59 protein-coding genes and 1 tRNA gene (2 of these 60 cut by a window edge) are annotated in these 55,083 nt (G+C 66.6%); 33 read left to right on the forward strand and 27 right to left on the reverse strand.

Annotated elements, in window-relative coordinates; all coding sequences use genetic code 11:
• The 5 genes from ACO05N_RS04395 to nadB all read right to left on the reverse strand — a co-directional run.
• On the reverse strand, positions 1-124 hold the 5' portion of the coding sequence (locus ACO05N_RS04395; protein WP_422058702.1) for a lipopolysaccharide biosynthesis protein. 1,361 nt of this gene lie to the left of the window's left edge; 124 of the gene's 1,485 nt are visible here — the first part of the coding sequence; its start codon is at positions 122-124; its stop codon lies off the left edge, out of view.
• Positions 125-138: 14 nt separating this feature from the next.
• Positions 139-1,410: a cation:proton antiporter gene (locus tag ACO05N_RS04400; protein WP_422055969.1), complete on the reverse strand. Its 1,272-nt coding sequence runs from the start codon at positions 1,408-1,410 to the stop codon at positions 139-141.
• The gene (polA, locus tag ACO05N_RS04405) at positions 1,407-4,175 is read right to left on the reverse strand and encodes a DNA polymerase I (RefSeq protein WP_422055970.1); all 2,769 of its coding nucleotides are present in this window, start codon (positions 4,173-4,175) and stop codon (positions 1,407-1,409) included. The genes ACO05N_RS04400 and polA overlap by 4 nt, the downstream gene beginning before the upstream one ends.
• 51 nt (positions 4,176-4,226) lie before the next feature.
• The gene (locus ACO05N_RS04410; protein WP_422055971.1) at positions 4,227-5,360 is read right to left on the reverse strand and encodes a serine hydrolase; all 1,134 of its coding nucleotides are present in this window, start codon (positions 5,358-5,360) and stop codon (positions 4,227-4,229) included.
• 93 nt (positions 5,361-5,453) lie between these two features.
• Positions 5,454-7,046: an L-aspartate oxidase gene (gene nadB / locus ACO05N_RS04415; protein WP_422055972.1), complete on the reverse strand. Its 1,593-nt coding sequence runs from the start codon at positions 7,044-7,046 to the stop codon at positions 5,454-5,456.
• Between the two features lie 122 nt (positions 7,047-7,168).
• Here nadB and ACO05N_RS04420 point away from each other — a divergent pair, with 122 nt between their 5' ends.
• Positions 7,169-8,062: an alpha/beta hydrolase family esterase gene (locus tag ACO05N_RS04420; protein WP_422055973.1), complete on the forward strand. Its 894-nt coding sequence runs from the start codon at positions 7,169-7,171 to the stop codon at positions 8,060-8,062.
• Here the strand turns inward: ACO05N_RS04420 and ACO05N_RS04425 are convergent.
• Positions 8,059-8,985: an ABC transporter ATP-binding protein gene (locus ACO05N_RS04425; RefSeq protein ID WP_422055974.1), complete on the reverse strand. Its 927-nt coding sequence runs from the start codon at positions 8,983-8,985 to the stop codon at positions 8,059-8,061. The two genes, ACO05N_RS04420 and ACO05N_RS04425, sit on opposite strands and share 4 nt — an antisense overlap.
• A gap of 104 nt (positions 8,986-9,089) precedes the next feature.
• Between ACO05N_RS04425 and ACO05N_RS04430 the strand changes: the two genes are divergently transcribed.
• Complete coding sequence (locus ACO05N_RS04430; protein WP_294015742.1) at positions 9,090-9,320, forward strand: zinc-finger domain-containing protein; 231 nt, start codon at positions 9,090-9,092, stop codon at positions 9,318-9,320.
• A gap of 18 nt (positions 9,321-9,338) precedes the next feature.
• Positions 9,339-10,757: a metalloprotease TldD gene (tldD, locus tag ACO05N_RS04435; protein ID WP_422055975.1), complete on the forward strand. Its 1,419-nt coding sequence runs from the start codon at positions 9,339-9,341 to the stop codon at positions 10,755-10,757.
• 64 nt (positions 10,758-10,821) lie between these two features.
• Here the strand turns inward: tldD and ACO05N_RS04440 are convergent, their stop codons facing one another.
• Together ACO05N_RS04440 and ACO05N_RS04445 are read right to left on the reverse strand one after the other, a co-directional pair.
• Positions 10,822-11,496, reverse strand: a complete 675-nt coding sequence (locus ACO05N_RS04440) for an HAD family hydrolase (RefSeq protein ID WP_422055976.1) — start codon at positions 11,494-11,496, stop codon at positions 10,822-10,824.
• On the reverse strand, positions 11,493-12,161 hold the full coding sequence (locus ACO05N_RS04445; protein WP_422055977.1) for a YggS family pyridoxal phosphate-dependent enzyme: 669 nt from the start codon (positions 12,159-12,161) through the stop codon (positions 11,493-11,495). Before ACO05N_RS04445 ends, ACO05N_RS04440 begins: the two co-directional genes overlap by 4 nt.
• On the opposite strand from ACO05N_RS04445, the gene ACO05N_RS04450 reads away from it, so the two are divergent.
• Entirely contained in the window at positions 12,160-12,708 is a 549-nt protein-coding gene (locus tag ACO05N_RS04450; RefSeq protein ID WP_422055978.1) for a thiamine phosphate synthase, read from the forward strand. The two genes, ACO05N_RS04445 and ACO05N_RS04450, sit on opposite strands and share 2 nt — an antisense overlap.
• A 14-nt stretch (positions 12,709-12,722) precedes the next feature.
• Here ACO05N_RS04450 and ACO05N_RS04455 read toward each other — a convergent pair whose 3' ends face one another.
• Positions 12,723-13,442 (reverse strand): hypothetical protein, encoded by a 720-nt coding sequence (locus tag ACO05N_RS04455; protein ID WP_422055979.1) that lies wholly within the window; start codon positions 13,440-13,442, stop codon positions 12,723-12,725.
• Between the two features lie 187 nt (positions 13,443-13,629).
• Between ACO05N_RS04455 and ACO05N_RS04460 the strand changes: the two genes are divergently transcribed.
• Genes ACO05N_RS04460 through ACO05N_RS04480 form a run of 5 tightly spaced genes read left to right on the forward strand, consistent with a single transcriptional unit; the run spans position 13,630 to position 18,606 of the window.
• Complete coding sequence (locus tag ACO05N_RS04460) at positions 13,630-14,067, forward strand: DUF3576 domain-containing protein (RefSeq protein WP_294015754.1); 438 nt, start codon at positions 13,630-13,632, stop codon at positions 14,065-14,067.
• A gap of 24 nt (positions 14,068-14,091) precedes the next feature.
• Complete coding sequence (gene leuS, locus ACO05N_RS04465) at positions 14,092-16,623, forward strand: leucine--tRNA ligase (protein ID WP_422058703.1); 2,532 nt, start codon at positions 14,092-14,094, stop codon at positions 16,621-16,623.
• A complete protein-coding gene (gene lptE, locus ACO05N_RS04470) occupies positions 16,620-17,126 on the forward strand; it encodes an LPS assembly lipoprotein LptE (RefSeq protein WP_422055980.1) in 507 nt (168 codons plus the stop codon). The genes leuS and lptE overlap by 4 nt, the downstream gene beginning before the upstream one ends.
• Positions 17,123-18,142, forward strand: coding sequence for a DNA polymerase III subunit delta (holA, locus tag ACO05N_RS04475; protein ID WP_422055981.1), 1,020 nt, complete (start codon positions 17,123-17,125; stop codon positions 18,140-18,142). Before lptE ends, holA begins: the two co-directional genes overlap by 4 nt.
• Before the next feature lie 8 nt (positions 18,143-18,150).
• Positions 18,151-18,606: a hypothetical protein gene (locus ACO05N_RS04480; protein WP_422055982.1), complete on the forward strand. Its 456-nt coding sequence runs from the start codon at positions 18,151-18,153 to the stop codon at positions 18,604-18,606.
• A gap of 373 nt (positions 18,607-18,979) precedes the next feature.
• Here the strand turns inward: ACO05N_RS04480 and ACO05N_RS04485 are convergent, their stop codons facing one another.
• The 6 genes from ACO05N_RS04485 to ACO05N_RS04510 are packed head-to-tail and all read right to left on the reverse strand — an operon-like array spanning position 18,980 to position 24,700.
• A complete protein-coding gene (locus ACO05N_RS04485; protein WP_422055983.1) occupies positions 18,980-19,897 on the reverse strand; it encodes a ParB/RepB/Spo0J family partition protein in 918 nt (305 codons plus the stop codon).
• A complete protein-coding gene (locus ACO05N_RS04490; protein ID WP_422055984.1) occupies positions 19,894-20,673 on the reverse strand; it encodes a ParA family protein in 780 nt (259 codons plus the stop codon). Before ACO05N_RS04490 ends, ACO05N_RS04485 begins: the two co-directional genes overlap by 4 nt.
• Complete coding sequence (gene rsmG / locus ACO05N_RS04495; RefSeq protein ID WP_422055985.1) at positions 20,670-21,278, reverse strand: 16S rRNA (guanine(527)-N(7))-methyltransferase RsmG; 609 nt, start codon at positions 21,276-21,278, stop codon at positions 20,670-20,672. Before rsmG ends, ACO05N_RS04490 begins: the two co-directional genes overlap by 4 nt.
• Entirely contained in the window at positions 21,275-23,110 is a 1,836-nt protein-coding gene (gene mnmG / locus ACO05N_RS04500) for a tRNA uridine-5-carboxymethylaminomethyl(34) synthesis enzyme MnmG (protein ID WP_422055986.1), read from the reverse strand. Before mnmG ends, rsmG begins: the two co-directional genes overlap by 4 nt.
• 55 nt (positions 23,111-23,165) lie before the next feature.
• The gene (gene mnmE, locus ACO05N_RS04505) at positions 23,166-24,464 is read right to left on the reverse strand and encodes a tRNA uridine-5-carboxymethylaminomethyl(34) synthesis GTPase MnmE (protein ID WP_422055987.1); all 1,299 of its coding nucleotides are present in this window, start codon (positions 24,462-24,464) and stop codon (positions 23,166-23,168) included.
• Positions 24,461-24,700, reverse strand: coding sequence for a DUF6489 family protein (locus tag ACO05N_RS04510; protein WP_422055988.1), 240 nt, complete (start codon positions 24,698-24,700; stop codon positions 24,461-24,463). Before ACO05N_RS04510 ends, mnmE begins: the two co-directional genes overlap by 4 nt.
• 50 nt (positions 24,701-24,750) lie before the next feature.
• Between ACO05N_RS04510 and ACO05N_RS04515 the strand changes: the two genes are divergently transcribed.
• Together ACO05N_RS04515 and ACO05N_RS04520 are read left to right on the forward strand one after the other, a co-directional pair.
• Entirely contained in the window at positions 24,751-25,215 is a 465-nt protein-coding gene (locus ACO05N_RS04515; RefSeq protein ID WP_422055989.1) for a methylated-DNA--[protein]-cysteine S-methyltransferase, read from the forward strand.
• A gap of 14 nt (positions 25,216-25,229) precedes the next feature.
• The gene (locus ACO05N_RS04520; protein ID WP_422055990.1) at positions 25,230-25,922 is read left to right on the forward strand and encodes a dienelactone hydrolase family protein; all 693 of its coding nucleotides are present in this window, start codon (positions 25,230-25,232) and stop codon (positions 25,920-25,922) included.
• A 58-nt stretch (positions 25,923-25,980) separates the two neighbouring features.
• Here the strand turns inward: ACO05N_RS04520 and ACO05N_RS04525 are convergent, their stop codons facing one another.
• The 4 genes from ACO05N_RS04525 to hemE form a co-directional block, all read right to left on the reverse strand.
• Positions 25,981-26,658, reverse strand: coding sequence for a YjbE family putative metal transport protein (locus tag ACO05N_RS04525; RefSeq protein WP_422055991.1), 678 nt, complete (start codon positions 26,656-26,658; stop codon positions 25,981-25,983).
• 23 nt (positions 26,659-26,681) lie between these two features.
• Positions 26,682-27,938: a transcription termination factor Rho gene (gene rho / locus ACO05N_RS04530; RefSeq protein WP_422055992.1), complete on the reverse strand. Its 1,257-nt coding sequence runs from the start codon at positions 27,936-27,938 to the stop codon at positions 26,682-26,684.
• Between the two features lie 472 nt (positions 27,939-28,410).
• Positions 28,411-28,866 (reverse strand): CopD family protein, encoded by a 456-nt coding sequence (locus tag ACO05N_RS04535; protein ID WP_422055993.1) that lies wholly within the window; start codon positions 28,864-28,866, stop codon positions 28,411-28,413.
• Complete coding sequence (gene hemE, locus ACO05N_RS04540) at positions 28,863-29,891, reverse strand: uroporphyrinogen decarboxylase (RefSeq protein ID WP_422055994.1); 1,029 nt, start codon at positions 29,889-29,891, stop codon at positions 28,863-28,865. The genes ACO05N_RS04535 and hemE overlap by 4 nt, the downstream gene beginning before the upstream one ends.
• 321 nt (positions 29,892-30,212) lie before the next feature.
• Between hemE and ACO05N_RS04545 the strand changes: the two genes are divergently transcribed.
• From ACO05N_RS04545 to ACO05N_RS04595, 11 genes are all read left to right on the forward strand, one after another.
• Positions 30,213-31,049, forward strand: a complete 837-nt coding sequence (locus ACO05N_RS04545; RefSeq protein ID WP_422055995.1) for a pyruvate, water dikinase regulatory protein — start codon at positions 30,213-30,215, stop codon at positions 31,047-31,049.
• Positions 31,046-31,633 (forward strand): Maf family protein, encoded by a 588-nt coding sequence (locus tag ACO05N_RS04550; RefSeq protein ID WP_422055996.1) that lies wholly within the window; start codon positions 31,046-31,048, stop codon positions 31,631-31,633. The genes ACO05N_RS04545 and ACO05N_RS04550 overlap by 4 nt, the downstream gene beginning before the upstream one ends.
• Positions 31,630-32,454, forward strand: coding sequence for a shikimate dehydrogenase family protein (locus ACO05N_RS04555; RefSeq protein WP_422055997.1), 825 nt, complete (start codon positions 31,630-31,632; stop codon positions 32,452-32,454). Before ACO05N_RS04550 ends, ACO05N_RS04555 begins: the two co-directional genes overlap by 4 nt.
• Positions 32,451-33,047 (forward strand): dephospho-CoA kinase, encoded by a 597-nt coding sequence (gene coaE / locus ACO05N_RS04560; RefSeq protein ID WP_422055998.1) that lies wholly within the window; start codon positions 32,451-32,453, stop codon positions 33,045-33,047. The genes ACO05N_RS04555 and coaE overlap by 4 nt, the downstream gene beginning before the upstream one ends.
• 7 nt (positions 33,048-33,054) lie before the next feature.
• Entirely contained in the window at positions 33,055-33,747 is a 693-nt protein-coding gene (gene dnaQ, locus ACO05N_RS04565; RefSeq protein WP_422055999.1) for a DNA polymerase III subunit epsilon, read from the forward strand.
• A 48-nt stretch (positions 33,748-33,795) separates the two neighbouring features.
• A complete protein-coding gene (gene hpf / locus ACO05N_RS04570; protein ID WP_422056000.1) occupies positions 33,796-34,371 on the forward strand; it encodes a ribosome hibernation-promoting factor, HPF/YfiA family in 576 nt (191 codons plus the stop codon).
• A gap of 9 nt (positions 34,372-34,380) precedes the next feature.
• Entirely contained in the window at positions 34,381-34,851 is a 471-nt protein-coding gene (locus ACO05N_RS04575) for a PTS sugar transporter subunit IIA (protein ID WP_422056001.1), read from the forward strand.
• Complete coding sequence (locus ACO05N_RS04580; protein WP_422056002.1) at positions 34,808-35,311, forward strand: PaaI family thioesterase; 504 nt, start codon at positions 34,808-34,810, stop codon at positions 35,309-35,311. The genes ACO05N_RS04575 and ACO05N_RS04580 overlap by 44 nt, the downstream gene beginning before the upstream one ends.
• On the forward strand, positions 35,308-35,649 hold the full coding sequence (locus tag ACO05N_RS04585; protein ID WP_422056003.1) for a DUF1491 family protein: 342 nt from the start codon (positions 35,308-35,310) through the stop codon (positions 35,647-35,649). Before ACO05N_RS04580 ends, ACO05N_RS04585 begins: the two co-directional genes overlap by 4 nt.
• 163 nt (positions 35,650-35,812) lie before the next feature.
• On the forward strand, positions 35,813-36,448 hold the full coding sequence (locus tag ACO05N_RS04590) for a cell wall hydrolase (protein WP_422056004.1): 636 nt from the start codon (positions 35,813-35,815) through the stop codon (positions 36,446-36,448).
• Positions 36,449-36,499: 51 nt separating this feature from the next.
• A complete protein-coding gene (locus ACO05N_RS04595; RefSeq protein ID WP_422056005.1) occupies positions 36,500-37,018 on the forward strand; it encodes an MmcB family DNA repair protein in 519 nt (172 codons plus the stop codon).
• Here the strand turns inward: ACO05N_RS04595 and ACO05N_RS04600 are convergent.
• The gene (locus ACO05N_RS04600; protein ID WP_422056006.1) at positions 37,015-37,611 is read right to left on the reverse strand and encodes an ankyrin repeat domain-containing protein; all 597 of its coding nucleotides are present in this window, start codon (positions 37,609-37,611) and stop codon (positions 37,015-37,017) included. The genes ACO05N_RS04595 and ACO05N_RS04600 overlap by 4 nt on opposite strands.
• 74 nt (positions 37,612-37,685) lie before the next feature.
• Here ACO05N_RS04600 and ACO05N_RS04605 point away from each other — a divergent pair, with 74 nt between their 5' ends.
• The 3 genes from ACO05N_RS04605 to ACO05N_RS04615 are packed head-to-tail and all read left to right on the forward strand — an operon-like array spanning position 37,686 to position 39,375.
• Positions 37,686-38,279 carry an SCO family protein gene (locus ACO05N_RS04605; RefSeq protein WP_422056007.1) on the forward strand — a complete coding sequence of 198 codons (594 nt, stop codon included), beginning with the start codon at positions 37,686-37,688 and terminating at the stop codon, positions 38,277-38,279.
• Entirely contained in the window at positions 38,276-38,704 is a 429-nt protein-coding gene (locus ACO05N_RS04610; RefSeq protein WP_422058704.1) for a YcgN family cysteine cluster protein, read from the forward strand. The genes ACO05N_RS04605 and ACO05N_RS04610 overlap by 4 nt, the downstream gene beginning before the upstream one ends.
• Positions 38,701-39,375 (forward strand): M48 family metallopeptidase, encoded by a 675-nt coding sequence (locus ACO05N_RS04615; RefSeq protein ID WP_422056008.1) that lies wholly within the window; start codon positions 38,701-38,703, stop codon positions 39,373-39,375. The genes ACO05N_RS04610 and ACO05N_RS04615 overlap by 4 nt, the downstream gene beginning before the upstream one ends.
• Here the strand turns inward: ACO05N_RS04615 and ACO05N_RS04620 are convergent.
• The 3 genes from ACO05N_RS04620 to ACO05N_RS04630 are packed head-to-tail and all read right to left on the reverse strand — an operon-like array spanning position 39,351 to position 42,571.
• Positions 39,351-41,456: a transglycosylase domain-containing protein gene (locus tag ACO05N_RS04620; protein ID WP_422056009.1), complete on the reverse strand. Its 2,106-nt coding sequence runs from the start codon at positions 41,454-41,456 to the stop codon at positions 39,351-39,353. The two genes, ACO05N_RS04615 and ACO05N_RS04620, sit on opposite strands and share 25 nt — an antisense overlap.
• Before the next feature lie 49 nt (positions 41,457-41,505).
• The gene (gene msrB / locus ACO05N_RS04625; protein WP_422056010.1) at positions 41,506-41,916 is read right to left on the reverse strand and encodes a peptide-methionine (R)-S-oxide reductase MsrB; all 411 of its coding nucleotides are present in this window, start codon (positions 41,914-41,916) and stop codon (positions 41,506-41,508) included.
• 31 nt (positions 41,917-41,947) lie between these two features.
• Positions 41,948-42,571, reverse strand: a complete 624-nt coding sequence (locus tag ACO05N_RS04630) for a class I SAM-dependent methyltransferase (RefSeq protein WP_422056011.1) — start codon at positions 42,569-42,571, stop codon at positions 41,948-41,950.
• A gap of 131 nt (positions 42,572-42,702) precedes the next feature.
• On the opposite strand from ACO05N_RS04630, the gene ACO05N_RS04635 reads away from it, so the two are divergent.
• Positions 42,703-43,038, forward strand: coding sequence for an antibiotic biosynthesis monooxygenase family protein (locus tag ACO05N_RS04635; protein WP_422056012.1), 336 nt, complete (start codon positions 42,703-42,705; stop codon positions 43,036-43,038).
• Positions 43,035-44,351 (forward strand): MFS transporter, encoded by a 1,317-nt coding sequence (locus ACO05N_RS04640; protein ID WP_422056013.1) that lies wholly within the window; start codon positions 43,035-43,037, stop codon positions 44,349-44,351. Before ACO05N_RS04635 ends, ACO05N_RS04640 begins: the two co-directional genes overlap by 4 nt.
• On the opposite strand, the gene ACO05N_RS04645 is transcribed toward ACO05N_RS04640, so the two are convergent.
• Positions 44,302-46,596, reverse strand: a complete 2,295-nt coding sequence (locus ACO05N_RS04645; RefSeq protein WP_422056015.1) for a CDC48 family AAA ATPase — start codon at positions 46,594-46,596, stop codon at positions 44,302-44,304. The two genes, ACO05N_RS04640 and ACO05N_RS04645, sit on opposite strands and share 50 nt — an antisense overlap.
• Positions 46,597-46,925: 329 nt before the next feature.
• On the opposite strand from ACO05N_RS04645, the gene ACO05N_RS04650 reads away from it, so the two are divergent.
• The gene (locus tag ACO05N_RS04650) at positions 46,926-47,816 is read left to right on the forward strand and encodes a LysR substrate-binding domain-containing protein (protein WP_422056016.1); all 891 of its coding nucleotides are present in this window, start codon (positions 46,926-46,928) and stop codon (positions 47,814-47,816) included.
• Between the two features lie 58 nt (positions 47,817-47,874).
• Here ACO05N_RS04650 and ACO05N_RS04655 read toward each other — a convergent pair whose 3' ends face one another.
• The gene (locus ACO05N_RS04655; RefSeq protein ID WP_422056017.1) at positions 47,875-50,181 is read right to left on the reverse strand and encodes a DNA translocase FtsK 4TM domain-containing protein; all 2,307 of its coding nucleotides are present in this window, start codon (positions 50,179-50,181) and stop codon (positions 47,875-47,877) included.
• An 85-nt stretch (positions 50,182-50,266) separates the two neighbouring features.
• Here ACO05N_RS04655 and ACO05N_RS04660 point away from each other — a divergent pair, with 85 nt between their 5' ends.
• The gene (locus ACO05N_RS04660; RefSeq protein WP_422056018.1) at positions 50,267-51,484 is read left to right on the forward strand and encodes an FAD-dependent monooxygenase; all 1,218 of its coding nucleotides are present in this window, start codon (positions 50,267-50,269) and stop codon (positions 51,482-51,484) included.
• A 104-nt stretch (positions 51,485-51,588) separates the two neighbouring features.
• Here the strand turns inward: ACO05N_RS04660 and ACO05N_RS04665 are convergent, their stop codons facing one another.
• Together ACO05N_RS04665 and ACO05N_RS04670 are read right to left on the reverse strand one after the other, a co-directional pair.
• Positions 51,589-52,197, reverse strand: coding sequence for an LON peptidase substrate-binding domain-containing protein (locus ACO05N_RS04665; RefSeq protein ID WP_422056019.1), 609 nt, complete (start codon positions 52,195-52,197; stop codon positions 51,589-51,591).
• Positions 52,194-53,105, reverse strand: a complete 912-nt coding sequence (locus ACO05N_RS04670) for a tetratricopeptide repeat protein (RefSeq protein ID WP_422056020.1) — start codon at positions 53,103-53,105, stop codon at positions 52,194-52,196. The genes ACO05N_RS04665 and ACO05N_RS04670 overlap by 4 nt, the downstream gene beginning before the upstream one ends.
• A gap of 187 nt (positions 53,106-53,292) precedes the next feature.
• On the opposite strand from ACO05N_RS04670, the gene ACO05N_RS04675 reads away from it, so the two are divergent.
• The 4 genes from ACO05N_RS04675 to ACO05N_RS04690 all read left to right on the forward strand — a co-directional run.
• Positions 53,293-53,367, forward strand: a tRNA-Gly gene (locus ACO05N_RS04675).
• 191 nt (positions 53,368-53,558) lie between these two features.
• Positions 53,559-54,014: a DUF2147 domain-containing protein gene (locus ACO05N_RS04680; RefSeq protein ID WP_422056021.1), complete on the forward strand. Its 456-nt coding sequence runs from the start codon at positions 53,559-53,561 to the stop codon at positions 54,012-54,014.
• Between the two features lie 34 nt (positions 54,015-54,048).
• Entirely contained in the window at positions 54,049-54,849 is an 801-nt protein-coding gene (locus tag ACO05N_RS04685; protein WP_422056022.1) for a DUF72 domain-containing protein, read from the forward strand.
• Positions 54,850-54,869: 20 nt separating this feature from the next.
• Positions 54,870-55,083, forward strand: the start of a protein-coding gene (locus ACO05N_RS04690; protein WP_422056023.1) for an acyltransferase family protein. The gene runs 902 nt beyond the window's last position; the window shows 214 of its 1,116 coding nt (coding positions 1-214); the start codon lies at positions 54,870-54,872; its stop codon lies beyond the right edge, outside the window.

Below are 55,083 nucleotides of genomic sequence, written 5' to 3' on the forward strand. Positions count from 1 at the left end.
CAAACCGCCCCACCGTCTCCGCGCCATAGAGCCGCCCGGCGATGAACAGGAACGGCAACCGCGCGAGCAGGCGCAGGAAGAAGCCGAAGATATTGGTCCGCCCGCCCTTGGCGAGCGCGTTCATATCGTCATTCGGCTTCACGCGACGCGCGCCCGACCGCGCTCGAGCAGACGCATTGCCGGGGTCGCGGTCGTCCCGTGCAGCAGAATCGAAATCAGGATCACCACGCCCAGCGCCCCCCACAGACGCACCGGCTCCTCGAACTGGCCATGGTTGATCCCGTAAGCGAAATAAAAGACCGATCCCAGCCCGCGAATGCCGAAGAAGGCGATCACCGGCCGTTCGAACGGCGCGAGGCGGCACCCGGCCAGCGCGATCCAGCCCGTAAGCGGCCGCACGATGAAGATCGCGACCAGCGCAAAGCCAAGCTCCGCCCAGCCGATCATCGCGAACAACCCGCCTGCGCTCAGCATGCCGCCGAACAGGACCAGCAGCGCCATCATCAACAGCCGTTCGGTCTCGTCGGCGAAATCATGCATCCGCGCATTGAAGTCGCTGCCCCCGGCCGCGCGCCGCAGCATCAGCCCGGCGACGAACACCGCTAGAAAGCCATAGCCATGTGCCAACTCGGTCACGGCATAGATCGCCAGCGTCGCACCCAGCGCAACAAAGCCATCACCAGTGCGCGACAATTTGGTGTCGGCGGGCAGGCGATAGATGATCTTGCCCAGCGCCCAGCCCCCGGCCCAGCCGAGCGCAAGACCAACGGCGAGGCGGATGACCACCGCGTCCAGCGCCCAGGACGTCAGGTTGGAGACGGCCCAGCCGCCCGCCGCGACGGCAATGGCGAGATGCACGAACGGAAAGGCGAGCGCGTCGTTCAGTCCCGCCTCCGACGTCAGCGCGAACCGCGCCTCATCGTCGCTCGCCGACCCCGGCTCCTCGATCTGTACATCCGAAGCGAGGACCGGATCGGTCGGGGCAAGCGACGCGGCGAGCAACAGCGCCGTCGCCACGCCGACGCCGAGCAGCGCCTGTCCAGCCAAGGTCAGGGCCAGGATGGTGAGCGGCATCGCGATCGCGAGCAGGCGCACGCACAACCGCCAATTGGCCCAGTTCAGCGCACGATCGATTTTCAGCCCCGCCCCCATCAGCGAGACGATGACGATCAGCTCGGCCGCCTTCTCGACCAGAAACGGGCTCTCGATCGGGTGCAGCGCGAACGGCGCGAAGCGATCGAACGAAAACACCAGCGCGCCGACCCCGACGCACAGGATCGGCAGCGACAGCGGCGCCTTTTCCAGCAGCAGCGGGACCCAGGCGACCATCAGGATCAGCACGCCCGCGCCCAGCAGCAGCGGGATATACAGGTCGATCAGCGGCGCAAGGCTGGCCCCCGCTGCGGTCAATGCGCCGCGCCCCAGCTCGGACCGGTGCCGATCTCGACGCCCAGCGGCACGGTCAGCGTGATCGCCGGCTCGGCCGCGGTCTCCATGACCCGGCGGATTACCGCCGACGCTGCCTCGACATCGCCTTCGGGCAGTTCGAACACCAGTTCGTCATGCACCTGCAGCAGCATGCGGACATTGGGCAGCCCCGCCTCGATCAGCGCCGGGCCCATCCGTGCCATCGCGCGCTTGATGATGTCGGCGCTCGTCCCCTGGATGGGCGCGTTGATCGCCGCGCGCTCGCTGCCCGCGCGCTCATTCTGGTTGGGCGCATTGATCCGGGTGAAGTGCGTCTTCCGCCCGAACAGCGTCGTGGTGTAGCCGCGCGCCTTCGCCTCGTTCAGGGTGTCGGCGATGTAGCGGCTGATCCCGGGGAAGCTCTGGAAATAGCGGTCGATCATCCCCTGCGCCTCGTCCGGCGTGACGTCGAGCCGCCCGGCCAGCCCCCAGCGACTGATGCCATATAGGATCGCGAAGTTGATCGTCTTCGCCCGCCCGCGCGTGTCGCGGTTGACCTCGCCGAACAGCTCCATCGCGGTGCGGTTGTGAATGTCCTCGCCCTGTTCGAACGCCTCGCGCAGCGCGGGCACATCGGCGATATGCGCCGCCAGCCGCAATTCGATCTGCGAATAGTCGGCCGACAGGATGACATTGCCCGGCTCGGCGACAAAGGCGTCGCGGATCTGCCGACCCGTCTCGGTGCGGATCGGGATGTTCTGGAGGTTCGGGTCGGTCGACGACAGCCGCCCGGTCTGCGCGCCGGTCAGCGAGTAACTCGTATGCACCCGCCCGGTCGCCGGGTTGATCTGTGCCTGCAGCGCGTCGGTATAGGTGGATTTGAGCTTCGACAGCTGGCGCCAGTCGAGCACCTTCAACACCATCTCGTGTCCCGGTGAATCCTTGTCCGCCGCGATCCGCTCCAGCTCGTTGACGTCGGTCGAATAGACGCCCGACTTGCCCTTGCGCCCGCCCTTGATCCCCATCTTGTCGAACAGCACGTCGCCGAGTTGTTTGGGGCTGCCGATGGTAAATTTAAACCCGGCGATGGCGTGGATCTCTTCCTCGAGCTTCGCGATCTGTTTCGAGAAATCGTCCGACAGCCGCGCCAGCACCCCGGCATCGACCTTGATCCCCGCCAGCTCCATATCGGCGATCACGCGCACCAGCGGCCGGTCGACCATCTCGTAAACCCGCGTCGCGCTCTCATAGGCCAATCGCGGCTTCAACCGTCGCCACAGCCGCAGCGTCACATCGGCGTCCTCGGCGGCGTAGCGGGTTGCGGCCTTCAGATCGACCTCGGCGAACCCAATCTGCTTCTTTCCGCTCCCGGTCACGTCCTTGTACGCGATGCAGCTGTGCGCAAGGTGCGTCGCCGCCAGCTCGTCCATGCCATGCCCGTGCAGCCCGGCATCAAGGTCGAAGCTCATCACAATCGTGTCATCGAACGGCGCGACATCGATCCCCAGTCGACCAAGGATGATCAGGTCATATTTGAGGTTGTGCCCGATCTTGAGCACTGCCGGATCCTCCAGCAGCGGCTTGAGCTTGGCCAGTACCGTCGCGCGGTCGAGCTGCACCGGCTTTTCCGCGAACATGTCGGTCCCGCCATGGCCAACCGGAATGTAACAGGCGAGATTGGGGTGCAGCGCCAGGCTCACCCCGACCAGCTCCGCACGGGTCGCATCGGTCCCGGTCGTCTCGGTATCCACCGCGACCCAGCCCTGATGCCGCGCCACGGTGATCCAGCGGTCGAGCGCCGCCTCATCCACCACCGTTTCATAGCCATCGTGATCGCACGGCGGATCGGGCTCCAGCCCCGGCACCTCATGCGTCTCGACCGGCGCATCGGCGACCGAACTCGTCTCGCTACCCAGCCGCGCGAGCAGCGTCTTGAATCCGTGATGCTCCAGGAACGCGCGCAACGGCGCATCCGGGATTCCGTCGAGAACAAAGCTGTCGAGCGGTTCGGGCAGCGGCACATCTTCCGCCAGCGCGACCAGCTTGCGTGACAGCCGCGCCATATCGGCATGTTCGATCAGATTGTCGCGCAGCTTGCCCGGCTTCATCGTCGGTGCGGCGGCCAGCACGGCCTCGACATCGCCATGCTCCAGGATCAGCTTGGCCGCAGTCTTCGGCCCCACCCCCGGTACGCCGGGCACATTGTCGACGCTGTCGCCCATCAGCGCCAGCACCTCGCCCAATTTGTCCGGCCCAACCCCGAACTTCTCGACGACCGCCTCCGGCCCCATGCGCCGGTCCTTCATCGTGTCGAGCATGTCGATGCCCGGCTCGGTCAACAACTGCATCAGATCCTTGTCGGAACTGACGATCGTCACCTGCCACCCCTGCGCCAGCGCCGCCTTGGAATAGGACGCGATCAGATCGTCCGCCTCCCAGCCCAGCTCCTCAATGCACGGCAGGCTGAACGCGCGCGTCGCGTCGCGGATCATCGGGAATTGCGGGCGCAGGTCTTCCGGCGCGGGCGGGCGATGCGCCTTGTACTGGTCATAGAGTTCGTTGCGGAACGTCTGCTCGCTCTTGTCGAGGATCACCGCCAGATGCGTCGGCCCCTCGGCCTTGTGCAGCTCGCTCGCCAGCTTCCACAGCATCGACACATAGCCATATACCGCCCCGGCCGGCTCACCATGTTTGTTGGTCAGCTTGGGCAGCACATGATAGGCGCGGAAGATGAAGCTCGAGCCGTCGACGAGGTACAGATGGGGCATGGCGCGGGGATAGCCCATGCCGCCGGACGGAGAAACTCTTTTAGCTAGGTCTCAGCGGTGGTTGGCGACGACCGAAGCGACCACCGCCTGCATCAGCTGCTGCCGCTCACGCACCGGGCGCGGGGTGTCGCCGATCATCACCGCAACCGAATAGGCCTTTCCATCCGGCGCGGTCAGGATGCCGATATCGTTGAACCCCGCAGTGCGACCGCCCAGGTCCTGGCCGGTGCCGGTCTTGTGCGCCAGAGTCCAGCCCACCGGGACCGCAGCGCGCAGCCGCGCCTTGCCGGTCCGCGTGCCCGACATGACGTTGGTGAGGAAGCTGGTGGAGGAGGCGGACAGCAACTCGCCCGCTTTGAGCCGCGCCAATGCGAGCGCGATCGCGGCGGGTGCCGCGCCATCGACCGGATCGGCAACATAGGAATCGAACGCTGCGCGCCGCACCGTCGGCGGCAGCGCTGCGCGCGCACGCTGGAACTCGCCAGCCATCGAATAACGCGGATCCCAGCTCAGGCCGGCCGTCCCCGCCTGCAGCAGCCGCTCGCCCGGACCGAAGCGAATCTCACCCAGCCCGCGGTCGGCGATGAACGCGCGCACCGCCTGCGGCCCACCGACCAACGTCAGCAACCGGTCGTTGGCGGTATTGTCGCTCGACTGCATGGCACGCAGCAGCAGCTCACGCACCGTCGTGCGATACACGCCGTCGCGCACGACGAGCGAGGCGATCGGCTGATGGAACAGGGTCAGATGCTCGCGCCGCAATTCGACCGGATCGTCGAGGGTCAGCCGCCCCTTGTCGCGCGCATCGAGCACGGTCATCGCGACCCATAATTTGCTCACGCTCTGCTGCGGCATGCGGCGGTCGCCATTGGCGTCAACCTGCCAACCCCATTCGAGGCTGCGGACGGAGATGCCGACCACCCCCCCGAAATCGCGCGCCAGCGCGTCGATCGTGGTCGTCAAAGCAGCGGGGGCAGGAAAGACGGGAAGCGGCTTGGGCGCAGCCGGGATCGGCATGGATACGCGATAGCTGGCCGTAGTCAGATCCTGCGGCAGGTCGTCGCGATGCACGCCCGCGCCGATCAGCAATACGGGCGCCAGGCCCGCCAATGTCATTGCCCGCTGAAGAATCGTAAACTCCTGCATCCCCAACACGATGGTCCGCCCCTTCCCCAAAGCGATCATGCTGCGTCGCGGCACCCTGGCCAAGGGCAAATGGTACCGTCTGCGACGAATGCGCGGATTATGGCGGCAAAGCGTGAAGATTCAGCCAAAAAATCAGGGGACCAATACGGTGTCCTGCGCATTCCTGTCCGTTTCCGGGAAATCCAGCGTATAGTGCAGCCCCCGGCTCTCCCGCCGGTGCAGCGCCGATCGCACGATCAGCTCGGCCGACTGGAGCAGGTTGCGCAGCTCGATCAGGTCCGGCGTCACGCGGAAATGGCCGTAATAGTCGGCGACTTCCTCGTTCAGCATCTTGATGCGGTGCGCCGCGCGTTCCAGCCGCTTGGTGGTGCGCACGATGCCGACATAGTTCCACATGAACCGGCGGATCTCGGTCCAGTTCTGCTTGATCACCACCTCTTCGTCCGAGTCCGTGACGCGGCTTTCGTCCCAGGGCCGGATCGGCGGCGGCGGGGGGAGGTCGTTCCAGTTGGCCGCGATATGCCGCGCCGCCGCCTCGCCGAACACGAAACATTCGAGCAGCGAGTTGCTGGCGAGCCGGTTTGCGCCATGCAGACCGCTCTCGCTGCACTCGCCTGCGGCATAGAGGCCGGGCAGGTCGGTGCGCCCGTCGAGGTCGATGACGATCCCGCCGCACGTATAATGCTGGGCCGGCACAACCGGGATCGGCCCACTGGTCATGTCGATGCCAAGGCCAATCAGCTTGTCGAAGATGTTGGGGAAATGCCCCTTCACGAACTCCGGCGGCATATGGCTGATGTCGAGATGGACGTAATCGAGGCCATCGCGCTTGATCTCGGCGTCGATCGCGCGCGCCACCACGTCGCGCGGTGCCAGCTCCATCCGCTCGGGATCATAATCCGCCATGAAGCGCTTGCCGGTCTGCGGATTGATCAGCCGCCCGCCTTCGCCGCGCACTGCTTCGGTGATCAGGAAATTCTTGACGTCGAGGTGATAGAGGCAGGTCGGGTGGAACTGCATCATCTCCATGTTCGAGATGCGGCACCCCGCGCGCCACGCCATCGCGATACCGTCGCCGGTCGCCCCCTTTGGTGCGGTGGAGAACAGATAGGTGCGCCCCGCCCCGCCGGTGGCCAGCACTGTCGCATTGGCGGTGAACAGCTCGACGCTGCCGGTGGCGCGGTTGACGGCATAGACGCCCCACACCTTGCCAGCGCCCGAATAGCGCAGCTCATGGCGGCTGGTTGCCAGGTCGATCGCGACCATGTCGGGGACAAGGGTAATGTTGGGATGCGCCTGCGCCGCGCGGATCAACGCGACCTGCACCGCCCAACCGGTGGCGTCATCGACATGCACGATGCGCCGCGCGCTATGCCCGCCCTCGCGCGTCAGATGCAGGGCGTTTCCGTCCATGTTGAACGGTACGCCGAGCTCGACCAGCCGCTGGATCGCGGCGGGGGCATTCTCGACCACCATCTCCACCGTCGCGCGGTCGTTCAGACCCGCGCCGGCGATCATCGTGTCCTCGATATGCGCCTCGAACGTGTCGCCCGGTTCCAGCACCGCGGCGATCCCGCCCTGCGCCCAGGCGGTCGATCCTTCGTCCAGCCCGCCCTTGGCCAGCACGGTCACCTTGAACCGTTCGGCCAGGTTGAGCGCGGCGGTCAGCCCGGCGGCGCCCGATCCAATGACAAGCACGTCGCACTGATGGGGGTCGTGGGCCAATCTCGTTCCTTTGCGCACCGATGGCGAGGAGCCGCTATGCGACAAAGCGCGGCGATTTCAAACACACTGCGGTTGCCGCATCACGGCGCAGGCCATAGCGAGGGGATAACAAGGAGATACCGATGCGCCTGATCCTCGCTGCCGCTGCCGCCCTGTTCGCCGCGACTGTGCCAGCATTCGCCGGCCCGGGCTGCCCGGTCGCTCCCGGCACCACGGCACGGGTCACGGTCGGCGATACCGGGCGCAGCCTGCTCCTCCATGTCCCGGCAAATGTACCGGCGGGTCGCCTCCCGCTGGTGTTTGCGCTGCATGGTAGTGGTGGAGACGGCGCCGCGATCCTCGCGCAATCCAAACTGGAGGCGAGCAGCGACCGTCACGGCTTCCTCGTCGCGGCACCCGATGCCGGCATCCCGGTTGAGCGCGGCTTTGTCTGGAACATCCCGGGCGTGCCCACCGTCACCGGCAAGGTGCCGGGCCCGGGCGATGCCGATGACGTGGCGTTCCTCAAGACCGCGATCGACTGGCTGGCCGCGCAGGGCTGTGCCGACACCAAGCGCGTCTATGCCACCGGCCTGTCGGGTGGCGGGCGAATGACGTCATGGCTCGGCTGCGTCGGGTCCGACCGCTTCGCCGCGATCGCGCCGGTCGTGGGCCTGCGCGCCGGCAACCCGCTGGCAAGCGACAAGACCCGCCCCGACCCAGCCACCTGCACGCCCAAGCACCCAATGCCGGTGATCGCCTTTGCCGGCGACGCCGATGGCACCAACCCGGTGCAGGGCGGTGGCGCAGGCTATTGGCAGTACACGATGGAGGCCGCAGAGGCGCGCTGGGCCAGCCTCAACGGCTGCACCGCCGGCCCGCTGCGCCGCGATCTCGCCGCGAATCTCTACGAACGACTCCACACCCAATGCCGCGCACGCGTCGAGGTTGCGGCCCATATCCTGCGCGGCGGCGGCCATGTCTGGACCGCGGACAATGACGCAATGTGGCGCTTCTTCGCGCGCTACCGGCGCTAAGCGGCGTTCGCCGCCCGCGTCAGGCTCAGGAATACGTCCTCCAGGTCCGCCTCGCGCGTGCTGACGTCAACGATGCCGAACCCCGCCGCCTGCACCGCGCCCAGCACCTCACCGGCATTCGCGCGGTCCTTGCGATAGGTGATGACCAAAGTCCGCTCGCCCTTTGCCTCGATCTTCTGGAAACAGCCATTGGCGGGCAGGTCGACGATGTCGCGGTCGACCACCACCTCGACCGCCTTTTCCTGGGTCTTGCCAACCAGTTCGCGCGTCGGTTCGTTAGCGATCAGCTTGCCGTGATTGATGATCGCGATGCGATCGCACAGCTGCTCGGCTTCCTCCAGATAGTGCGTGGTCAACACCACCGTCACGCCCTGATCGTTGAGCGTGCGGACATAGGCCCAGAGCTGCTGGCGCAGTTCGATATCGACGCCCGCGGTCGGCTCGTCGAGCACCAGCACCGGCGGCGAATGCACCATCGCCTTCGCCACCATCAGCCGCCGCTTCATGCCGCCCGACAGCGTCCGCGAATAGGCGCGCGCCTTGTCCTCAAGATGCACCGCGCGCAGCAGCTCCATCGACCGCCGCTTGGCTTTCGGCACGCCATACAGCCCGGCCTGGATCTCCAGCGTCTCGACGGGCGTGAAGAAAGGGTCGAACATGATCTCCTGATTGACGATCCCGATCGCGCGCTTGGCGTTGCGCGGGCTGGCATCGATGTCGAATCCCCAGATCCGCGCCGTGCCCCCGGTCTTGTTGACCAGCCCCGCCAGAATGTTGATCAGCGTCGACTTGCCCGCGCCATTCGGCCCCAGCAGACCGAAAATCTGCCCGCGCGGCACGGTGAAGGTGACGTTGTCGAGGGCCTGTTTGCCCCCGGAATAGACCTTGGAAAGGCCGTCGATCTCGATCGCCGCGTCGCTCATGCCGCGGAAGTGGGACGGTGCGCGGCGATTGGCAAGCGAATCCGCACGCCAACGACCCCAACAAGCCATTGCCGCCCCTCCAGCGCTTTGCTAACCGCACTCCCATGATCGCGCCGCCCGAAGTCACCCGCGTCACCACCGCCCGCGTCGCCTGTGACGGCGCGCATGCCGGTATTCCCGCCGCGCTCGGCCATCCGCGCGTGTTTCTGCAGATCGACGAGCATGGCTATGTCGATTGCGGCTATTGCGACCGCCGCTTCGTCCTGATCGGCGGCCCCGCCGATGGCGCCGACCAGAGCGATTTGCCCGACATCGCGTCTGGCGCGAGCGTCTAACCCGCCTATATTCCGGGGATGTACAGCGATCCCCGAGCTTTCCTCTATCGCGACGGCTTCGACGCCGACGCCGCGCAGCGCCTGACCGCATCGATCCTTGCCAAGGCCGAGGATGGCGAGCTCTATTTGCAATATCGCAAGTCGGAAGCGTTCGGCTTCGACGACGGGCGGCTCAAGACCGCGTCCTACAACACCGATTCGGGCTTCGGCCTGCGCGCGGTGAGCGGCGAGACCACCGCCTTTGCCCATGCCAATGAGATCAGCGACGCCGCGATCCGCCGCGCAGGTGAGACGATGGCGCTGATCGACCCGGCGACCGGACCCAAGGCTGCTGCGCCTGCGCGCACCAACCGGCACCTTTACACCGATGCCGACCCGCTCGACCTGGTCCCATTTGCCGACAAGGTGAACCTCTGCCAGACGATCGACGCCGCCGCCCGCGCCCGCGACCCGCGCGTGGTGCAGGTGTCGGTCAGCCTGCTCGGATCGTGGAGCGTGGTCGAGATCGTCCGCCCCGACGGTTTCATCGCCACCGATATCCGCCCGCTGGTTCGCCTCAACGTCAGTATCGTCGTCGAGTCGAACGGTCGCCGCGAAACCGGCAGCTTCGGCACCGGCGGCCGCGCGCTTTATGACCGGCTGATGCAGCCCGAGACGTGGAACCGCGCGATCGACGAGGCGCTGGCACAGGCGCTGGTCAATCTCGACGCGGTCGATGCCCCGGCGGGGGAGATGACGGTGCTGCTCGGCCCCGGGTGGCCCGGCATCCTGCTGCACGAGGCGATCGGCCATGGGCTTGAGGGCGACTTCAACCGCAAGGGCACCAGCGCCTTTTCCGGCCGCATCGGCGAGCGCGTTGCCGCGCCCGGCGTCACCGTGGTCGATGACGGGTCGATCACCGACCGGCGCGGATCGCTGTCGATCGACGACGAAGGCACGCCGACGCGTGAGACGGTGCTGATCGAGGACGGCATCCTGCGCGGCTATATGCAGGATCGCATGAACGCGCGGCTGATGGGGGTCGAACCGACCGGCAATGGTCGCCGCGAGAGCTTCCAGCACGCCCCGATGCCGCGCATGACCAACACCTTCATGCGCGGGGGCCAGGACGACCCCGCCGAACTGCTGAGCCGGGTGAAGAAGGGCATTTTCGCCAAGAGCTTTGGCGGCGGTCAGGTGGACATCGTGTCGGGCAAGTTCGTCTTCTCCTGCACCGAGGCCTACAAGATCGAGAACGGCAAGCTCGGTGCCCCGATCAAGAGCGCGACGCTGATCGGCGACGGCCCGACCAGCCTGACCCGGGTGATCGGGATCGGCAATGATTTCGCGCTCGACGAGGGCATCGGCATGTGCGGCAAGGGTGGCCAGTCAGTGCCTGCAGGCGTGGGTCAGCCAACGCTGTTGCTCGACGGCCTGACCGTCGGCGGGACGGCGTAGAGCTTGTTTCAGCACAGCTGAAACGGCGGGCCGGTGCCGCGATTCAGCGCAGCTGAATCTAACTCTAAGCCAGCAACCGCGCGACGTCGGTAAAGTCGTGCGCGATGTCGTGGACGCCCAGCGCGCGCAGCCGGCCAGCATGGTCCGGCCCGCAATGATTGCCCGCGCACAGGCCGATGACATGCGCGCCCGACGCCACCGCCCCGGTCGCGCCGACTGGGGAATCCTCGAGGATCGCACAGCGCTCGATCGGCACGCCCAGCTGGGCGGCTGCGTGAAGATAGATGTCGGGCGCCGGCTTGCCGCGCGTCACATGCTCGCGCCCGCTGAAGATCCGGTCGCCGAACACATCGCGGATGCCGAGATGGTCTAGATGCGTCCCGATCCAGTGGCTGCTGCTCGACGAAGCGATGGCGCGCGGCAGATCTTCGGGAAGCGCGCGGACAAACGCGACCGCCCCGGCCACCTCCGCCACGCCTTCGACCAGCACGCGGCGATTCTCTGCCTCGCGCGCGTCGTGAAAGCCTTCAGGCAGGGCACGCCCGATCCAGCCTTCGATCGCTTCGATGAACTCAGCCCCGGCAAGGCCCATGAAGTTTGCCATCGACTCTTCCGGGCTGGTCGGATGCCCGATGGCTGTGAGATACTCGGCAATGTGCCGGTTACCCTCGAATTCGCTTTCGAGCAGGACCCCGTCGAAATCGAAGATCAGCGCATCGAAGCGCACGGACAGGCTCATGCCCGTGCCCCGAACAATGCCGTCCCGACACGAACATGGGTGGCGCCGATCGTAACCGCGACCTCGAAATCGTCCGACATGCCGATGCTGAGCCCGTCCAGCCCCGCCTCGCGCGCCAGCTTGGCGAGCAACGCGAAATAAGGGGCCGAATCGACCTCGAACGGCGGCACCGCCATCAACCCGGCGATCGGCAGCCCCGCCGCCTGCGCCTCCGCCAGCAACGCGGGCAGTTCGGCAACGGCAACCCCGCCCTTTTGCGGCTCGTTGCCGATATTGACCTGGATGAAGCAATCGGGGCGCTTGCCGCTCTCCGCCATCGCCTTGGCCAGGGCTGCGACGAGCGACGGGCGATCGACCGAATGGATCGCGTCGAACAACGCCACGGCGTCCGCCGCCTTGTTCGACTGAAGTTGCCCGACCAGATGCAGACGGATATCGTGAGTCGCGGTCTTGAGCGCGGGCCATTTCGCCGCCGCCTCCTGCACCCGGTTCTCGCCGAACACGCGCTGGCCAGCATCGATCAGCGGCTGGATCGCGGCGGCGTCGTGCGTCTTGGACACGGCGATCAGCGTGACGTCATCGGCGCGGCGGCCGGCGATCTTTGTGGCTTGGGCGATCCGTGACTGGATGTCGGCAAGGCGAGCGGAGGCGGTTTCGGCGGACATGATCGGCGCTATAGGTGGCGCGATGCCCCGCCGCCACCCCCACCCTGCCCGCCTGCCGCGCCGCTGGCTGATGACGGACGAGCGACTGGGCGCTTCCCTATGGGGAGCGATCGACGCATTGCCGCGCGGTTCGGGCATCGTCTTCCGGCATTACGCCACGCCGCGCACGGCGCGCATGCGCCTGTTTGAGCAGGTCCGCCGGGCTGCACTACGCAAGGGTCTGGCGCTTGTTGTCGCCGGGCAGCCGCTGGGTCGTGGCCCGGCGCTCCGCCACGGCCGCCTGCGCGACGCACTGACCGCTCCTGTCCATTCCCGCATCGAGGCGATTGCCGCAATCCGGGCCGGAGCCGCGCTGCTGTTCGTATCGCCGGTCCATCCCACGCGCAGCCATCCCGGGTCCGCGGCGTTGGGCCGGGTGCGACTGGGCCTGATGATTCGTGACCTGAAGCTGCCGGTGATCGCGTTGGGCGGGATGAACGAGCGCCGCTGGCGCGCGCTCAGCCCGCTTGGCGTGCATGGATGGGCGGGTATCGACGCCTGGGCTTAGCCGGGCATCACCGGTCAGAAGCGGATTGCCGTCCCGACATAGACGGCCTGACTGTCGCGCCGATCGTCCTTCAGCTGCGGCAAGCGATCCTTCTCGCTGTTGTAGCGCACGCCCGCCGTCACATCGAGATTGCGGGTGATCGAATAGGCGCCGCCGACATCGATCGAATAATTGGGATCGACCGTCAGCAAGCGCGGACCACGCTCGACCGGCTTCTCGCTGGTCGCCTTGATCCGACCGGATGCGCGCTTGCCGGTGTAGCTGAGGCCAAGATCCATCTTCTGGTTGCTACCCGGCTGGCCCGCCAGGTCGAGTTTCGCAAGATCGCCCGAGATCGCAAAGCGCTTCCAGCCGACCGAAACGCCCAGATTATAGGCGATCGGTTGCAACGTCACCGAAGCCGGGGCAGCCGCGCCGCGATCGGCGATCGCAGCCGACGGGCGGGTGGTGCGCGAACGAACCGCGACGGTCACGCTGCGATTGCTGATCCCGCGCGTATCGGCGGGGGTGAAGCGGAAGCCACTGCCGGACAGGCCACTGCGCGCCAGTGCGGCAGCGAGGCGCGGGTCGGCCGATGCCGGCGTGAACGTGCCGATACCTGCAATCTGGGTCGCCCGCACCGGCGCAGCGCGCTGCGGCGTCCCGGTCTGTGCGAGCAGCGCCGGCGCGGCAACGAGCCCGGCGACGCCCAGCGCCCCCAGCCCAAATCCCGCAATGATCCGACGAATCCGCATTGCAACCCCTTACTCGTGCTAGCCACTACCATGATTCGATCGCGATGTTCCACCGGTCGAATCCGATTTTGGCAGAGGTGTTGCTCCAGACGCACAGCATGGGCCGCATCGGCTTGCGCTTGCGGCGCGCGCGCCAACATCTATAGATGCACACCGAGCCGATGAGATTTCCCATAGGATGATGCCGATGAACCGCCAGTTGCGCACCGCGATCCTGGGCAGCGTTGCCCTCACCCTCGCCGCATGCGGCGGCGGTGGCGATCGCCCGCGCGCCGATCTTGCCGCGTCGAAGGTGACGACGATCGGTGTCAACGCCTATCTGTGGCGTGCCGCGCTGGACACGGTGTCGTTTGCTCCGATCGCCCAGACCGATTCGAACGGCGGCGTGATCGTGACCGACTGGCACGTGAACCCCAATCTCTCGACTGAGCGGATCAAGATCACCGTGGCGATCCTCGACCAGGATCTGCGCGCCGACGCGCTGCGCGTCAGCGTTCAGCGTCAGCAGAATCGCGGTGGCCAGTGGGTCGATGCGCCGGTCGAGGCCGCGACCGTGCAGAAGCTGGAAGACATCATCCTGACCAAGGCACGCGACCTGCGCCGCGCCGCGATTACCGGGAATTGATCCGGCGGGCGGTTTGCCCGACCGATTGAAGACAAGGAAAGACATGTGTCGCGGTTCAACGCGCTGAACGCCGATTCCGCGTGGCAGAAGGTCTGGGAAGAACGCCGCACCTTCGCCGCGGACGATCACTCGCCCAAGCCCAAATCCTATGTGCTTGAGATGTTTCCCTATCCGTCGGGGCGCATCCATATGGGGCATGTCCGCAACTATACGATGGGCGACGTGCTGACGCGCTATCGGCGGATGAAGGGCATGGAAGTGCTCCACCCGATGGGGTGGGATGCGTTCGGCATGCCGGCCGAAAATGCCGCGATGGAAAAGAAGGTCCATCCCGGCGGCTGGACACGCGACAATATCGCGACGATGCGCGCGCAGCTGAAGCGCCTTGGGCTCGCCATCGACTGGGGCCGCGAGCTGGCGACGTGCGAGCCGGACTATTACGGCCACGAACAGGCGCTGTTCCTCGATCTGTTTGCTAACGGATTGGTTTACCGCAAGGAATCGACGGTCAACTGGGACCCGGTCGACATGACCGTGCTCGCCAACGAGCAGGTGATCGACGGGCGCGGCTGGCGGTCGGGGGCGCCGGTCGAGAAGAAGAAGCTCAACCAGTGGTTCCTCAAGATCACCGACTTTGCCGACGAGCTGCTCGACGGCCTGGAAACGCTCGACAAATGGCCCGACAAGGTCCGGCTGATGCAGGAAAACTGGATCGGCAAGTCGCAGGGTCTGCAGTTCCGCTTCAAGCTTTCGTCCAGCGATTTCAATGAAGTAGAGGTGTTCACCACCCGCCCCGACACGATTTTCGGGTCGAGCTTCGTGGCGATCGCGGCGGATCACCCGATCGCGCAGGCGCTGGCGGCCAACGACCCGGCGGCGGCGGAGTTCATCGCGCAGTGCAAGCTGGGCGGGACCACCGCGGCGGAGATCGAAACGCAGGAGAAGCTGGGCTTCGACACCGGCATCCGCGCGGCGCATCCCTTTGATTCCACTTGGGAATTGCCGGTCTATATCGCGAACTTCGTGCTGATGGATTACGGCACTGGCGCGGTGTTCGGGGTGCCGGCGCATGACCAGCGCGATTTCGAATTCGCGACCAAATATGGCCTGCCGATCCGGCGGGTCGTCTCGGATGGCGAAAAAACCGAAGTTGAATTTGTCGAGGATGAAAGCTTCACCGGTCCCGGCACGCTCGTCAACTCTCACTTCCTGAACGGCCTTGATGTCGCGGACGCGAAGCGTGAGGTGATCCTCCGTGCCGAATCCGAAGGATGGGGCAAGGGAACGACCGTCTGGCGGCTGCGCGATTGGGGCGTTTCGCGCCAGCGTTACTGGGGCACGCCGATCCCGATCGTGCATTGCGAGATTTGCGGCGCGGTACCGGTGCCCAAGAAGCAGCTGCCGGTGGTGCTGCCCGAAGATGTCAGCTTCGACATCCCCGGCAACCCGCTCGACCGCCATCCGACCTGGAAGCATGTCGATTGCCCGCAATGCGGCAAGCCGGCCCGGCGCGAGACCGATACGCTCGATACGTTCGTCGATTCGAGCTGGTATTTCATCCGCTTCGCCAGCCAGCCGGGCGACAAGCCGTTCGACCGCGCGGTGGCCGAGCAATGGCTGCCGGTAAATCAATATATCGGCGGGGTCGAGCATGCGATCCTGCATTTGCTCTATGCCCGCTTCTGGACGCGCGCGCTCAAGCGGATCGGGATGATCGACATCGCCGAGCCGTTCGAGGGGCTGTTTACCCAGGGCATGGTGACGCACGAGACCTACAAGTCCGCAGATGGCCGCTGGCTGTCGCCGGGCGAGGTGGTGCGCAGCAACGATGCGCTGGTGGAGGTCGAAGGCGGTGGCCCCGTCACCGTCGGCCGCATCGAGAAGATGTCCAAGTCCAAGAAGAACACGGTCGATCCCGAACCGATCGTGGACCAATATGGCGCGGATGCGGTGCGGTGGTTCGTGCTGTCGGATTCGCCGCCCGAGCGCGATCTGGAGTGGACCGAGAATGGCATCGAGGGTGCCTGGCGCTTCGTCCAGCGGCTGTGGCGCTTGTTCGACGGGCTGCAGGCATGGGAGGGCGAGGACAAGAGCCTCGACCGGGTCCTGCACCAAACCATCGCCGGGGTCGCCGCGGACATCGAGGGGCTGCAGTTCAACAAGGCGGTGGCCAAGCTCTATGGCCTGGTCAACGCGATCGAAAAGGCCGCGCCGAGCGCGTCGCGCGCAACCGCGATCCGCACCGCGATCCTGATCGCCGCACCGATGGTGCCGCATCTGGCCGAGGAAGCCTGGGCCGCGATGGGCAACACCGGCCTGATCGCCGATGCCGAATGGCCTGCGGTCGACCCGGCCCTGCTGGTCGATGACGAGGTGACGATCGCGATCCAGGTCAATGGCAAGCTGCGCGATACCGTCACGGCGGCCAAGGGCGCGGACAAGGCCGATCTGGAGGCCATGGCCTTGGCAAACCCCAATGTGCAGCGCATTCTGGACGGCGCTACCCCGCGAAAGGTGATCGTCGTGCCCGACCGTCTGGTGAATATCGTCGCATGAAGCGCGCAGCACTCCTGATCGCGCTGGTCGCGGCAAGCACCACGCTGTCGGGCTGCGGGCTGCGGCCGCTGTATGGCGGCGGCGTAGGTGGCCCGGTGCAGACGATGCTGTCGGGCGTCGAGGTTGCGCCGATTCCGGGCGAGAATGGCTGGCTGGTCGCCAATGCCGTGCGCGACCGGATCGAGGCGACGCGCAGCGGAACGCCGACCTATCGGCTCGAGATCAAGCTGGACGACCGGATCGAAGGTCTGGGCGTGCGCAGCGATGACGTGGTGACGCGCGAGCGGCGGACGCTGCGCGCACGCTACCAGCTGATCGACCTGGCGACCGGGCAGACCGTGCTCGACGCGACCGCGGGGTCGGATGCGGGCATCGATGTCGCGGGTTCGGAATATGCCACGATCGCGGCCGAGCGCAGCGCGCTGGAGCGGCTGTCGGGCATCGTCGCGGACCAGATCGTCGCGCGGCTGGCCCGCTACGCGCGCAGCTCAGCCGACAAGTGAAGGCGAGCGAGGCGCAGATCCGGGCGCGGCTTGACAAGCCGGGGCCCGATATCCGCCTGTTCCTGCTCTACGGCCCCGATGAAGCGGGCGCCAACGACCTCGCCGCGCGGCTGGGCCGGGCGATGGGTCCGGATGCCGAGCGCATCGATATCGAAGGCAGCGCGCTGAAGGACGATGCCGGACTGCTCGCCGGCGAAGCGGCGTCGCTGTCGCTGTTCGGCGGCGCGCGCTACATCCGTGTCTCGGGCATCGACGATGGCGGCACCGACGCGGTGCGGATGCTGATCGATGCCGAGACCGCCGGGAATCCGGTGGTTGCGGTCGGCGGCGGGCTGAAAGGCACCGGACGGCTGCTCAAGCTGGCGCTCGCCGCGCCCAATGCGATGGTTCATGCCTGCTATGTCCCCGATGCGCGCACCGCCGGGCAGCTGGCGACCGGAATCGCGCGCGAACATGGGCTGCGGCTGGTGGGCGGCGCGGCGGATCGGCTAGCGGCGATGTCCGGCGGCGATCGCGCGGTGCTGGCGCGAGAGATCGAGAAATTGTCGCTGTTCCTCGACGCCGCGCCCGATCGGCCACGTGAAGCGGGGATCGAGGCGCTGGACGCGATCGGCGCGGATCTGGGCGAAGCCGAGATGTCGGGCGCGATCGAGGCGGTTTTGGGCGGTCGTCCGGCCGAAATCGGCGTCGAGCTGGCGCGGCTCGACGCGGCGGGGGTGTCGATGATTCCGCTGCTGCGCGGGCTGGTCCGTCGCCTGATGGCGCTGGCCGAGATGCGCGCCGATATCGATCATGGGCTGAGCCCCGCCGAGGTGGTCAAGAAGCACCGCGTGTTCTTCAAGGAGGAAGCCGCGACGATCCGCGCGCTGCAGCGCTGGAACAGCCCGATGCTGGCGCGCGCCGTGGAACGCGCGCGTGATGCGGAACGGGCGATGACGCGCGGCGGGGGCAACGCCGGGCAGGTGCTGGCGGATCATGAGCTGGCGGTGCTGGCGCGGGGGGCGGCGCGGGGGTGAGTGGCGGAATGGACCCCGCCGCTTCCGCAGTCATTCAGCCGATGATCGGCTTGCCCGTATGGGGCGCTAAACATGGCTTTGGCAGCTTTTTGACCCTTGAATTTGGGACGCCGACCCCAAGCAGCGAGGGCTATGGCAAAAGGCACCTCTGGATATATTGTTGCAACTGCCGGATCATACGGGAGGGCTTCGAGCTGGCCTCGTCAGAGAGCGACGGCGGGGCCATCAAGCGCGCGGTGACAGCACTGAATCAACATTGCCTGTTGGACATCGGCACCGAGCCGTCCAGCGGTCGATCCGCATTCCTGTTTGATGAAGGGTTAGCACTCGAAACCTGGCCCTACGGCGGCGATCCACTCGAAGAGCAGTGGATGATATACGCTGGCTCGTGTGTGCTGACCTATCGGGCGGATGGCGGCTTTCTAGACTTGCCGTCCACTACGACGATGCAGGAACACGATTAGGCACAGCTTTGTCCCGCCTACCTTGGTCAGCCCGGACTTATTCCGGGGTCCACGCAGCCGCATGCACAGCGGGGCGACTCTGGAGCTTCGCGCTTGCCTCCCGCTGGACCCCGGCACAAGGCCGGGGTGACGATGGGGGTGAGGCGGCGTTGGAGGGCAGCCCACTCAGGTTGGGCGAACTCGGGGCAAACAGCCGAATGCGAGTGTGCTGGTTCTTAGCCCTCTCCCCCTTCGCGGCAGAGGGTTGGGGGAGGGTCTTCTTTTTGAGGGCCGATGCGCGCACGCAGAGAAGACGAAGAAGAAGACCCTCCCCAACCCCTCCCGCAAGCGGGAGGGGCTTAAGCAAGAGCGAAGCAACAAGCGACTGACTTAACTAGATTTTCTCGCCTGTCAGGCGCTGGCAGATCATGTCGAGCTGATCCAGCGTCGAATAGGCCAGCGTCAACGCCCCGCCCTTTTCGCCGAAGCTGATCTTGACGTTGAGGCCCAGCACGTCGCCTAGTTGGCGCTCCAGTGCGACGATATCCGCGTTGCTGCCACCGCTGCGTTCCCCGCCCTTCCCCGCAGCGCGTGGCTTGGCTTCGCGGGCGAGCTTTTCCGTGTCGCGGACCGACAGGTCGCGTTCGACGACGATCTTTGCGAGCTTTTCCGGGTCGGGCGCGCCGATCAGTGCGCGGGCGTGGCCCATGGTCAGGGCGCCTTCGACCACGCGCTGACGCACGCTTTGCGGCAGGTCGAGCAGGCGGATCAGGTTGGCGATGTGGCTGCGCGATTTGTGGACGATCTTGGCCAGCGCCTCCTGGCTGTGACCGAACTCGTTGATCAGCTTGGCATAAGCCTCAGCCTCTTCGATCGCGTTGAGATCCTCGCGCTGGATATTCTCGACGATCGCGATTTCAACGGTCTGCGCCTCGTCCAGATCACGGACGATGACCGGCACTTCGTGCAGCCGTGCGCGCTGGGCGGCGCGCCAGCGGCGTTCGCCGGCGACGATCTGATAATCCTTGCCATGCGGGCGCACCACGATCGGCTGAATGAGGCCGCGCATCGCGATCGACTTGGCGAGCTCCTCCAGTGCATCCTCATCGAAATGGCGGCGCGGCTGATCCGGATGCGGCGACAGCGAGCTGACCGGGAGCAGTCGCACGCCCATCGACGGCTCGGTCCCAGGACGCACGGGCTCTTCGCGTTCGGCATCGCCCAGCAGCGCGCTGAGGCCGCGGCCAAGGCCGGGGCGTGGCTTGCGCGGTGCGGCAGCGGGATTCGGGGTCGCTGGGGTCTCTTCGGTCATGCGGCCTTCTTCAGCTTGGGCAGGCGATCGATCACTTCGCGGGCAAGGGCGATATAGGCTTCGGATCCGGCGCAGCGATGATCATAAATCAGCGCGGGCAGGCCATGGCTGGGCGCTTCGGACAGGCGGACGTTGCGCGGGATGACGGTGTCGAACACGACTTTGCCCAGCACGGCGCGCACGTCGTCGGCAACCTGATCGGTCAGGCGGTTGCGGCGGTCGTACATGGTGAGGGCGACGCCGAGGATCGACAGGCCGGGGTTGAAGCGGCCGCGGATGCGCTCGACCGTATTGAGCAGCTGGCTGAGCCCTTCGAGCGCGAAGAACTCGCACTGCAGCGGCACGAGCAGCGCGTCGGATGCGACCATCGCGTTGATGGTGAGCAGGCCGAGCGAGGGCGGGCAGTCCATCAGCACCACGTCCCAGCGCTGCGTGCTACGCTCGATCGCGGTGGCGAGGCGATGGGTGCGCGCCTCGAACTCGATCAGCTCGATCTCGGCGCCCGACAGGTCGACCGTGGCGGGAACGATATCGAGTCCGGGAACGCGGGTGGGCACCGCAACATCCTCCAGGCTCGTCTCGCCGATCAGCAGGTCGTAGGTCGAGCGTTCACGGTCCGCACGTCCGATACCCAGACCGGTCGAGCAGTTTCCCTGTGGATCGAGGTCGAGCAGCAGCACCCGCATGCCGGTGGCGGCCAGCGCGGTGCCGACGTTGATCGCGGTCGTGGTCTTCCCCACGCCGCCCTTCTGATTCGCAATGGCGATGCAGATCATCTGGGGCGCACCTCTTTGGCGACGATGATGAGCGAGTCCGCAGCGGTCACGCTCGGTTCCACGTGGAACGAACCTTGCCACCATAGTCGCGCATCTTCCACCTCCGATTGTGCGTTGCGGCCTTTTGGCAGCACCCAGATTGTGGATCGATCGGCGCGGTGCTGCGCGATGCGGAACACGGTGTCGAGCGCGCCGACCGCACGCGCTGTAATTACGGCGGCGCGACCGGTCGTGCGTTCGATCTTGGCCGTGTGGATGCTGACATTGGTCAGACCGAGCGTGTCGACACAATGCTGGAGGAAAGCGGTCCGCAATTTGCGCGGTTCGACCAGCTCCACCGGTCCGTCCCGCAGGATGGCAAGAACGATTCCCGGTAAGCCAGCCCCGCTGCCGATATCGAGCCACAGGCCGTCCGTATCGGCATGGTCGAGCAGCTGGGCGGAATCGACGATATGGCGCGCCCAGATCTCATCCAGTGTCGACGGAGCGATGAGGTTCTGACGCGTCGCTTCCTCGCGCAGCAGATCGACAAACGCTGCCAGGCGTGTTTCACGTGGAACATCGTAACGGCTGCGAACCCATTTCCGGGCTTCTTCTTCTGTCATGCCGCCCGCTTCACATGGAGCAGGATCGCGGTCAATGCCGCCGGCGTGATCCCGCGTATGCGCGATGCGTCGCCCATCGTGTCGGGGCGCGCGGCCGAGAGGCGTTCGACCATCTCGTTCGACAACCCCGGCACTGCGGTATAGTCGAGCGCCGCCGGGATGCGCTTGTCATCCGCCCGCCGCATCGCCGCTGCCTCCTGTGCCTGCCGCTCAAGATAGGGGGCATAGCGGGCGTCCTCGATCAGTTCCGCCAGCACTGCCGGGTCGGTGCCATCGGTTTCGATGTCCAGGTGGTCGAGCGTGACCGCGGGAAAGCGCAACCATTCGAACGCGGTGCGACGCGCGCCGTCCTGCGCCACAGGGGCGCCAGCCTGACCGAGCGCATGGGCGGTGCGGGTGTCGGCGAATATCGTGTCGAGCTGGGCCCGAACCGCGCCGCGTCGCGCGACGAACGCGCTCCGATCCGATCCGAGGCATTGCGCAGCTGCACCCAGTCCGGCGAGGCGAGTCTGAGCGTTGTCGGCGCGGAGATAGAGGCGATGTTCGGCGCGTGCGGTGAGCATGCGATACGGCTCGGTCACGCCCTGTAGCGTGAGGTCATCGATCATCACGCCGATATAGCTGAGCTCGCGCGGGAACAGGGTCGGTGCGCGGCCGAGCACGGCGGCGGCGGCGTTGATGCCAGCGACCAGTCCCTGGGCGGCAGCCTCTTCGTAGCCGGTCGTGCCGTTGATCTGACCCGCACAATAGAGGCCGGGAACGTCGCGACTTTCGAGCTGGTGCGAGAGCGACCGTGGGTCGACATGGTCATACTCGACGGCATAGCCCGGGGTAACGATCCGTGCCCGCTCAAGGCCGGAGATGGATGCGATCATCGCCGACTGCACATCGGTGGGCAGCGAGGTCGACAGGCCATTGGGATAGACGAGATGTGTCGCCAGGCCTTCCGGCTCGAGGAAGATCTGATGCCCATCACGGTCGCCGAAGCGGAAGATCTTGTCCTCGATCGACGGGCAGTAGCGTGGTCCGCCGGCTTCGATCGCCCCGCTGAACAGGGGCGAGCGGTCGAGGCCGCTGCGGATAATGTCATGCGTATCGAGGTTGGTGCGGGTGATGGCGCAAGCGAGCTGGGGCAGTCGCGGACCCGCGGTCATCGGCGACATGCGCCAGTCATCGGCGTCGCTGGGCTGTTCCTCCAATACCGCCCAGTCGATGGTGCGACCGTCTAGGCGGGGTGGCGTGCCGGTCTTCAGACGGGTGATGGGGAGGCCACAGTCACGCAGCTGCACCCCGAGCGCAGTCGCGGCGCGCTCCCCGATCCGGCCGCCGGTCTCACGCTCCTCGCCACGGAAGATGCGGCCACCAAGGAAGGTGCCGCTGGCAAGGATGACCGCTCCCGCGGCGATGGTGCTCCCATCGGCAAGCTGAACGCCGGCAATGCAGCCCTTCTCCAGGCGCAGCGCGACCGCCTCGCCTTCGACGATCTCCAGCCCCGCTTGCGCACCGAGCATGGTCTGGATCGCAGCGGCGTAGCGTACGCGGTCGGCCTGGACGCGCGGTCCCTGCACTGCCGGCCCCTTAGAACGATTGAGGAGGCGATAATGGATCGCGGCGGCATCGGCCGCACGGGCGATCAACCCATCCAGCGCGTCCACCTCGCGCACCAGATGGCCTTTGCCGAGCCCGCCGATTGCCGGGTTGCAGGACATCGCCCCGATCATGGCGCGATCGAAGGTGACCAGTGCCGTTCGGGCACCGCAGCGGGCAGCCGCAGCTGCCGCCTCGGTACCGGCATGGCCGCCGCCGATCACGATCACGTCGAAACTTTGCATGCGGCTCGCATAGCCCCGTGCAGGGGTTAGGTCAAAAGCGTTCCACGTGGAACAGCTACTTGCCGATGCAGAACCGCCCGAACAAGGCGTCGAGCATCGCCTCCACATCCGCAGCGCCCGTAATGCGGTGGAAAGCACGCAGCGCAGCGCGTAGCTCCTCTGCCGCGAGCAGCAACTCATTCTGGGCGGCGGCGGCGCGCAGCGCAACGGCAGCGCGCTCGGCCAGCGCACGCTGGCGGATGTTGAACGCAACGCTGTCCGGAGCCGGGAGCAAGACGGTCGAAAGCCCGGCGACCGCTTGCCACAGCGCCTCGACCCCCTGCCCCGTTTCGGCCGACACGGCGAGGCGGCCGGCGGTCCCCGCATCGCGCCCCGGTGCGTCGGCGCGAGGATGGATGAGCAGATGTGGCACCTTCGCCAGCTCGGCCGGCAATGGGGCGTCGTCAAGCCAGAGGATGAGGTCGGCGCTCTCAATGGCCGACCGGGCGCGTGCGATGCCGATCTCTTCGACAATATCGGCCGGCGCCGCGTGAAGCCCTGCAGTGTCCGTGAGCAGATAGGCGATGCCGTCGCGCATCACCGGCACCTCGATCCGGTCTCGCGTCGTGCCTGCCAGCGGCGACACGATCGCTGCCTCACGTCCGGCCAGCGCGTTGAGCAGGGTGGACTTGCCGGCATTGGGCGCCCCCGCCAGCACGATGCGGATGCCGTCGCGGATGCGCTCAACCGGCGGCTGCGCGATAGTGGCTTCGATTTCCGCGGCCAGCGCGACCGCGTCGTGTCGAACGGTGGCAAGGATATCGCCCTCCTCCCCCGCGACGTCATCCTCGTCGCCATGATCGAGCATCGCCTCGACCAGCGCCGACAGCCGAAGCGTGCGCGTGGCCCATGTCTCGATCCGGGACCGGACACCGCCTTCCGCTGCACGCAGGGCGGTCCGACGCTGCATTTCGGTTTCCGCCGCGAGCAGGTCGCCAAGGCCCTCAGCCTCGGTCAGGTCGATGCGGCCATGGATCAGCGCGCGACGGGTGAACTCGCCAGGCTCGGCGCCGCGGAGCCCCGGTACCACCGCGAGCGCTGCCTCGACCGCACGCACCACGGCGCGACCGCCATGAAGGTGGAGTTCGGCAAGATCTTCGCCCGTCGCAGTCGCGGGCCCCGGGAAAACGAGCACCAGGGCGCGGTCGAGTGGCTCACCAGCATGACGCAGGGTCCGCAGCGACGCGCGACGCGGTGGCGGCAGGTCGCCGGCGAGTGTCGTGACGGCAGCAAATGCATGCGGCCCGGAAATGCGGATAACCGCGATGCCGGCGGGCACTGCCCCGCTCGACAACGCAAAGATCGTGTCGGTCACTCGCCCCCGCTGCGCTTGCCCATGTCGAACATGCCGCGCCAGAAATTCATCCCGGCCTCACCCATCGGGGTCCAGCTCTTCATCATATTCTCGAGCAGCTCGGGATTGACCCCGCCCTTGTCGATCGAATCGAGCATCATCTGGATGTACCGGTCATGGACCGGCGTGAAATCGGGGAGGCCCATGGCGCGGCGTGCCTCTTCAGGGGTGCAGTCGACCTCGACATTGATCTTCATTCGCTCTTCTCCGCTTGAGCCAACGGCATCCCCTGCCCTACGCTCACGCCATGTATGCGCGCGACCATGCCCTGATCGCAACGCCCATCGGCCTCATGCGGGTCGAGGGTGACGAAACAGCGGTTTTGCGCGTCGTGATCAGCGCGGACGGACCCGCCGCAAACGGCTCTGCCACACCGGTCCGCGCTGCGGCGGAGCAGCTGCTGGCCTATTTCGCCGGCGATCTCAAAAAGTTCGACCTTCCGCTCCCTCTGCTTGGGTCGCCGCGCGGACGGGCGTTGCGCGACGGACTGATCGCGCTCGGATACGGCGAGATCGCAAGCTATGGCGAACTTGCACGGCGGCTCCAGTCGGGACCGCGCGCCATTGGCCAGTTATGCGCGCGCAATCCCCTGCCCGTCATCATCCCATGCCACAGGGTGACCGCTGCCGGCGGCGCGCTGGGGAGCTATTCGGCGGGCGATGGCCCCGCCACCAAGCAATGGCTGCTCGACCACGAGCAGCGCCACAGCTGAACAAGGAGCGTATCATGGCGAGTATCGAAATTCAGGCAATCGACGGCAGCGGCAGCTTTGCCGCCTATCGCGCTGATCCCGCAGGCACGCCGCGCGGTGCGATCGTGGTGATCCAGGAAATCTTCGGCGTGAATGAGGGCATCCGGCGCAAATGCGATCATTTCGCGTCGCTCGGCTATGTCGCGTTCGCGCCGGACCTGTTCTGGCGGCTGCAGCCCGGGATCGAGCTGGATCCCGATGTCGAGGCCGAGTTCAAGCAGGCGCTCGACTGGATGGGCAAGTTCGACCAGGACAAGGGCGTTGCCGATATCGAGGCGACGATCCGCGCGGCGCGGGATGCGAGCGGCGGCAAGGTCGGGGTCACCGGCTATTGCCTGGGCGGGCGGCTCGCCTTCATGACCGCGGCGCGGACCGATAGCGACGCGAGCGTCGGCTATTATGCGGTGGGCGTCGACGGGTTGCTGGGCGAGAAGCACGCAATCGCCAACCCGCTGCTGCTGCATATCGCCGGAGAGGACGGGTTCGTTCCCGCTGCGACGCAGAAGGCGATGCATGAGGGGTTGGATGATCACCCCAAAGTGACGCTGTACGACTATCCCGGCGAGGATCATGGCTTTGCCACCGAGATGGGCATGCGCCGGTCCGAGGCGGCGGCGCAGCTGGCGGACAGCCGGACCGAAGCCTTTTTCGCCGAACATATCGGCTGAAACCAAAAAGGGCGGCGATCCTCTCGGACGCCGCCCTTTTCGTTTCTAGGTCAGTCGCTTAGCGGAACAGCTGCAGCAGACCGATCTCCTGGTCGGTGATGCCGGTGTAGATCATCGAACCGGCGACATAGACGATCACCAGCAGACCGATCCACGCGATCCAGCGATAGCGTTCGATATATTTGGCGATGATGTTCGCCGCGACGCCCATCAGTGCGACCGCGATGACCAGGCCGACCATCAGGATGCCCGGATGGTCGCGCGCCGCACCGGCGACGGCGAGGACGTTGTCGAGGCTCATCGACACGTCTGCGACCGCGACGGCCCAGGCGGCGCTGGCAAAGCTCTTTGCCGGCTTCATTCCCGAATGTTCGTCGCCCGCAATCTCCGGCGATCCGGCGCTTTCGCCGCCATGGCCGATTTCGCGCCACATCTTCCACGCCACCCACAGCAGCAGGACGCCGCCGGCGAAGACGAGGCCGATCACCTGCAGCAGCTGAGTCACCACCAGCGCAAAGCCGATGCGCAGCACCAGCGCGGCGACGATGCCGATCAGGATGACCTTCTTGCGCTGATCCGCGGGCAGGCCCGCGGCGAGCGCGCCGATGACGATCGCGTTGTCGCCCGCAAGGACGATGTCGATCAGAATGACCTGGCCGAATGCCAGCCAGGCGGACCCGCTGCCCGAGAACAGGCCAGCGAAGTCGGCGACGATATGGCCCCAAATTTCCTGCATGTGCGGCTAAACCCCCTGGCCGTTTATTGGTTCATGCTGTCGAAGAAATCTTCGTTGGTCTTCGAATCCTTCATCTTGTCGAGCAGGAACTCCATCGCATCGGTCGTGCCCATCTGCATGAGGATGCGGCGGAGCACCCACATCTTCGACAGGGTCGCCTTGTCGAGCAGCAGCTCTTCCTTGCGAGTCCCGCTCTTGCCGACGTCGAGCGCCGGGAAGATGCGCTTGTCCGCAACCTTGCGGTCGAGAACGATTTCGGAGTTACCGGTGCCCTTGAACTCTTCGAAGATGACTTCATCCATGCGGCTGCCGGTGTCGATCAGCGCGGTGGCGATGATCGAGAGCGACCCGCCTTCCTCGATGTTGCGCGCGGCGCCGAAGAAGCGCTTCGGACGCTGCAGCGCGTTGGCGTCGACACCGCCGGTCAGCACCTTGCCCGAGCTGGGGACGACGGTGTTGTAGGCGCGGCCGAGGCGGGTGATCGAGTCGAGCAGGATGACGACATCCTTCTTGTGCTCGACCAGGCGCTTGGCCTTCTCGATCACCATTTCGGCGACCTGGACGTGGCGCGTGGCGGGTTCGTCGAAGGTCGAGCTGACCACCTCGCCCTTCACGCTGCGCTGCATGTCGGTAACTTCCTCGGGCCGCTCGTCGATCAGCAGGACGAGCAGGAACACCTCGGGGTGGTTGTCGGTGATCGCCTTGGCGATGTTCTGGAGCATCACCGTCTTACCGACGCGCGGCGGCGCGACGATCAGCGTGCGCTGACCCTTGCCCTGCGGCGAGACGATATCGATGACGCGCGCGCTCTTGTCCTTCTGCGTCGGATCGGCGGGATCGAGCTTGAGCTTCTGATCCGGGTAGAGCGGGGTCAGGTTATCGAAGTTGACGCGGTGACGGACGGCGTCCGGATCGTCGAAATTGACGCTGACCAGCTTGGTCAGGGCGAAATAGCGCTCGCCATCCTTGGGCGCGCGGATCTCGCCTTCGACGGTATCGCCGGTGCGCAGGCCAAATTTGCGGACCTGGTTGGGCGAGACATAGATGTCGTCGGGGCCGGCAAGGTAGTTGGCCTGGGGGCTGCGCAGGAAGCCGAAGCCGTCCTGGAGCACCTCGATCGTGCCCTCGCCCATGATCAGCTCGCCATTTTCGGCCTGGGCCTTGAGGATGGCGAACATCAGGTCCTGCTTGCGCAGCGTCGACGCGCTTTCGACACCGAGTTCCTCGGCCATCGACACCAGCTCGGCGGGCGCAGTTTTCTTCAAATCTTTCAAGTGCATGGGAGAAGTCCGTCTGGCGATCGCTACAAGGTTTTCGGGCGTTTGGACGCGCGGATTGCGATGGCTTGAGGAAAAAGGGAGGGTCGCCGGGCCGCCGCCAGAACGACGACGCGACCCAAGCGGATTAGGATTCGACCTGTGCCAAGTCAACCCGTCAGGCTGACGTCAGACTGACAGACTGACAGAAACACACGGGTTTGCGGCGAAGCGGGCGGGTTCGCGACCGGTTCCGGGCGGGGAGGCGACCGCGAGGCGACACCGGCGCGACGCCGGCAAGACATCCAGTCACCATGCGCGCGCCATGGACGCTACACCGAGCGGCGGCCTGGCTACGGCCACGTAACACCGCGCGGCAGCACGGCGATAGGTTCGCGCCATCACGTGACAGGGTTCGATCGTTCAAAGAGCGGCACCCGAGGGTGCGCTTCGAACGGAACAGGAAAAATCCAACATTACAAGCGTGTTGGAGCGGTCAGAAGGGCCGTACCACCGCGAGGACCACGATCAGCGCGACGAAGATCGCGGGGATTTCATTGGCCATGCGCAGCTCTTTGGAAGTCAGCGACCCCTGCCCGACCGCGAGCTTTCTGGCATAGGCGACAGCCCAGCCATGATAGCCCGACAGCAGCACGACCAGCAGCAGCTTGGCGTGGAGCCAGCCCAGGCCCGACCCGCCCTCGAACAGGCCGAGATTGATCGCGAGCGCCAGACCCAGCACCCAGACGATCACCAGCGACGGGGTGAGGATCACGCGGCGCAGCTTCGCCTCCCGCTCCGCCCATGCCTTGGCCTGGACCGGATCGCCGAGCGATTCCTGATGATGGACCAGATAGCGCGGCAGGATGAACAGGCCCGCCATCCAGAAGATCACGAAGATGACATGGGCTGCCTTCACCCACAGCCAGGCGAAGCTCAGAAATCCGGTCATGATGCTGTCCCCCTGACGATGCCGATCAGCTGTTCGACATGGGCGATCGGCGTGTCCTGTTGAATGCCATGGCCCAGGTTGAAGATATGGGGGCGGTCGCGCAGGGCATCAACCACGCGGGTGACGGCGGCTTGAAGCTCGGCGCCGCCCGCGATCAGCGCGAGCGGGTCGAGATTGCCCTGAACCGGCATGCCGGCGGGGAGTTCGCGATGCGCCCAGGCCGGATCGACGGTTTCGTCGAGGCCGATCGCGTCGACCCCGGTTTCGCGGGCATAGGCGGCGAGCTTGCCCCCCGCGCCCTTGGGGAAACCGATGATCTTTGCGTTGGGGCAGCGTTCGCGCAGCCCAGCGACGATCGCGGCGTTGGGGGCGATGACCCAGCGTTCGAACTGCGCCGGCGAAAGCGATCCGGCCCAGCTGTCGAACAGCTGCACCGCCTCTACCCCCGCTGCGATCTGCTTGCCCAGATAGTCGATGGTCATGGCGACGATCGCGTCGATGATCGCCTGAAACGCCGCTGGGTCGGCATAGGCCATGCGGCGCGTCTCGCTCTGGTCGCGGCTGCCCTGTCCGGCGACCATGTACGTGGCGTTGGTCCAGGGACTTCCTGCAAAGCCCAGAAACGTCACCTCGGGCGGCAAGGCGGCGGCGACGCGGGTCACGGTGCCATAGACCGGGTCGAGCCGCTGTGGGGCCGCTGTGAGGCTTTCCAGCGCAGTATCGACGAGCTTGGGCGCCAGGCGCGGCCCCTCCCCCGCCTCGAACCACAGATCCTGGCCGAGTGCGTGGGGGACGACGAGAATGTCGGAGAACAGGATCGCGCCATCGAAGCCAAAGCGGCGGATCGGCTGGAGCGTGACCTCGGCCGCGGCGTCGCTGTCGTTGACCAGCTCGAGGAACCCGCCCTTCTCCGCCCGGAGTGCGCGATATTCGGGGAGGTAGCGACCGGCCTGACGCATGAGCCACATCGGCGGGGCATCGACGCGTTCCCCTGACAGCACTCGGAGCAGTTTTTTCGGAGTCACAGGGCGGTCCGTCTCTCAACAAAAATAAGAAGAAGAATCTAATAAGGATGTAGTTGTTTGTTGGTGCGTGGAAGCTGGGGCTTAGGCGTTCGTCCCCATTCTGCCAACAGATTGACGGCGCGCAGGCGCGGGATTCCGCCGCGATTCGATTCCGTTATCCCCATTATCCACAGGCTGTGCACCGGATCGCGTCGCTGTGGGCGCGGTTGTGGACGAATGACCCGGAGCGTGGACAGAGTCCCCCGCTTGGCGGGTCCGGCGCGTTGCGCTAGCGATTTCCCCCATGTTTTCCACAGAACTGTCCAGACAGGCGATTTTCAGGTGAAACTGCACCTGCATCTGCTCTCCGATTCCACCGGCGAGACGCTGGAGAATATCGCGAAGGCGGCGCTCGCGCAGTTCGACGATGTCGAGGTGCTGCGCCATTTCTGGCCGATGGTGCGCAGCGAAACGCATCTCGAGCGGATCCTCGCGGAGATCGCGCAGAACCCCGGGCTGGTGATCTTCACATTGGTGAACCCCGAGATCCGCCGCCAGCTGGAGACGCGGTGCCGCGCGATCGGCCTGCCCGCGGTCGCGCCGCTCGACCCGGTCAACCATGCCCTTTCCAACCTGCTGGGGCAGGAGATGAAGGCGCGGCCAGGGCGGCAGCATATGCTCGACGCCGCCTATTTCGCGCGGGTCGATGCGATCCAGTTCACCATCGCGCATGACGATGGCGTCAATTGGGAGAATTGGGAGGAGGCCGACATCGTGCTGGCCGGGGTGTCGCGCACGTCGAAGACGCCGACGTCGATCTACCTGGCCAATCGCGGGCTCAAGGTCGCCAATATCCCGATCGTGCCGCAATCGCCGCCGCCCGACCTGCTCTACCGCCTCAAGAACCCGATGGTGGTCGGGCTGACCACCAGCCCCGAGCGGTTGATCCAGGTGCGGCGAAACCGGCTGCTCGCGCTCAACCAGCAGGACGAGACCAGCTATGTCGAGCAGGAAGCGGTGCAGAAGGAGGTCGCCTATGCCCGGCGCATGTTTGCCGACAATGGCTGGCCGGTGATCGACGTGACGCGGCGATCGATCGAGGAAACGGCGGCGGCGATCATCACCATGTGCAACGAACGCGCGACCGCAGCGGCGCGCCATCCGGATTCCATGGCATGATCGTACTGGCATCCACCAGCGCGTCGCGGCGGGCGATGCTGAATGCAGCCGGCGTGGCGCATGAGGCATTGCCGGCGCATGTCGACGAGGATGCGGTCAAGGCGGGGCTCGGAGAAGTCGCGCCGCGCGACTTGGCCGATGCGCTGGCCGAGATGAAGGCGATCAAGATCAGCCAGCGCGTGCCGGGCACATTGGTGCTGGGCGGGGATTCGGTCGTGGCGATCGAGGACGGGACGCTGCTCGACAAGCCGGTCGACCGCGCCGATGCCGAACGCCATCTGAAGCTGTTGTCGGGCAAGCGCCACGATCTCTACAGCGCGGCGGTGATTGCGGAGAATGGCCGCGCCGTGTGGCGGCACGTCGACCGTGCGCGGTTATGGGTGCGGCCGCTGTCGGACGCGTTCATCGCCGAATATCTCGATGCGGAATGGCCGGCGATATCGGGCTGTGTCGGCTGCTACCGGGTCGAGGGGCCGGGGGTGCAGCTGTTCAGCCGGATCGAGGGCAGCCACTATACGATCCTGGGGATGCCGTTGCTCAACATCCTCGATTATCTGCGGACCAGAGGCCAGTTGACGTCATGACCATTCCCCATGCCCCCCCTCATGCAGAAGTGATCGGCGACCCGATCGCACAGTCCAAGTCGCCGCTGATCCATGGCTTTTGGATCGACAAGCTCGGGATCGACGCGCGCTATGAGAAGACGCTGGTGACGCCAGAGGGGCTGGGTGCGTTCTTCGCATCGCGGCGCGATGATCCCGACTGGCGCGGGTGCAACATCACCGCGCCGCACAAGGTGGCGGCGCTCGACCATGTGCCCGATCCGGGCGGGGTGCGCGACAGCATCGGTGCGATCAATACGGTGTTTCGCGGTGCGGACGGGGCGCTGATCGGGACCAATACCGATGCCGCGGGATTCTATGCGCCCATCGCTGAGTTCGACCTGGAAGGCGCGCCGGTCGCGGTGGTCGGCGCGGGCGGCGCGGCGCGGGCGATCCTGTTCGCGCTGGCGCGGGCGGGGGTCGGTCCGGTGACGATCCTCAACCGGTCGCCGCTGAAGGCGATGGGGCTGCTCGCGACCTTCGGCCTCAAGGGTGATGTGGTGGCGCTCGATGCGCCGATCCCGCCGGTGGCGCTGCTGGTCAATGCCAGTTCGCTGGGGATGGTGGGGCATCCGCCACTCGACCTCGACCTGTCCAACCTGCCCGAGGATGCGCTGGTCTATGACGCGGTCTATGCGCCGCTGGAGACCGGGTTGCTGGCGGCGGCGCGGGCGCGCGGGCTGGAGACGGTCGACGGGCTGGAGATGCTGATCGGGCAGGCGGCGCTGGCGTTCGAGCTGTTCTTTGGCAAGGCGGCGCCGCGCGAACATGATGCGGAATTGCGGACGCTGCTGCTGAAATGAGCCTCGTCCTCGGCCTCACCGGTTCGATCGGCATGGGCAAGTCCACCGTCGCGGCGATGTTTGCCGAGGCGGGGGTGCCGGTGTTCGATGCGGATGCCGAGGTGCACCGGCTGCAGGGGCCCGGCGGCGCGCTGGTGGCGCAGATCGAGGCGGAGTTTCCCGATACGACGACCGAGCTGGGGGTCGACCGGACTTTGCTGGGCGAGGCGGTGTTCGGCAATCCTGAGGCATTCAAGCGGCTGGAGGGGATCGTCCATCCCGCCGTCGCGCATGCCCGCAACGCATTTCTGAAGGCCAATGCCGACAAGCCGCTGGTGCTGCTGGACGTGCCGTTGCTGTTCGAGGCCGGGGGGTGGCGGCAGGTGGAGAAGATCGTCGTGGTATCCGCCCCGGCGGAGGTGCAGCGAGCGCGCGTGCTGGCCCGGCCGGGGATGACGGTCGAGCGATTCGAGTCGATCCTGGCGCGGCAGATGCCGGACGCCGAGAAGCGCGCGCGGGCGGATTTCGTCATCGATACCGGCACCACCAAAGAGGCGACGCGCGCCGAAGTTGCGGCGGTCATCGCTTGCCTCACGGACCAAAGGGGCGGATAAGCAGGGCATGCGCGAAATCGTGTTCGACACCGAAACAACCGGCCTGAGCTACAGCGCCGGGCACCGGCTGGTAGAGATCGGCTGCGTCGAGCTGATCAACCGCGTGCCGACCGGCCGGCATTTCCACCGCTACCTCAACCCCGATCGCGACATGCCGGTCGAGGCGTTCGCGGTGCACGGCCTGTCGGAGGCGTTCCTGGCCGACAAGCCGCGCTTTCACGAGGTTTGCGACGAGCTGATCGAGTTTCTGGGCGACAGTCCCCTGATCGCGCACAATGCGATGTTCGACTTCGGCTTCATGAATGGCGAGCTGGGCGCGTGCGGGCGCGCGATGCTTCCGGTCGACCGCATCGTCGACACGCTCCAGATCGCGCGGACCAAGCATCCGGGCGCCAAGCACACGCTCGATGCGCTGTGCGTGCGCTATGGCGTCGATCTGTCGGCGCGCGAGCTGCACGGGGCGTTGCTCGACGCGCAGCTGCTGGCGCAGGTATTCATCGAACTGACCGGCGGGCGGCAGATCGCGCTGGGGCTGGCGGTGGGTGAATCTACCGGGCCCGACCGGATCACCGTCGCTTCGGCTAAGAGCAATATACGCCCGGCGCGCATTTTTACGCCGAGCGCAGAGGAACTGGCGCGCCATTCGGCGTTTATGGCCGGGTTCGAGGACCCTGTCTGGGGAACGGCGGCGTCCGGTTGACGCTGTCGCCCTCCATTCCTAGGTGCTCCTCTAGTTTAGGAGGACGATATGGATATCCGCGTTTCTGGTCATCAGGTAGACACGGGCGAAGCACTGCGCCAGCACGTGGACGACCGGCTGCAGGGTATCGCCGAGAAGTATTTCGCCCGCGCCATTTCGGCGCAGGTGACGTTCGGCAAGGGTCCGCATGACCATGGTTTTACCTGCGACATCGTTGCGCATGTGATGCAGGGGCTGGTGCTCAAGGGGTCGCATTCGGCCCCGTCCGAGGCGCATCTTGCGTTCGACGGCGCCGCCGACAAGATCGAGAAGCAGCTGCGCCGCTACATGCGCCGCCTGAAGGACCGCAATAACGGCCAGCAGCAGGCGATGATGGCCGATTTCGACGCGGGTTATACCGTGTTCCAGATCGAGGACGAGGAAGAGGTCGCGGACGCGCCCGCGATCATCGCGGAAACCCGCGTCGACGTGCCCGACGCCAGCGTTTCGGACGCGGTGATGATGCTGGACCTGCGCAACACCAACGCGCTGCTGTTCAAGAATACCGGCACCGGCACCTACAACATGGTCTATCGCCGCACCGACGGCACGATCGGCTGGGTCGAACCCAACCGGGCGGCCTGACCCAGCACGATGCATGACCTGCATGATCTGGTGACGCCCGAGACGGTCGTCTCGGGCGTAGCGGTCGGCAGCACGAAGAAGCTCTTCGCGCTGCTCGCCGATGTCGCGTCGCGGGTCTATGGCCTCGACGCGACCCTCGTCGCCGCGCAACTGGCCGCGCGCGAGAAGCTCGGCACGACCGGCTTTGGTGGCGGGATCGCGATCCCGCATGGCCGGATCGAGGGGCTGGACGCGGTGCGCGGGGTGATGATGCGGCTCGACAAGCCGGTGGACTTCGGGGCGGTGGATGACAGTCCGGTCGACCTGGTGTTCATGCTGCTTTCGCCGGCGACTGCGGGTGCGGACCATCTCAAGGCGCTGGCGCGGGTATCGCGGCGGCTGCGCGACCGCGGATTCACCGCCAAGCTGCGCGGGGCGGGATCGGCGGACGCCATCTATGCGCTGCTGGCGGGAACCGAAGCGCGTGACGCCGCTGCCTGACGCGACCCCGGCGGTCGGCGCGGCGGCACATCACCGCGCGCTCGAAGCGCTCTATGCCGCCGCGCCGATCAACCAGCTGTTCGAATCCCGGCTGGAGATTGCGCAGGCGGGGGTGGCGCGGATCCACTTCACCATCGACGAACGCCATTTCCATGCCGGCGGCGCGGCGCATGGGACAAGCTATTTCAAGATGCTCGACGATGCCGCCTTTTATGCGGCGAACAGCCTGGTGACCGACCGGTTCCTGCTGACCACCGCGTTCAACCTGCTGTTCACCCGGCCATTGGGGCCGGGGCCGGTGACCGCTGAGGGGCGCTGGGTCAGCGGCCAGCGGCGGGTGTTCGTCGCCGAGGCGCGGTTGATCGACGCCTCGGGCGAGGAGACGGCGCGCGGGACCGGCACCTTCATGAAATCGCGCATCGCGCTGGCCGGACTGCCCGGCTATCGCACGGTGCCGTGAGCGCGCGGCTCGCCAGCGGGCTGATCGTCAACGCGCTGATCCGCCGCGTCAACGGCGCGGGGGGCAGCGCGATGGTGCTGGCCAAGGGCCATGCCGAGGCGGGGGCAATCCTGATCCTGGCACTCGAACGCGGCGAAAATCCGCGGTTCTTCGAGCGTGGAATCGGACCCGACGGCCAGTCGGCGCTGCTGCCCAGCGGGCCATCGGCGTTCGCGGATGGTGGTGCGGTGAGCGATTACTGGCAACGGCGCCGCAGCCGCGACCCCGACCTGTGGGTCCTCGAACTGGATATCGCGGCGGCAGAACGGTTCGCCGCTGAAACGATCATCGGTGGTTGACGCACCGCAACAATGTCGGCAGGGGCGCGCGACGATTTAATCGCGTTGTGCCGTCGGGGTCAGAGGCCGGTGGTTACGCAGTCGGGGGGCAAGCCCGATCGGTCCGTGCATCATGCACCTCGAGAGACACGGTCGCGCACCAACCGCACAGTATCGAAGTTGAATGACCTTCTCGTTCCGGGCTGCGATCGTCGCCGCCACGACCCTCACCTTTGCCGCAGGCATCGGTGCAACGGCCCCCGGCGTCGCCGGAGAGGCCGAAAAGACCCCGGTTCAGGCAATTAACGAAGCCGCAGCCGAACAGGTTCCCACGATGGGCGAATCGCTTGCCGCGCTCGACGCCGACGATGCCGCCATCACCCAGGACTCCGAATCCGACTCCGCCGCCTATGCGACGCTGGCCGCAGCGGTCGCCGCACAGGACGCGGTCGCCGAAGACGCCGAGCTCAACTGCCTCGCGATCGGCGTCTATTATGAATCGAAGGGCGAACCGCTCGAGGGCCAGCTCGCGGTCGCGGAGGTGATCCTCAACCGTGCGAAGTCGGGGCGTTTCCCGACATCGGTGTGCGGCGTGCTGACCCAGCGGGGGCAGTTTTCGTTCGTACGCGGCGGCCGCTTGCCGCAGCCGCCGGCCAGCGCGCGTGCATGGAAGACCGCGCTCGCCGTGGCGCAGGTCGCGCGTGACGATGCGTGGGACAGCCGCGTCTCTGACGCGCTGTTCTTCCACGCCCGCTATGTCCAGCCGGGCTGGCGCAAGGCGCGGGTCGGCAGCGTCGGCAACCACATCTTCTATCGGTGAAGCACAGCGGACGGGCTTTCGTTCGTTCGACAAATGTTCTAAAGGCCGGGGATGGTTTCGACACCCTCCCCGGCCTTTTCCGTTGCCGCCGAGTCCGACGCGGCGAGCGCCCCGCTGATCGCCGCCGATGTTACGCGCGGCGTGTGCCGGATGCTGCTGCGCCATGATTGCGTGGCGATGGCGGAGGTCCCGCTGGGCGATGGCCGCCGCGCCGACCTGATGGCGCTCAACCTGCGCGGCGAGATCGTGATCGTCGAGGTCAAGGTGTCGCGCGCCGACCTGATCGGCGACGGCAAATGGACCGATTATCTGGCGCATTGCGACCGTTATTTCTGGGCGGTGCCGGCCGGGTTCGACCTGGCGCCGCTGGAGCGGCCCGATTTCCTGCCCGAGCGTGCCGGCGTGATCGTCGCCGATCGTTATGACGCCGCGATCCTGCGCGAGGCGCGGACCGTGCCGCTGGCCAGCGCGACCCGGCGCAAATGCACGCTGGCCTTTGCCCGCCGCGCCGCGCGCCGGGTGATCACGCTGACTGATCCCGATGCCGATGGGCTGGGGTGGAGCGGTTAGAAGCTCGGGCCGGCGACGGCGCGTTTCTGGACCTTGGGCGCAGTCTTGAGCGCTTCGGCGATCGCCGGCGAGCGGGTGTCGCGCGCGGCATAGTCGCGTGCGCTCATGCCCGCGAGCCGGTCGACCAGATCGGGGTCCGCGCCACTGGCGAGCAGCAGCTGGACCAGCTCGCCGTCACGGCGCTGCACCGCGCGCATCAGCGGGGTTTCCCCGCCATTATTCTGCAGATTGACGTTGCCGCGCTTGGCGATCAGCTCGCGCACGCCATCGGGCCAGCCTGCTGCGACTGCCAGCATCATTGCGGTGTTGCCGTCGCCGTCCTGCAGATTGACGTTGCCGCCCCGCGCCAGGATGAAGCGCAGATAGGGCATGTCGCGGCGTTTGGTGATGATGTGGATCGCCGCCTCGCCATTATCGTCCTTGGCGTTGGCGATGGTCTGGCCGGGGGCGTTGAGATATTCGTTGACCTTGTTGCCGTCCTGCTCACGGACCGCCTTCAGGAACTGGTAGCTGTCGGAAAAGCGCTGGGCGCCGGCCGGAAGCGCGACGCTCAGCAGCGCCGCCGCGAGTACGAGCCGGGACGGAACGGTCAACATGGTCGGAACATACCCCTGAACAACTGCAAGCCTTGCCTAACAGCCCCTATCAGATCATGGGTCGCCTTGTCATGAACAGGATCGCTTTTCTCGCCCTCCCCGCCCTTTTGACTCTCGCCGCCTGTGGCGGCGGTGCCCCGCAGCCCAAGTCGCTGGCCGATGCGCCCTTGGCGGGTGCGTCGATCGGCGGACCGTTCACGCTGGTCAATGGTGACGGCAAGACCGTCACCGAGAAGGATTTCGCCGGCAAATACCGGATCATGTATTTCGGCTATACCTTCTGCCCCGATGTCTGCCCGGTCGATGTGCAGAATATCGGTGGTGCGATGAAGCGGCTGGACCAGCAGAACCCCGAGCTGGCGGCAAAGATCGTTCCCGTCTTCGTGTCGATCGATCCCGCGCGCGACACGCCCGCCGTGGTCAAGGAATTCACCGCAGCATTCCACCCGCGCATGGTCGGCCTGACCGGCAGCGCGGCGCAGGTCGATGCCGCGGCCAAGGTCTATCGCGTCCCCTATGCCAAGCGCGAGACGCCGACCGGATATCTGATGGATCATGGGCGCCAGGCATATCTGATGGGCCCCAATGGCGAACCGATCGCGCTGTTGCCGCAGGAACAGAGCCCCGACGCGATCGTCGCGGAAATCACGCGGTGGATCGGCTGACCCGCTTCTGGGAAATGCCGCTCGCCCGGCTCGACCGCGCGCAGTGGGAGGCGCTGTGCGACGGGTGCGGCAAATGCTGTCTGCACAAGATCGAGGATGCCGATACCGGCGACCTCTATGCCACCAACGTCGCGTGCCGCTTGCTCGACCGCGATCAGGGGCGGTGCAGCGATTACCGCCACCGTCACGCCTATGTCGCCGAATGCGTGCGGCTGAATGCCGGCAATGTCGACGACATCCCGTGGCTGCCGATGACCTGTGCCTATCGGCTGCGTGCCGCCGGGGAGCCGCTGCCCGAGTGGCATTATCTGATCAGCGGGAGCCGTGAGAGCGTGCATGAGGCGGGTGAATCGACCCGTGGCTGGACGATTTCGGAGGATGTCGCTGGCGACCTCGAACATCATATGGTCGACCGTATCCTGTGAGCCATGAGATCCAGGTCGTGCGCCATCCGCGCGCCCGGACGATGCGCCTGTCGGTCGATCAGGCGACCGGAGCGGTCCGGCTGACCATTCCGCCGCGCGCGCCCGCCGGACCCGCGCTGCGCTGGGCCGAGGGACAGCAGGAGTGGATCGCGCGAGCGCTGGCCAATCGCGCGGCGCCGACGCCGTTCGAGCCGGGCGCGACGATCCTGTATCTGGGCGAAGAAGTGGGCCTTGGCTGGGACAGCGGCTTTCCGCGCACGCCGCTGATCGACGATGGCCAGATCATCGCGGGCGGGCCGCGCGAGGGGTTCGAGCGGCGGATCGAGCTGTGGCTGCGCAAGCGGGCGCTGGAGACGCTGAGTGCCGAGACGGCGGAATATGCCGCGCTGTCGGGGGTCAAGGTCAGCAAGGTCGCGATCGGCGATCCCAAGGGGCGCTGGGGCAGCTGTGCGTCATCGGGCGTGATCCGCTATAACTGGCGGCTGATCCTCGCCCCGCCAGCGGTGCGGCGGGCGACGGTGGCGCATGAAGTGGCGCATCGCACGCATATGAACCACAGCCCGGCATTCCATGCGCTGGTCCGCAGCCTGTATGGCCGCGATCCGAAGCCGGAACGCGCATGGCTGCGCGCCAACGCGATGCGGCTTCACTCGTTCGGACGGTCGTCCTGAGGGGCGCGTAGCGGCTCACGCTGCGGCGCTTGCTGCTGCGGGGGGCGGTCGGCGGGGTCGCGGCGCGGGGCCGGTTGCGGGTCGCGCGGGGCGTCGCGTCCGGTCATGCGGTCAAGCCAGTCCTGGCTGATCGCGCCTTCATCGCCGGGCGCGGGCTCGCCCTCGATCGGCTCCTCGTCGCGCGCGACCGGATTGCCGTCCTGATCGACGAACACGCCGTTGTCGGCCTCACCCCAGGCTTCCTGATCGGGTTCGAGCTGCCATTCGGGCAGGGTGACCTGGGTGTCGAATTCCTCGACCGGACGATTGGCGACCGCGACGCGCATAAAATTGGCGAAGGCGCGAGCCGGCGCGGTGCCGCCCTGCAAGCCGCCGACCCGCTTGGCATCGTCGCGACCCATCCAGACGCCGGTGGTGAGGCCGGAGGAAAAGCCGAGGAACCAGCCATCCTTGTTCGACGTGGTCGTGCCGGTCTTGCCCGCGACCGGGCGGCCGATCTGGGCGGCGCGGCCGGTGCCGGTGTTGACCGCCGTCTGGAGCAGGTCGGTCATCTGCGCGGCGACATAGGGGGCGACCAGCACGCGCGAGGTATCGACTTCATGCTGATAGATCACTGCGCCGTTCGCGGTGACGCGGGTGATGGCATAGGGGGTGACCGCCACGCCCTTTTGCCCGACCGAGGCGAAGGCGCGGGTCATGTCGATCAGGCGGACGTTGGAGGTGCCGAGCACCATCGCCGGCTGGGTATTGATCGGCGTCGTGACGCCAAAGCGCCGTGCCATGTCGGCAACGGTCCCGAATCCGGTTTCCTGCCCCAGCTTCGCCGCGACGGTGTTGATCGAATAGGCAAAGGCCGAGCGCAGCGTCATCTCGCCGCTGAACCGGCCGCTATTGTTGCGCGGGCTCCAGCCGTTGATCGTCACCGGCTCGTCCACCACGCGATCCTCGACCTTGTGGCCTGCCTCGAGCGCGGCGAGATAGACGAACAGCTTGAACGCCGAACCCGGCTGGCGCGTCGCCTGGGACGCGCGGTTGTAGATCGACGACACATAATCGCGCCCGCCGACCATCGCGCGCACCGCGCCGTCGCGGTCGAGGCTGACCAGTGCGCCCTGCGCCCCCTTGGGGGTATTCGCCTGAATCGCCTGGGTCGCGGCATTCTGCATCTTGAGGTCGATCGTGGTCCACACGTCGAGCGGGGCGACGGTTTCGTCGATCAGCACTTCGAGCTGGGGCAGCGCCCAGTCGGTGAAATAGCGCACGCTGTTCTGCTTGGGCGCGGCGGCGAGCTTGACCTCTGCCGGGCTGGCGGCGGCGGCCTGCGCCGCGGTCAGCGCCCCGGTTTCGACCATCACGTCGAGCACGACGCTGGCACGGCCGATCGCGGCCTGGGCATCGGCGGTGGGCGAGTAGCGCGACGGCGCCTTGACCAGCCCTGCGATCACCGCCGCTTCGGATAGCGTCAGGTTGGTCGCGGGGTGACCGAAAAAGGTGCGCGATGCGGCGTCGATGCCATAGGCGCCGCCGCCGAAATACACCTTGTTCAGGTACAGCTCGAGGATCTGGTCCTTGGTGAACTTTCGCTCCAGCGCGAGCGCCAGGATCATCTCGCGGAATTTGCGGCCGACATCGTACTTGTTCGACAGGAAGATGGTGCGAGCGACCTGTTGCGTGATCGTCGATGCGCCCTGAAGCCGGCGGCCGGTGCCGCGATTGTCGATCGCGAATTTGGTGATGCGGGCGAGCGCGACGGGATCGACGCCCCAGTGCGAGCGGAAGCGGCGATCCTCGATCGCGACCATCGCGTCGCGCATCGATTCCGGGATCTTGTCATATTCGATCCACTCGCCGTAGCTCGGCCCGAGCGACACGATCACCGTGCCGTCGGCGGCATGGACGCGGATCATCTGGCCATTGGGCGAGGATTTCAGCTCCTCATAGCTCGGCAGCGACGACTTGGCGGTGTAGACCGCGATGAGCAGCGCGATGAACGCGGCGAGCCCCGTCAGCGCAATGCCGCCCCCCACCCACAGGAGGATGCGACGCGCCTTGGGCGAGAGCATTGGTTTACGGGTGGCCATGGGACGCTGTGTGACGATTTACGGGTGAACCGCAGCTGTCACAAGCAAATCATGCGTCGCGCGATGCCGCTCGGGGCCGAAATTCCAGCGCCACCGAATTGATGCAATAGCGCAGACCCGTCGGCGGCGGGCCGTCGGGGAAAACATGGCCCTGATGGCCGTCGCAGCGGGCGCAGCGTACCTCGATGCGCGTCATGCCATGGCTGGTGTCGCGATGCTCGCTGATATGGTCGGGCGCGACCGGGCGGGTGAAGCTGGGCCAGCCCGAGCCCGAATCATATTTGTCGTCGCTGTCGAACAGCTCCAGATGGCACCCCGCGCAGCGATAGATGCCGTCCGCCTTGTTATCCGACAACGCGCCAGAAAAAGCGCGCTCGGTCCCGGCTTCGCGGAGCACATGATATTGTTGCGGAGTGAGACGCTGACGCCACTCCGACTCTGACAGGTTTAGCTGATCCATGACGCAGATGTGTGGTGCGCGACGCCTTCCGTCAATCCGCGGGCGCGTCCTTCCACGCCCACCACAATTGCGCCGGGGGGACGTTCCACCATTCCATCGCATGGTCGATGCGCGGAAAATGGGGGGTGAGGAAATTGCGGACATTGGGATTGAACTGATAGACCAGGAACTGGCCGCCGGGGCGCAGCGCCCGATGCGTGGCCGCCGCGATCTCTTCCCCCACGCCAGGCGGCAGGGTCGAAAAGGGCAGGCCCGACAGAACGTAATCGGCATGGTCCGCGCCATGATCGGCGACGATCGTGTTCACGTCGGCGGCCGAGCCATGAATCGCCGAGAAGCGGGGATCGACGATGGTCCGGCGCAAATAGGCGACGAAGTCGGCATTGGTGTCGATCGCGATATATTTCGCATCGGGGCCGAGCCGGTCGAGGATCGCGCGGCAGAAGGTGCCGACGCCCGGCCCATATTCCACGAACACCTTGCAATTGTCCCAGTCGACCGGGCCAAGCATCTTGCGGATCAGCTTCCCCGAGGAGGGGATGATCGATCCGACCATCACCGGATGCTTGAAAAACCCCTGGAGAAACAGAGCCTGCGGCGACAGCGGGCGCGAAGCCTTGCGCTTCGCGCGGGCGATCGTGGTCGAACCGGTCATCAATCATCCTCAATCGGTGTCGCGCATCTGTAGGACAGTTGCCACCGTCCTGTCATCATCGACGTGGCGCATTAACGTCGATCCTGCCGCAGCGGTTGCGCCAGGGCGGGAAACGTTTCATCCTGAAACCCATGGATAATCCGCGCACAGGCCCGCGCAGCGGGCAGATCGCCGTGATCTTCGTCTCGCAGCGGACCGGCGAGGATGCAGCGGACTATGGTGCCGCTGCCGACGCGATGGCGGAGTTGGCGGCGACGCAGCCGGGCTATGCCGGCGTCGACAGCGTCCGCGATGCCCAGGGCCTGGGCATCACCATCAGCTATTGGACCGACGACGCCAGCGCGATCGCGTGGCGCGACCATCCCGAACATGCGCGGATTCGCGACCTGGGTCGGGCGCGCTGGTATGACTGGTACACGCTGGAGGTGACCCGGGTCGAGCGCGGCTATCGCTGGAGCCGCGCATGACATCGCCCCGGGTCGATCGCACCTTTGCCATCCTGTTCTCCGTGATGTTCGTGATTGCGGCCGGAAATACCGCGCTGCAATCGGTGCTGCCTGCGCTCGGCCGCTCGCTCGGCGTGCCCGACAGCGCGGTGGCGGCGGCATTTTCGGTATCGGCTTTGCTGTGGACATTGGTCGCGCCGTTCTGGGCCAACCGGTCGGATCGCTATGGGCGGCGCAAGATGGTGCTGCTGGGGCAGGTGGGGCTGACCGCGTCCCTGTTCTTCTGCGGCCTGTTTCTTGCCGCCGGGATCAATGGCTGGATCGCGCCGGTGACCGCCTTTGCCTTCTTCGTCGCGGCGCGGATGCTGTATGGTGGCTTCGGATCGGCGGCGCCGCCCGCGATCCAGGCAATCGTCGCATCGCGCACCAGCCGGGACCAGCGGACCAAGGCGCTGACCCTGCTCGGCTCCGCCTTCGGCCTTGGCACGATCCTGGGTCCGGCGATCGCGCCCTATCTGGTCCTGGGCGACCTGTGGCGCGGCGGGCCGACAATCGGTCTTGCCGGGCCGGCGCTGATCTTCAGCATCGTCGCGCTGGCGATGCTGTTCGCGGTCGCCCGGCTGCTGCCGCGCGACGTCGATGAGAGCATCAGCCATGGCGCGGCGTCGAGCTATCCGTCGATCGGTGGGCAGGCGAGCGGGGCGAGCGTTACCGCGGCGACCGCGGCGAAGATCGAACCGATCGGCTTCCTCGACCCGCGGGTGCGCGCGTGGATGATCTGCGGCCTCGTCCTGGGCCATGCGCAGGCCATGGCGGGGCAGGTGATCGGGTTTCTGATCATCGACCGGCTGGGCGTCGCGCCGCTGGAGGCGATCGAGGCGACGGGGCTGGTGCTGATGATGGGGGCGGGGTCGGCGCTGCTGGTGCAATGGGGGATCATCCCGCTGCTGGGCCTCAACCCGCGCCAGTTGATGCTGATCGGATTGAGTTTGAGCGCGGTCGGGTGCCTGGCGACCGGGACGGCGACCTCGCTGTACGGCATTGCGACGGCCTATGCGCTGACAACGATGGGCTTCGGCTTCTCGCGCCCCGGTTTCACGGCGGGATCGTCGCTGGCGGTGCCGCAGGGGGCGCAGGGGTCGGTGGCGGGGAAGGTCACGTCGATCAACGGCGCGGCGTTCATCCTTGGTCCGTCGATCGGCGTCGCACTCTATGGTGGATGGCGGCCGCTCCCCTATCTGGTCGCGGCCGCCGCCCTGGCAGTGCTGGTCGTCTATGGCTGGTTCAGTCTTCGGACGAGCGAGTCCGCCCCTGAAGCATCCCCGGAGCGATAAAGCCGATCGGGTTCAGCGCGACCGCGTCCTGCTTCATCTTCGCGACGATCTGCTCATATTCCCGCTCCATTTCCGACGTCACGGTGGCGCGCGAATCGGCGAGCGCCGTTTCGAAATGCGCCATCGTCACCTGGGTCGCGGGCGGACGTTCGCGCAGCGCGGCAAGGCCAGCGCGCCGGGCTACATCCTCCAGATCCGCGCCGGTAAAGCGCTCCGCCCGCGCCGCGATCGACGCAAGGTCGACATCGTCGGCGAGCGGCATCTTCTGCGTCTGGATCTTGAGGATCCGTTCGCGACCCGCCGCATCGGGCACGCCGACATAGATCAGCTCGTCAAGCCGCCCCGGACGCATCAGCGCCGGGTCGATCAGGTTCGGGCGGTTGGTCGCGCCGATCACGACAACCGACTGCAGCTCCTCCAGCCCGTCCATCTCGGCGAGGATGGTGTTGACCACCCGCTCGGTCACCTGTGGCTCGCCCATCCCCGACCCGCGTGCGGGGACGAGGCTGTCGAGCTCATCGATGAAGATGACGCAGGGCGCGACCTGGCGGGCGCGGGCGAATAGCCGGGCGATCTGCTGCTCGCTCTCGCCATACCATTTGGACAGGAGGTCACTCGACTTGGTGGCGATGAAATTCGCCTCCGCTTCGCGTGCCACCGCCTTTGCGAGCAACGTCTTACCGGTGCCGGGCGGCCCGTAGAGCAGGAAGCCCTTGGCCGGGCGGATGCCGAGGCGGCGGAACGCGTCGGGATCGCGCATCGGCAGCTCGACGCCTTCCTTGAGGCGCATCTGCGCATCGTCGAGGCCGCCGACATCCTCCCATTTGATGTTCGGCTTTTGCACCATCACCTCGCGCATCGCGCTCGGCTGGACGCGCTTCAGCGCCTCGACAAAATCCTCGCGCGTGACGGCGAGGGTTTCGAGGACGTCCGAGGGCACAGTCTTTTCGCTGAGGTTGAGGCGCGGCATGATGCGGCGCACCGCCTCGATCGCCGCTTCGCGGGCGAGCGCCGCGATGTCGGCCCCGACAAAGCCGAAGGTGGTGCGGGCCAGCTCGTCGAGATCGACGCGTTCCTCGATCGGCATGCCGCGCGTGTGGATGCCGAGGATCTCGCGGCGACCACGCTCGTCGGGGACGCCGACGATGATCTCGCGGTCGAAGCGGCCGGGTCGGCGCAGCGCTTCGTCGATCGCCTCGGGCCGGTTGGTCGCGGCGATGACGACGATGTTGGCGCGGGCCTCCAGCCCGTCCATCAGCGTCAGCAGCTGGGCGACGAGGCGCTTTTCGGCCTCGCCCGACACCTGGCCGCGCTTGGGCGCGATCGAATCGATCTCGTCGATGAACACGATCGACGGGGCGTTCTTCGAGGCTTCCTCGAACACGTCGCGCAGCCGCTTTTCCGATTCGCCATAGGCCGATCCCATGATCTCGGGACCATTGATCAGGAAGAATTGCGCGTCGGATTCGTTGGCGACGGCGCGGGCAAGCCGCGTCTTGCCGGTGCCGGGCGGCCCATGGAGCAGCACGCCCTTGGGCGGATCGACGCCCAGACGCTGGAACAGTTCGGGGTAGCGCAGCGGCAGTTCGACCATCTCACGCAGCTGGTCGATCGTCGCGGCCATGCCGCCGATATCGTCATAGGTTACGTCAGCGCGGCGCAGTTCGCGGGCTTCCTCGAACTCGTTGCGCAGCTCGATCTCGGTCTCGGCGTCGATATGGACGATGCCGCGCGGGACGGCCGAGACGACGGTCAGGCGAATCTCCTGCAGCGCATAAGCGGGCGCGCGCAGGTGCTGGAGCACATTGGGCGGCATGTCCGACACGCGCTGCTGCCCAACGGTGGAAATCGTGTCCCCCTGGCAGAGCGGGCGACCGAGAAAGGTGCGGCGCAGCGCGTCGCCGGAACCCTCGAGGCGCAGGTCGCGGCGCGCGGGGGCGAAGACCACGCGAGTCGCTGGGCGCGACTCGGCCTTGCGCACCTCGATGAAATCGCCCGAACCGACGCCGGCGTTGGCGCGCTGAAGCCCGTCGATGCGCAGCAGCTCCAGCCCTTCATCCTCGGGATAGGGGTAGACGGCGCGCGCGGGGGTGGTGCGCTTGCCGATGATCTCGACCACGTCGCCCTGTTGCAGGCCGAGCGCGTCCATCATCGCGCGCGGCAGATGCGCGAGGCCGCGACCGCTGTCCTCGGGTCGTGAATTGGCGACCTGCAGCTTGCGCGTGTCTGATTCGGTATCGGCCATCGGCTCTCCTTTCGCCCGTCGGGGGGTGACGCGCAGATAGGCAGCCGGTTCCATCTCGCCTAGGTTGTGGGTCGTTCCACAGGCGATTCGGGCAAAAAAATGGGCCGGTCCGAAGACCAGCCCTTTGAAAGGTTTAGGAGAGGATGCCTGAAAGGCACGTCCTATGTGCAGTGCGGCGAGTTTTTGTGCAAGTGCGAAGAGCGTTCGTTGCGATTGCAGATTCTGCAATCTGTAACATTCGCGGATTACTGCCGATGACAAAGGTGTCATCCGCCGGGCATCCAGGGGAATGAGTTGCAATATGCTACGCTGCACCACAGAAATATAAGATGCGCAGGCTGCCGCCCCTCACCGCCATCGAGGCGTTCGTCCAGGTCGCACGGCTGGGATCGGTCAAGGCCGCGTCGGAGGAACTGGCGCTGTCCTCGCCCGCGCTGAGCCGTCGCGTTCAGGCGCTCGAGCGATTCATCGGCAAACAATTGTTCGAGCGGCGGCATCAGGCGATGAAACTGAATGCGGAGGGCGAGCGGTTGCTCGGCCTGATCGCACCCGCGCTCGACACGATGAGCGACGCGATCGAGAGCATGAACAGCGGGACCGAGGTGCTGCGGCTGCGGCTGGGGACGCCTTCGCTGTTCGCGAGCCAGCGGTTGTTGCCGTACCTCACATCGTTGCGTGCGGTGCATCCGCAGCTTCACCTCGACATCGATACCGGCGGGCATGGCATGTCGCGGCTGGGCGACGGGCTGGACGCGGCGATCGTGCTGGCGCGCGATATCGAGCCCACCCTGTACGGGCGGCGACTCGACCGCAACCGCATCCGCCCGGTGGCGGCGCGGCGACTGGCGCATGGGCCGGAGGCGATCGGGCGACCCGAGGAGCTGGCCGGCTATTCGATCCTGGCGCATCGCGACATGGCCGATAGTTTCGAGATCTGGCGTTCGGCACTGGGCCTGCCCGACCTGGAGCCGGTATCGATCGACCTGTTCGATTCGGGATCGCTGCTGCTGGAGGCGGCGGCGCAGGGGGTGGGAATCGCCTTCATGCTCGATTCGCACCGCATCGACCCCGACGACCCGCGCATCGGGACGCTGTTCGGCGAGCCGAGCGTGAAGAGCCCGTACAGCTACTGGTTCGTCTGCCGCCCCCGCGCGCTGGAGCAGCGGCCGGTGAAGCTGTTCCACGACTGGCTGATCGGGTTGTTCGATATCGAGGGGTGAGGGGGCAAGCGATCGGCGGCCGCTGAGCGGCGCGATGCTTGCCCGTTCCGGCCCGGATCTAGAGCGGCCGCCCGTCCTGATCCATCAGCACCTCGCGCCGGCCGACATGGTCGGGGCGGGAGACGAGGCCGTCCTTCTCCATCCGCTCGATCAGGCGGGCGGCGCTGTTGTAGCCGACGCGCAGCTGGCGCTGGAGCCATGACGTCGACGCCTTCTGGCTTTCCGCAACCAGCTGTGCCGCGCGGCGGTAGAGCTGTTCCTCGGGCGAATCCTCGCCGGTCGGGGCGCCGTCGAGGGCGAACTCGCCGCCCTCCGGCTCTTCGGTGACGGCGGAGATGTAGTCGGGTGCGCCTTGTGAGCGCCAGTGATCGGCGACCGCCATCACTTCCTCATCGCTTACGAATGGGCCGTGGACGCGGGCGATCTGCTTGCCGCCGGGCATATAGAGCATGTCGCCCTTGCCCAGCAGCTGTTCGGCGCCCTGTTCACCCAGGATCGTGCGCGAATCGATCTTCGACGTCACATGGAAGCTGATTCGCGTGGGCAGATTCGCCTTGATCACGCCGGTGATGACGTCGACCGACGGGCGCTGAGTCGCCATGATCAGGTGGATGCCGGCGGCGCGCGCCTTTTGTGCGAGGCGCTGGATCAGGAATTCGACTTCCTTGCCCGCGGTCATCATCAGGTCGGCGAGTTCGTCGACGATGATCACGATCTGCGGCAGCGGATTGAGATCGAGCGTTTCCTCTTCATAGAGCGGCTTGCGCGTTTCCGGGTCGTAGCCGACCTGGACCTTGCGGCCGAGCTTTTGCCCCTTGGCCAGCGCCTGGCGCACCTTGTCGTTGAAGCTGCCCAGTGAGCGGACATTGACCGACGCCATCATGCGATAGCGTTCCTCCATCTGCTCGACCGCCCATTTGAGCGCGCGCACCGCCTTGGGCGGATCGGTGACAACGTCGGCGAGGAGGTGGGGGATGTCCTTGTACATGCTGAGTTCCAGCATCTTGGGATCGATCATGATCATGCGGCACTGGTCCGGGGTGAGGCGGTAGAGCAGCGACAGGATCATGCAGTTGAGCCCGACCGACTTGCCCGAGCCGGTGGTGCCGGCGACGAGCAGGTGGGGCATGGGCGCGAGGTCGGCGATGACCGGATCGCCCGCGATATTCTTGCCCAGCACGATCGGCAGTTGCGCGCCCAGATCCTCGAACGTCTCGCTGCCGATCAGTTCGTGGAGCGACACGGTTTCGCGCTTCACATTGGGCAGTTCGATGCCGATCACGCTGCGGCCGGGAATCGTCGCGACGCGGGCGGAGACGGCGGACATGTTGCGCGCGATATCGTCGGCGAGCTGCACGACGCGGCTGGCCTTGATGCCGCTGGCGGGCTCCAGCTCGTACATCGTCACCACCGGGCCGGGGCGGACTTCGACGATCTGTCCCTTCACATGGAAGTCGTCGAGCACCGATTCCAGCAGGCGGGCGTTGCGTTCCAGCGCCGCCTTGTCGATCGCCGCGGTCCCGCTCTTCGTCGGTTCCTTGAGCAGTTTGAGCGGGGGAAGCTGGTAGGTGCCCTTGAAGTCGAGCGTCGCCTGCACCGGCTTGGCCTTGGGCGGAGCGGGGGCAGGGGTGCGGTCGGCGATGACCGGGCCGGGGCGTTCGTCGGGCAGCGCCAGCTTGCGCGGACGCGGGGCGGCGGGGGTGAAGACGTCGTCGGCATCGTCGACATCGGTGTCGAACGGCAGTGCGCCGACCGCCTCACGCTGCGGCTTGCGCGGCAGGCGGATATGCTGGCGGAAGTCGAACTGCACGCTGCGCGCCCACAGGATCACGCCGCCGATGCCAAGGATCAGCCCGACCGCGCGCACGCCCCAAAGCGTGATGGTGGCGTCACCGCCAAGGCCCAGCAGCCCGCGTACCGCGCTGACGACCGCGAGGCCGGACAGCCCGCCCCATCCGCCGGGCAGCTCCATCACCGCGCTGCTGGAGATCGAGGCAAGTGCCGCGCCCATCAGGGCAACGCCGCCGAGTGCGCCGAGCAGCATCCGCCTCCAGTTCCCCGCCCTCTCACCGCGCCACAACCGCAGGCCGACGATGATCCCCACCGGAGCGAGCAGCACAATCGGCAGGCCGCCGATGGCGAGCAGCAGGTCGGCAAGCCACGCGCCCGGTTCGCCCAGCAGGTTGCGCGCGGGGCCGCCGGCGGCGGTGTTGAGCGAGGGATCCTCGCCATTATAGGTCCCGATCGCGAGCACGGCGGCGAGCGTCAGCGCGAACAGCGCGATCGCGCCGATCAGCGCCCCGCTCCGTCGTGCCCCTGCCCGCATCGTGTCACGCCACAGCATCGGCTGCGCCCGGCTCGCCATCATTCCCACCCGTGTTCGATAATCGTTCCAATCATCCCCCTTGTGGACTCTGGCGTCAAGGCGAGCGAGCGCCTAACTGCGGGATATGACCCAGGCAGACCTTCTTATCCTCGGCGGCGGACTGGTCGGGAGCGCGCTTGCCGTGGCGCTCGACGCGCATGGCATCTCCAGCATCGTGATCGACCCGGCGGACCCGGACGCAATTCTGGCGGCCAGCCATGACGGTCGTGCATCCGCCATTGCCGCCGCGCCGCTGCGGATGCTGGAAGCGATCGGCCTGGCCGACGATCTGGCGGGCAAGGGGTGCCCGATCGAGAGCATCCGCGTGTCGGACGGGTTGAAGCCCGGCAAGCTCGATTTCGATCCGCAGGAGGGGGAGGGCGCGCTCGGCACGATGTTCGAGAATCGCGACCTGCGCCGGGCGTTGATGGCCGCGGCGGAGCGCGCGCCGCTGGCCGATGTGCGGATGAAGACGCGCGCGGTGTCGGTCGAGCGCGACGCGCATGGCGTCACCGCGACGCTCGATTCGGGCGCGACGGTGCGTGCGCAACTGCTGATCGGGGCGGAGGGGCGTGCGTCGCCGACGCGTGACGCGGCGCTGCTGCGGGTGGCGCGCTGGACCTATGACCATGCGGCGATCGTGACCTCGCTGCATCACGAGCATTCGCACGAGAATATCGCGTTCGAGATCTTCTATCCGCAGGGGCCGTTCGCGATTCTGCCGTTGCGGGATGATGAACACGGCCATCGCTCGGCGATCGTGTGGTCGGTGAAGCGCAGCGAGGAAGCGGGGATGATGAAGCTCTCCGAACGCGGCTTCCTGGCTGAGGCGGACAAGAAGATGGGCGGGTTCCTCGGCAAGCTCGGGCCGCTGGGGCCGCGCTTCAGCTATCCGCTCGGCTTTCACCATGCCGCAAAGATCACCGCGGAGCGGCTCGCGCTGGTTGGTGACGCCGCGCACGGCATCCATCCGATTGCGGGACAGGGGGTCAATGTCGGCTTCCGCGACGTCGCGGCGCTGGTGGAGGTGCTGGTCGAGGGCAAACGGCTCGGCCTCGACATGGGCGATCCCGCGCTGCTGTCGCGCTACGAACGCTGGCGCAGCCTCGACACGATGATGGTCAGCATCGCCACCGATGCGCTGACGCATCTGTTCGGGCTTCCCGGCGGCGCGGCGAACGCGGCGCGGCGGTTCGGCTTGTCGGCGGTGGACAAGGTGCCGACACTCAAGAACTGGTTCATGGCCGAAGCACGCGGCGAATCGGGCAAGGTGCCGCGATTGCTGCATGGGGAGATGGCCTGACGCCGTCGTCGCCCCCGCTTTGAGCCGGGGTTGTGCTTCTCAGGCTCGCGATGGAGAAAACGCCCTGTCCCGGGTCGAGTCCGGGACGACGCGAGGGGAACGGGTCACTGCAACGTCCCCTCTTCCCCCTCGTGCCGGCCGAAAAACTGCATCAGCTGGATGATCAGCTCGGCGCGGTCGGCGATGGTGTCGGCTTCCAACAGCGCCTGTTTGGCGGCGGGGTCGAAGGGGGCGATCTGGGCGATGCCGTTGACGAGGTTCTGGTCATCGAGCCGCGCAACCGCTTCCCAGTCGACGGCATAGCCCTGAACCTCGGCGAAGCGGCGCGATTCGAGTTCGAGGGCGGCGCGGGCACCCATTGAAAGGGTTTCGTCGACTGGATCGGCGATCAGCTCGGCCTCGACCTGGCGGAACAACGTCGTCACCTCCAGCTCGCGCAGGATGCGGAAGCGCGACAACCCCTCCAGCACAACGTTGAAGCGGCCATCCTCCATCGCCTCGACATCGGCGATGCGGCCGACACAGCCGATCTCGAACAACGGCGGCTTCTCGCCACCCCCCTTGGGCTGAATCATCGCGATTCGGCGGTCGCGGGCGAGGCTGTCATTGACCATCGCCCGATAACGCGGCTCGAAAATATGCAGCGGCAGGTGCATGCCGGGGAACAGCAGCGCCCCGGGCAGCGGGAAGATCGAGAGGCGGGTAATCGTCACCCGAAAAGGATCGCGGAAAGCTTGCGGCGGTGTGCCGACACCCACGGATCCTCGAGCCCGACCGCTTCGAACAGCTTGAGCAGCCGCGCGCGGGCGGCGCCGTCATTCCATTCCTTATCCTCGGCGATCATCGCCAGCAGCGTGTCGGCCGCAGCCTGACGGTCGCTGCCCATCAGCGCGCCGGCCAGCTCGTAGCGTGCCTCCATGTCGCCGGTCGCGGCCTTGGTGCGCAGTTCGCCGAGTTCATCGTCACCGGCCGCTGCGGGCGCTTCCTGTGCCAGACTCAGCGCGGCACGGGCGCGTTCGACCTCGGGGGCCTTGGCGGCGTCGTCGGGCAGGGCGGCGAGCACGGCGGCGGCCTCATCGAGTCGCGCCAGCGCGGTCAATGCACGGGCGCGACCGGCGGCGGCTTGAGCATTATCGGGTGCGATCTCGGCAATCTGTTCGAAGATCGACAGCGCACGCTCGGTTTCGCCGCCCGCCAGCACCTCTTCGCCCATTGCCAGCAGCGGCTCGAGCTCGGCGGCCTGCGCGGCTTCGTCGCTTTCGACCGGAATCTGGCGCAGGATCTGGTCGAGCATCGCCTTGAGCTGCGATTCGGTGCGCGCGTTGGTCAGGTCGGCGACCAGCTGGCCCTGGAACATCGCATAAACGGTCGGGATCGATCGCACCTGGAACTGCGCGGCGATGAACTGATTCGCGTCGACGTCGATCTTGGCGAGCATCACGCCCTTGTCGGCATAGTCCGCCGCGACCTTTTCCAGCACCGGGGCGAGCGCCTTGCACGGCCCGCACCATTCCGCCCAGAAATCGAGGATGACGAGCTTCGTCATCGACGGTTCGGCGATGTCGCGGCGAAATGCCTCGACGGCGTCCTTGTCGGCGGCGGAAAGTCCTAGCGTGGCCACGGCGAATCCCTTGTCGTTCGAGCAATGCGTTGGGCCCTATTTGGGCGCTCGCGGGCTCAGGGCCAACCCCCTGAGCGGGAATCGCGAATCCCGCAACTTCCCCCTTGCAGACCCACAAACCCGCTGCTAGAGGCCGCCACCTTGCCCCGCCCCCTCCGCTGCGAGTGGGCACATATGGCGCCAGAGAGCGGGCGTAGCTCAGGGGTAGAGCACAACCTTGCCAAGGTTGGGGTCGAGGGTTCGAATCCCTTCGCCCGCTCCAGTCGCCGCGGTGGCAGCACCATCCGCTATGTCGCTGAACCGATTGCCGCGCGCGACACTTCGTGAACGCGGCGTTTCGCAAATTGCCCCCTTCCCGCCCTTTTCGCGCCGGGTCTGGCCCCTAATTATCTGTTCAAACGGGATTTCAGCGCGCGGAAGCGCGATTCCGACGGACATACAGGAGTTTAGACCATGACGATCGAGGGACCGGTGCGGCGCACGGCGCGTCCGCGGGCATGGATGATGGCGGTGGCCGGGCTGGCGATGCTGGGCGCACCGCTGGGTGGCGCGACCGCCGCCGGCAATGGCGCGACGCAGCTGGTGTCGAGCGAATGGCGCAACCCGAGCAACAGCGTGCATATCCGCATCACCCCATGCGGCGACGACCGCATGTGCGGGACGGTGATTTGGGCGAGCGACAAGGCCAAGGCCGATGCGCGCAGGGGCGGCACCGACAAGCTGGTCGGCGCAAACCTGTTCCGCGAATTCCGGCAGGTCGCGCCCGGCCAGTATAAAGGCCGTGTGTTCGTGCCCGACATGAACCGCACCTTTAGCGGCCAGATGCGCGTCCAGGGCAATGCGATGATCGGCAAGGGCTGTGTGCTCGGCTTTATCTGCAAGTCGCAGACCTGGACGCGTATTTCGTGATGTGAGGCGGGCAGCGGCGCGCTAAGCACGCGGCATGACGCACGCACCCATTCGCACCGGCATCGGCGGCTGGACCTTCGAACCCTGGCGCGGGACCTTTTATCCCGAGGGCCTGACGCAGAAGAAGGAGCTGGAGTTCGCCAGCCGCCAGCTCGGCGCGATCGAGATCAACGGCACCTATTATTCGGGGTTCAAGCCCGCGACCTTTGCCGGATGGGCGGCGAGCGTGCCGGACGGGTTCGTGTTCGCGGTCAAGGCGTCGCGCTATTGCACCAACCGCAAGGTGCTGGCGGAGGCGGAGGAGTCGATCGCCAAGTTCGTGGGGCAGGGCATCACCGAGCTGGGCGACAAGCTCGGCCCGATCCTGTGGCAGTTCATGGCGACGAAGAAGTTCGATGCCGCGGATTTCGGTGCGTTTCTGAAGCTGCTCCCGGCCCGCCATGACGGGGTCAGGCTGCGCCACGCGGTGCAGGTGCGGCATGCGAGCTTTGCGGTACCGGAGTTCGTCGCCCTGTGCCGCGATGCCGGGGTGGCGATCGTCTACGCCCATTCGCCCGAATATCCTGCGATCGCCGATGTGACCGGCGACTTCGTCTATGCGCGGTTGGAATCGGGGGAGGACGACAACCCGCTCTGTTATCCTGAGGCGGAGCTGGACCGCTGGGCCGATGTCGCGCGCTGCTGGGCGTCGGGCGAGCGGCCGGGTGGCCTGCCCTATGTCGAGGAGCGCGAGCCGCCGGCCGTTCCGCGCGAAACCTTTGTCTTCTTCATCCATGGCGGCAAGGTCCGCGCGCCTGCCGGGGCGCAGGCGCTTGCCGAGCGGGTGCGCGGCTGAGTTCCCCCGCGACGGGCGCTGTGCCGCCGACTGCATGGTTCCATATGGATGCGATGCGCGCCGCGCTCGCGCTGACCGTGGCGTTCGGGCATCTCTGGGGGCTGTTGGTCGAGGATTATCGCCCGACCGATTCGCTGATGGTCGATGCGGGCTATTTCCTCGCGGGCTTTGCGCATTCGGCGGTGATCCTGTTCTTCGTGCTGAGCGGCTACTGGATCGCGCGCAGCGTGACGG

The organism is Sphingomonas sp. (assembly GCF_965227385.1).
Lineage (GTDB): Bacteria > Pseudomonadota > Alphaproteobacteria > Sphingomonadales > Sphingomonadaceae > Sphingomonas.

Excerpts from the sequence above, each read along its gene's own strand:
- polA (WP_422055970.1), bottom strand. The coding sequence starts at position 4,175 with ATGCCCCATCTGTACCTCGTCGACGGCTCGAGCTTCATCTTCCGCGCC.
- ACO05N_RS04410 (WP_422055971.1), bottom strand. The coding sequence starts at position 5,360 with ATGATCGCTTTGGGGAAGGGGCGGACCATCGTGTTGGGGATGCAGGAG.
- ACO05N_RS04420 (WP_422055973.1), top strand. The coding sequence starts at position 7,169 with ATGCGCCTGATCCTCGCTGCCGCTGCCGCCCTGTTCGCCGCGACTGTG.
- ACO05N_RS04425 (WP_422055974.1), bottom strand. The coding sequence starts at position 8,985 with ATGAGCGACGCGGCGATCGAGATCGACGGCCTTTCCAAGGTCTATTCC.
- ACO05N_RS04430 (WP_294015742.1), top strand. The coding sequence starts at position 9,090 with ATGATCGCGCCGCCCGAAGTCACCCGCGTCACCACCGCCCGCGTCGCC.
- tldD (WP_422055975.1), top strand. The coding sequence starts at position 9,339 with ATGTACAGCGATCCCCGAGCTTTCCTCTATCGCGACGGCTTCGACGCC.
- ACO05N_RS04440 (WP_422055976.1), bottom strand. The coding sequence starts at position 11,496 with ATGAGCCTGTCCGTGCGCTTCGATGCGCTGATCTTCGATTTCGACGGG.
- ACO05N_RS04450 (WP_422055978.1), top strand. The coding sequence starts at position 12,160 with ATGATCGGCGCTATAGGTGGCGCGATGCCCCGCCGCCACCCCCACCCT.
- ACO05N_RS04445 (WP_422055977.1), bottom strand. The coding sequence starts at position 12,161 with ATGTCCGCCGAAACCGCCTCCGCTCGCCTTGCCGACATCCAGTCACGG.
- ACO05N_RS04455 (WP_422055979.1), bottom strand. The coding sequence starts at position 13,442 with ATGCGGATTCGTCGGATCATTGCGGGATTTGGGCTGGGGGCGCTGGGC.
- ACO05N_RS04460 (WP_294015754.1), top strand. The coding sequence starts at position 13,630 with ATGAACCGCCAGTTGCGCACCGCGATCCTGGGCAGCGTTGCCCTCACC.
- lptE (WP_422055980.1), top strand. The coding sequence starts at position 16,620 with ATGAAGCGCGCAGCACTCCTGATCGCGCTGGTCGCGGCAAGCACCACG.
- ACO05N_RS04480 (WP_422055982.1), top strand. The coding sequence starts at position 18,151 with ATGGACCCCGCCGCTTCCGCAGTCATTCAGCCGATGATCGGCTTGCCC.
- ACO05N_RS04485 (WP_422055983.1), bottom strand. The coding sequence starts at position 19,897 with ATGACCGAAGAGACCCCAGCGACCCCGAATCCCGCTGCCGCACCGCGC.
- ACO05N_RS04490 (WP_422055984.1), bottom strand. The coding sequence starts at position 20,673 with ATGATCTGCATCGCCATTGCGAATCAGAAGGGCGGCGTGGGGAAGACC.
- rsmG (WP_422055985.1), bottom strand. The coding sequence starts at position 21,278 with ATGACAGAAGAAGAAGCCCGGAAATGGGTTCGCAGCCGTTACGATGTT.
- mnmG (WP_422055986.1), bottom strand. The coding sequence starts at position 23,110 with ATGCAAAGTTTCGACGTGATCGTGATCGGCGGCGGCCATGCCGGTACC.
- ACO05N_RS04510 (WP_422055988.1), bottom strand. The coding sequence starts at position 24,700 with ATGAAGATCAATGTCGAGGTCGACTGCACCCCTGAAGAGGCACGCCGC.
- ACO05N_RS04515 (WP_422055989.1), top strand. The coding sequence starts at position 24,751 with ATGTATGCGCGCGACCATGCCCTGATCGCAACGCCCATCGGCCTCATG.
- ACO05N_RS04520 (WP_422055990.1), top strand. The coding sequence starts at position 25,230 with ATGGCGAGTATCGAAATTCAGGCAATCGACGGCAGCGGCAGCTTTGCC.
- ACO05N_RS04525 (WP_422055991.1), bottom strand. The coding sequence starts at position 26,658 with ATGCAGGAAATTTGGGGCCATATCGTCGCCGACTTCGCTGGCCTGTTC.
- rho (WP_422055992.1), bottom strand. The coding sequence starts at position 27,938 with ATGCACTTGAAAGATTTGAAGAAAACTGCGCCCGCCGAGCTGGTGTCG.
- ACO05N_RS04535 (WP_422055993.1), bottom strand. The coding sequence starts at position 28,866 with ATGACCGGATTTCTGAGCTTCGCCTGGCTGTGGGTGAAGGCAGCCCAT.
- ACO05N_RS04550 (WP_422055996.1), top strand. The coding sequence starts at position 31,046 with ATGATCGTACTGGCATCCACCAGCGCGTCGCGGCGGGCGATGCTGAAT.
- ACO05N_RS04555 (WP_422055997.1), top strand. The coding sequence starts at position 31,630 with ATGACCATTCCCCATGCCCCCCCTCATGCAGAAGTGATCGGCGACCCG.
- coaE (WP_422055998.1), top strand. The coding sequence starts at position 32,451 with ATGAGCCTCGTCCTCGGCCTCACCGGTTCGATCGGCATGGGCAAGTCC.
- dnaQ (WP_422055999.1), top strand. The coding sequence starts at position 33,055 with ATGCGCGAAATCGTGTTCGACACCGAAACAACCGGCCTGAGCTACAGC.
- hpf (WP_422056000.1), top strand. The coding sequence starts at position 33,796 with ATGGATATCCGCGTTTCTGGTCATCAGGTAGACACGGGCGAAGCACTG.
- ACO05N_RS04575 (WP_422056001.1), top strand. The coding sequence starts at position 34,381 with ATGCATGACCTGCATGATCTGGTGACGCCCGAGACGGTCGTCTCGGGC.
- ACO05N_RS04580 (WP_422056002.1), top strand. The coding sequence starts at position 34,808 with ATGCGCTGCTGGCGGGAACCGAAGCGCGTGACGCCGCTGCCTGACGCG.
- ACO05N_RS04590 (WP_422056004.1), top strand. The coding sequence starts at position 35,813 with ATGACCTTCTCGTTCCGGGCTGCGATCGTCGCCGCCACGACCCTCACC.
- ACO05N_RS04595 (WP_422056005.1), top strand. The coding sequence starts at position 36,500 with ATGGTTTCGACACCCTCCCCGGCCTTTTCCGTTGCCGCCGAGTCCGAC.
- ACO05N_RS04605 (WP_422056007.1), top strand. The coding sequence starts at position 37,686 with ATGAACAGGATCGCTTTTCTCGCCCTCCCCGCCCTTTTGACTCTCGCC.
- ACO05N_RS04620 (WP_422056009.1), bottom strand. The coding sequence starts at position 41,456 with ATGGCCACCCGTAAACCAATGCTCTCGCCCAAGGCGCGTCGCATCCTC.
- msrB (WP_422056010.1), bottom strand. The coding sequence starts at position 41,916 with ATGGATCAGCTAAACCTGTCAGAGTCGGAGTGGCGTCAGCGTCTCACT.
- ACO05N_RS04630 (WP_422056011.1), bottom strand. The coding sequence starts at position 42,571 with ATGACCGGTTCGACCACGATCGCCCGCGCGAAGCGCAAGGCTTCGCGC.
- ACO05N_RS04635 (WP_422056012.1), top strand. The coding sequence starts at position 42,703 with ATGGATAATCCGCGCACAGGCCCGCGCAGCGGGCAGATCGCCGTGATC.
- ACO05N_RS04640 (WP_422056013.1), top strand. The coding sequence starts at position 43,035 with ATGACATCGCCCCGGGTCGATCGCACCTTTGCCATCCTGTTCTCCGTG.
- ACO05N_RS04645 (WP_422056015.1), bottom strand. The coding sequence starts at position 46,596 with ATGGCCGATACCGAATCAGACACGCGCAAGCTGCAGGTCGCCAATTCA.
- ACO05N_RS04650 (WP_422056016.1), top strand. The coding sequence starts at position 46,926 with ATGCGCAGGCTGCCGCCCCTCACCGCCATCGAGGCGTTCGTCCAGGTC.
- ACO05N_RS04655 (WP_422056017.1), bottom strand. The coding sequence starts at position 50,181 with ATGGCGAGCCGGGCGCAGCCGATGCTGTGGCGTGACACGATGCGGGCA.
- ACO05N_RS04660 (WP_422056018.1), top strand. The coding sequence starts at position 50,267 with ATGACCCAGGCAGACCTTCTTATCCTCGGCGGCGGACTGGTCGGGAGC.
- ACO05N_RS04680 (WP_422056021.1), top strand. The coding sequence starts at position 53,559 with ATGACGATCGAGGGACCGGTGCGGCGCACGGCGCGTCCGCGGGCATGG.
- ACO05N_RS04685 (WP_422056022.1), top strand. The coding sequence starts at position 54,049 with ATGACGCACGCACCCATTCGCACCGGCATCGGCGGCTGGACCTTCGAA.